This is a genomic window from Variovorax sp. RTB1 (assembly GCF_035018765.1).
Lineage (GTDB): Bacteria > Pseudomonadota > Gammaproteobacteria > Burkholderiales > Burkholderiaceae_C > Variovorax.
This window is the reverse complement of sequence record NZ_JASJXG010000023.1, coordinates 1-56,569: the sequence shown is the minus strand read 5'-3', so window position 1 is coordinate 56,569 and position 56,569 is coordinate 1. Positions and strand designations below refer to the sequence as shown.

General features: G+C 64.6%; 55 protein-coding genes (1 of these 55 cut by a window edge). 28 read left to right on the top strand and 27 right to left on the bottom strand.

Annotated features, from left to right (window positions below):
* The 5 genes in view from infB to QN397_RS15440 are tightly spaced (at most 38 nt apart) and all read left to right on the top strand, a layout consistent with a single transcriptional unit that may run on beyond the window.
* Window positions 1–531, top strand: partial view of a translation initiation factor IF-2 gene (gene infB / locus QN397_RS15460; RefSeq protein WP_323495201.1) — the final stretch only. It extends 2,367 nt beyond the left edge of the window; only the last 531 of its 2,898 coding nucleotides appear in the window; the start codon falls outside the window, past its left edge; the stop codon is at window positions 529–531.
* Between the two features lie 21 nt (window positions 532–552).
* Window positions 553–924 (top strand): 30S ribosome-binding factor RbfA, encoded by a 372-nt coding sequence (gene rbfA / locus QN397_RS15455; RefSeq protein WP_187052080.1) that lies wholly within the window; start codon window positions 553–555, stop codon window positions 922–924.
* 2 nt (window positions 925–926) lie between these two features.
* On the top strand, window positions 927–1,907 hold the full coding sequence (truB, locus tag QN397_RS15450) for a tRNA pseudouridine(55) synthase TruB (RefSeq protein WP_323495202.1): 981 nt from the start codon (window positions 927–929) through the stop codon (window positions 1,905–1,907).
* Window positions 1,904–3,730: a translational GTPase TypA gene (typA, locus tag QN397_RS15445; protein ID WP_187052078.1), complete on the top strand. Its 1,827-nt coding sequence runs from the start codon at window positions 1,904–1,906 to the stop codon at window positions 3,728–3,730. Before truB ends, typA begins: the two co-directional genes overlap by 4 nt.
* Window positions 3,731–3,768: 38 nt before the next feature.
* Window positions 3,769–4,689 carry a DMT family transporter gene (locus QN397_RS15440; RefSeq protein ID WP_323501344.1) on the top strand — a complete coding sequence of 307 codons (921 nt, stop codon included), beginning with the start codon at window positions 3,769–3,771 and terminating at the stop codon, window positions 4,687–4,689.
* Window positions 4,690–4,747: 58 nt separating this feature from the next.
* Here QN397_RS15440 and QN397_RS15435 read toward each other — a convergent pair whose 3' ends face one another.
* The 6 genes from QN397_RS15435 to smpB form a co-directional block, all read right to left on the bottom strand.
* Window positions 4,748–5,131: an ATP-binding protein gene (locus QN397_RS15435; protein WP_187052077.1), complete on the bottom strand. Its 384-nt coding sequence runs from the start codon at window positions 5,129–5,131 to the stop codon at window positions 4,748–4,750.
* 72 nt (window positions 5,132–5,203) lie between these two features.
* Window positions 5,204–6,049: an anti-sigma factor gene (locus QN397_RS15430; RefSeq protein WP_323495205.1), complete on the bottom strand. Its 846-nt coding sequence runs from the start codon at window positions 6,047–6,049 to the stop codon at window positions 5,204–5,206.
* A 7-nt stretch (window positions 6,050–6,056) separates the two neighbouring features.
* On the bottom strand, window positions 6,057–6,563 hold the full coding sequence (locus QN397_RS15425; protein ID WP_323501343.1) for a sigma-70 family RNA polymerase sigma factor: 507 nt from the start codon (window positions 6,561–6,563) through the stop codon (window positions 6,057–6,059).
* A gap of 155 nt (window positions 6,564–6,718) precedes the next feature.
* A complete protein-coding gene (locus QN397_RS15420) occupies window positions 6,719–7,822 on the bottom strand; it encodes a glycosyltransferase (protein WP_323495207.1) in 1,104 nt (367 codons plus the stop codon).
* Window positions 7,819–8,427, bottom strand: coding sequence for a putative colanic acid biosynthesis acetyltransferase (locus tag QN397_RS15415; RefSeq protein ID WP_323495208.1), 609 nt, complete (start codon window positions 8,425–8,427; stop codon window positions 7,819–7,821). Before QN397_RS15415 ends, QN397_RS15420 begins: the two co-directional genes overlap by 4 nt.
* A gap of 87 nt (window positions 8,428–8,514) precedes the next feature.
* Window positions 8,515–8,994 (bottom strand): SsrA-binding protein SmpB, encoded by a 480-nt coding sequence (smpB, locus tag QN397_RS15410; protein ID WP_187052072.1) that lies wholly within the window; start codon window positions 8,992–8,994, stop codon window positions 8,515–8,517.
* Between the two features lie 63 nt (window positions 8,995–9,057).
* On the opposite strand from smpB, the gene QN397_RS15405 reads away from it, so the two are divergent.
* Both QN397_RS15405 and QN397_RS15400 read left to right on the top strand, forming a co-directional pair.
* Window positions 9,058–9,504 (top strand): type II toxin-antitoxin system RatA family toxin, encoded by a 447-nt coding sequence (locus tag QN397_RS15405; protein ID WP_323495209.1) that lies wholly within the window; start codon window positions 9,058–9,060, stop codon window positions 9,502–9,504.
* 5 nt (window positions 9,505–9,509) lie between these two features.
* Window positions 9,510–9,839 carry an RnfH family protein gene (locus tag QN397_RS15400; protein ID WP_323495210.1) on the top strand — a complete coding sequence of 110 codons (330 nt, stop codon included), beginning with the start codon at window positions 9,510–9,512 and terminating at the stop codon, window positions 9,837–9,839.
* Between the two features lie 38 nt (window positions 9,840–9,877).
* On the opposite strand, the gene QN397_RS15395 is transcribed toward QN397_RS15400, so the two are convergent.
* Window positions 9,878–10,414, bottom strand: coding sequence for a DUF4124 domain-containing protein (locus QN397_RS15395; RefSeq protein WP_323495211.1), 537 nt, complete (start codon window positions 10,412–10,414; stop codon window positions 9,878–9,880).
* Between the two features lie 194 nt (window positions 10,415–10,608).
* Here QN397_RS15395 and guaB point away from each other — a divergent pair, with 194 nt between their 5' ends.
* From guaB to QN397_RS15365, 6 genes are all read left to right on the top strand, one after another.
* The gene (gene guaB, locus QN397_RS15390) at window positions 10,609–12,078 is read left to right on the top strand and encodes an IMP dehydrogenase (protein WP_323495212.1); all 1,470 of its coding nucleotides are present in this window, start codon (window positions 10,609–10,611) and stop codon (window positions 12,076–12,078) included.
* An 8-nt stretch (window positions 12,079–12,086) separates the two neighbouring features.
* On the top strand, window positions 12,087–13,712 hold the full coding sequence (gene guaA / locus QN397_RS15385; protein WP_323495213.1) for a glutamine-hydrolyzing GMP synthase: 1,626 nt from the start codon (window positions 12,087–12,089) through the stop codon (window positions 13,710–13,712).
* Between the two features lie 167 nt (window positions 13,713–13,879).
* A complete protein-coding gene (locus QN397_RS15380; protein ID WP_323495214.1) occupies window positions 13,880–14,512 on the top strand; it encodes an FMN-binding negative transcriptional regulator in 633 nt (210 codons plus the stop codon).
* A gap of 39 nt (window positions 14,513–14,551) precedes the next feature.
* Window positions 14,552–14,800, top strand: a complete 249-nt coding sequence (locus QN397_RS15375; protein ID WP_323495215.1) for a hypothetical protein — start codon at window positions 14,552–14,554, stop codon at window positions 14,798–14,800.
* Between the two features lie 55 nt (window positions 14,801–14,855).
* Window positions 14,856–15,926, top strand: coding sequence for a tRNA adenosine(34) deaminase TadA (gene tadA, locus QN397_RS15370; RefSeq protein ID WP_323495216.1), 1,071 nt, complete (start codon window positions 14,856–14,858; stop codon window positions 15,924–15,926).
* Window positions 15,923–16,870: an LD-carboxypeptidase gene (locus tag QN397_RS15365; protein WP_323495217.1), complete on the top strand. Its 948-nt coding sequence runs from the start codon at window positions 15,923–15,925 to the stop codon at window positions 16,868–16,870. The genes tadA and QN397_RS15365 overlap by 4 nt, the downstream gene beginning before the upstream one ends.
* A 47-nt stretch (window positions 16,871–16,917) precedes the next feature.
* On the opposite strand, the gene QN397_RS15360 is transcribed toward QN397_RS15365, so the two are convergent.
* Window positions 16,918–17,394 carry a hypothetical protein gene (locus tag QN397_RS15360; RefSeq protein ID WP_323501342.1) on the bottom strand — a complete coding sequence of 159 codons (477 nt, stop codon included), beginning with the start codon at window positions 17,392–17,394 and terminating at the stop codon, window positions 16,918–16,920.
* 218 nt (window positions 17,395–17,612) lie between these two features.
* On the opposite strand from QN397_RS15360, the gene QN397_RS15355 reads away from it, so the two are divergent.
* The 7 genes from QN397_RS15355 (at window position 17,613) to QN397_RS15325 (ending at window position 28,014) form a co-directional block, all read left to right on the top strand.
* The gene (locus QN397_RS15355; RefSeq protein ID WP_323495219.1) at window positions 17,613–18,557 is read left to right on the top strand and encodes an adenylate/guanylate cyclase domain-containing protein; all 945 of its coding nucleotides are present in this window, start codon (window positions 17,613–17,615) and stop codon (window positions 18,555–18,557) included.
* 216 nt (window positions 18,558–18,773) lie between these two features.
* Window positions 18,774–21,053, top strand: a complete 2,280-nt coding sequence (locus tag QN397_RS15350) for an AMP-binding protein (RefSeq protein WP_323495220.1) — start codon at window positions 18,774–18,776, stop codon at window positions 21,051–21,053.
* A 25-nt stretch (window positions 21,054–21,078) separates the two neighbouring features.
* Window positions 21,079–22,050: an ABC transporter permease gene (locus QN397_RS15345; protein ID WP_323495221.1), complete on the top strand. Its 972-nt coding sequence runs from the start codon at window positions 21,079–21,081 to the stop codon at window positions 22,048–22,050.
* Between the two features lie 91 nt (window positions 22,051–22,141).
* Window positions 22,142–23,155, top strand: coding sequence for a sugar ABC transporter substrate-binding protein (locus tag QN397_RS15340; RefSeq protein WP_323495222.1), 1,014 nt, complete (start codon window positions 22,142–22,144; stop codon window positions 23,153–23,155).
* A 22-nt stretch (window positions 23,156–23,177) separates the two neighbouring features.
* Complete coding sequence (locus QN397_RS15335) at window positions 23,178–25,292, top strand: ABC transporter permease (protein ID WP_323495223.1); 2,115 nt, start codon at window positions 23,178–23,180, stop codon at window positions 25,290–25,292.
* Window positions 25,292–26,458, top strand: a complete 1,167-nt coding sequence (locus QN397_RS15330) for a strictosidine synthase (protein WP_323501341.1) — start codon at window positions 25,292–25,294, stop codon at window positions 26,456–26,458. The genes QN397_RS15335 and QN397_RS15330 overlap by 1 nt, the downstream gene beginning before the upstream one ends.
* A complete protein-coding gene (locus tag QN397_RS15325) occupies window positions 26,455–28,014 on the top strand; it encodes a sugar ABC transporter ATP-binding protein (protein ID WP_323495225.1) in 1,560 nt (519 codons plus the stop codon). Before QN397_RS15330 ends, QN397_RS15325 begins: the two co-directional genes overlap by 4 nt.
* 69 nt (window positions 28,015–28,083) lie before the next feature.
* Here the strand turns inward: QN397_RS15325 and QN397_RS15320 are convergent, their stop codons facing one another.
* Complete coding sequence (locus tag QN397_RS15320; RefSeq protein WP_323495226.1) at window positions 28,084–28,548, bottom strand: SET domain-containing protein; 465 nt, start codon at window positions 28,546–28,548, stop codon at window positions 28,084–28,086.
* Between the two features lie 139 nt (window positions 28,549–28,687).
* Window positions 28,688–28,954: a hypothetical protein gene (locus tag QN397_RS15315; RefSeq protein WP_323501340.1), complete on the bottom strand. Its 267-nt coding sequence runs from the start codon at window positions 28,952–28,954 to the stop codon at window positions 28,688–28,690.
* Window positions 28,955–29,012: 58 nt separating this feature from the next.
* Between QN397_RS15315 and QN397_RS15310 the strand changes: the two genes are divergently transcribed.
* Both QN397_RS15310 and QN397_RS15305 read left to right on the top strand, forming a co-directional pair.
* Complete coding sequence (locus QN397_RS15310; protein ID WP_323495228.1) at window positions 29,013–29,663, top strand: response regulator transcription factor; 651 nt, start codon at window positions 29,013–29,015, stop codon at window positions 29,661–29,663.
* On the top strand, window positions 29,656–31,431 hold the full coding sequence (locus tag QN397_RS15305) for a hybrid sensor histidine kinase/response regulator (protein ID WP_323501339.1): 1,776 nt from the start codon (window positions 29,656–29,658) through the stop codon (window positions 31,429–31,431). The genes QN397_RS15310 and QN397_RS15305 overlap by 8 nt, the downstream gene beginning before the upstream one ends.
* Before the next feature lie 21 nt (window positions 31,432–31,452).
* On the opposite strand, the gene QN397_RS15300 is transcribed toward QN397_RS15305, so the two are convergent.
* The 13 genes from QN397_RS15300 to QN397_RS15240 all read right to left on the bottom strand — a co-directional run bounded on the left by QN397_RS15300 (window position 31,453) and on the right by QN397_RS15240 (window position 42,185).
* Window positions 31,453–32,337 (bottom strand): FoF1 ATP synthase subunit gamma, encoded by an 885-nt coding sequence (locus tag QN397_RS15300; protein ID WP_323495230.1) that lies wholly within the window; start codon window positions 32,335–32,337, stop codon window positions 31,453–31,455.
* Entirely contained in the window at window positions 32,334–33,866 is a 1,533-nt protein-coding gene (locus QN397_RS15295) for a F0F1 ATP synthase subunit alpha (protein WP_323495231.1), read from the bottom strand. Before QN397_RS15295 ends, QN397_RS15300 begins: the two co-directional genes overlap by 4 nt.
* Window positions 33,850–34,593: a hypothetical protein gene (locus QN397_RS15290; protein WP_323501338.1), complete on the bottom strand. Its 744-nt coding sequence runs from the start codon at window positions 34,591–34,593 to the stop codon at window positions 33,850–33,852. Before QN397_RS15290 ends, QN397_RS15295 begins: the two co-directional genes overlap by 17 nt.
* Window positions 34,594–34,608: 15 nt before the next feature.
* Window positions 34,609–34,854, bottom strand: coding sequence for a F0F1 ATP synthase subunit C (locus QN397_RS15285; protein ID WP_012494624.1), 246 nt, complete (start codon window positions 34,852–34,854; stop codon window positions 34,609–34,611).
* Entirely contained in the window at window positions 34,851–35,552 is a 702-nt protein-coding gene (locus tag QN397_RS15280; protein WP_323495233.1) for a F0F1 ATP synthase subunit A, read from the bottom strand. Before QN397_RS15280 ends, QN397_RS15285 begins: the two co-directional genes overlap by 4 nt.
* Complete coding sequence (locus QN397_RS15275) at window positions 35,549–35,848, bottom strand: ATP synthase subunit I (RefSeq protein WP_323495234.1); 300 nt, start codon at window positions 35,846–35,848, stop codon at window positions 35,549–35,551. The genes QN397_RS15280 and QN397_RS15275 overlap by 4 nt, the downstream gene beginning before the upstream one ends.
* Window positions 35,845–36,135 carry an AtpZ/AtpI family protein gene (locus QN397_RS15270; RefSeq protein ID WP_323495235.1) on the bottom strand — a complete coding sequence of 97 codons (291 nt, stop codon included), beginning with the start codon at window positions 36,133–36,135 and terminating at the stop codon, window positions 35,845–35,847. The genes QN397_RS15275 and QN397_RS15270 overlap by 4 nt, the downstream gene beginning before the upstream one ends.
* A complete protein-coding gene (locus QN397_RS15265) occupies window positions 36,132–36,605 on the bottom strand; it encodes a F0F1 ATP synthase subunit epsilon (RefSeq protein WP_323501337.1) in 474 nt (157 codons plus the stop codon). Before QN397_RS15265 ends, QN397_RS15270 begins: the two co-directional genes overlap by 4 nt.
* Window positions 36,602–38,038, bottom strand: coding sequence for a F0F1 ATP synthase subunit beta (gene atpD, locus QN397_RS15260; RefSeq protein WP_323501336.1), 1,437 nt, complete (start codon window positions 38,036–38,038; stop codon window positions 36,602–36,604). The genes QN397_RS15265 and atpD overlap by 4 nt, the downstream gene beginning before the upstream one ends.
* Entirely contained in the window at window positions 38,035–38,331 is a 297-nt protein-coding gene (locus QN397_RS15255) for a hypothetical protein (protein ID WP_323501335.1), read from the bottom strand. The genes atpD and QN397_RS15255 overlap by 4 nt, the downstream gene beginning before the upstream one ends.
* A 16-nt stretch (window positions 38,332–38,347) precedes the next feature.
* Window positions 38,348–40,732 (bottom strand): phosphoketolase family protein, encoded by a 2,385-nt coding sequence (locus tag QN397_RS15250; RefSeq protein ID WP_323501334.1) that lies wholly within the window; start codon window positions 40,730–40,732, stop codon window positions 38,348–38,350.
* A 16-nt stretch (window positions 40,733–40,748) separates the two neighbouring features.
* Window positions 40,749–41,276, bottom strand: coding sequence for a universal stress protein (locus QN397_RS15245; protein WP_323501333.1), 528 nt, complete (start codon window positions 41,274–41,276; stop codon window positions 40,749–40,751).
* A gap of 150 nt (window positions 41,277–41,426) precedes the next feature.
* Window positions 41,427–42,185, bottom strand: coding sequence for a hypothetical protein (locus QN397_RS15240; protein WP_323495241.1), 759 nt, complete (start codon window positions 42,183–42,185; stop codon window positions 41,427–41,429).
* Between the two features lie 195 nt (window positions 42,186–42,380).
* On the opposite strand from QN397_RS15240, the gene QN397_RS15235 reads away from it, so the two are divergent.
* Window positions 42,381–43,163, top strand: a complete 783-nt coding sequence (locus tag QN397_RS15235) for a Crp/Fnr family transcriptional regulator (RefSeq protein ID WP_323501332.1) — start codon at window positions 42,381–42,383, stop codon at window positions 43,161–43,163.
* On the opposite strand, the gene QN397_RS15230 is transcribed toward QN397_RS15235, so the two are convergent.
* A complete protein-coding gene (locus tag QN397_RS15230; RefSeq protein ID WP_323501331.1) occupies window positions 43,117–45,246 on the bottom strand; it encodes a PAS domain S-box protein in 2,130 nt (709 codons plus the stop codon). The two genes, QN397_RS15235 and QN397_RS15230, sit on opposite strands and share 47 nt — an antisense overlap.
* On the bottom strand, window positions 45,243–45,995 hold the full coding sequence (locus QN397_RS15225) for a response regulator transcription factor (protein WP_323495244.1): 753 nt from the start codon (window positions 45,993–45,995) through the stop codon (window positions 45,243–45,245). Before QN397_RS15225 ends, QN397_RS15230 begins: the two co-directional genes overlap by 4 nt.
* A gap of 151 nt (window positions 45,996–46,146) precedes the next feature.
* Between QN397_RS15225 and QN397_RS15220 the strand changes: the two genes are divergently transcribed.
* Together QN397_RS15220 and QN397_RS15215 are read left to right on the top strand one after the other, a co-directional pair.
* Window positions 46,147–47,778 (top strand): oleate hydratase, encoded by a 1,632-nt coding sequence (locus QN397_RS15220; RefSeq protein WP_323501330.1) that lies wholly within the window; start codon window positions 46,147–46,149, stop codon window positions 47,776–47,778.
* 115 nt (window positions 47,779–47,893) lie between these two features.
* On the top strand, window positions 47,894–49,030 hold the full coding sequence (locus QN397_RS15215; protein ID WP_323495246.1) for an ABC transporter substrate-binding protein: 1,137 nt from the start codon (window positions 47,894–47,896) through the stop codon (window positions 49,028–49,030).
* Here QN397_RS15215 and QN397_RS15210 read toward each other — a convergent pair.
* Both QN397_RS15210 and QN397_RS15205 read right to left on the bottom strand, forming a co-directional pair.
* Window positions 49,014–50,435 carry a sensor histidine kinase gene (locus tag QN397_RS15210; protein ID WP_323495247.1) on the bottom strand — a complete coding sequence of 474 codons (1,422 nt, stop codon included), beginning with the start codon at window positions 50,433–50,435 and terminating at the stop codon, window positions 49,014–49,016. The two genes, QN397_RS15215 and QN397_RS15210, sit on opposite strands and share 17 nt — an antisense overlap.
* Window positions 50,432–51,115 (bottom strand): response regulator transcription factor, encoded by a 684-nt coding sequence (locus QN397_RS15205; protein ID WP_323501329.1) that lies wholly within the window; start codon window positions 51,113–51,115, stop codon window positions 50,432–50,434. The genes QN397_RS15210 and QN397_RS15205 overlap by 4 nt, the downstream gene beginning before the upstream one ends.
* 182 nt (window positions 51,116–51,297) lie before the next feature.
* Between QN397_RS15205 and QN397_RS15200 the strand changes: the two genes are divergently transcribed.
* The 3 genes from QN397_RS15200 to QN397_RS15190 form a co-directional block, all read left to right on the top strand.
* Complete coding sequence (locus QN397_RS15200) at window positions 51,298–52,479, top strand: efflux RND transporter periplasmic adaptor subunit (RefSeq protein ID WP_323501328.1); 1,182 nt, start codon at window positions 51,298–51,300, stop codon at window positions 52,477–52,479.
* Complete coding sequence (locus QN397_RS15195) at window positions 52,472–55,597, top strand: CusA/CzcA family heavy metal efflux RND transporter (RefSeq protein ID WP_323501327.1); 3,126 nt, start codon at window positions 52,472–52,474, stop codon at window positions 55,595–55,597. The genes QN397_RS15200 and QN397_RS15195 overlap by 8 nt, the downstream gene beginning before the upstream one ends.
* Window positions 55,594–56,569 (top strand): efflux transporter outer membrane subunit (locus QN397_RS15190; protein WP_323501326.1); only part of this gene is annotated, 976 nt, incomplete at its 3' end. The genes QN397_RS15195 and QN397_RS15190, both read left to right, overlap by 4 nt.

Genomic DNA, 56,569 nt, shown 5'->3' with positions numbered 1-56,569 from the left:
GAAGAAGTCAAGGTGCAGATCGTGTACGCCGGTGTCGGCGGCATCAGTGAGAACGACATCAACCTGGCCATCGCGTCGAAGGCGGTCGTCATCGGCTTCAATGTGCGGGCCGACTCTGGTGCGCGCAAGCTGGCCGAGAACAACGGCGTGCAGCTGAACTACTACAGCATCATTTACGACGCTGTGGACGAGATCAAGGTTGCGATGTCCGGGATGCTGGCGCCCGAACGCCGCGAAGAGATCATCGGCTCGGCCGAGATCCGCACGGTGTTCGTCGCTTCCAAGATCGGTACGGTCGCAGGTTGTATGGTCACTTCGGGTTCGGTCAACCGCAGTGCACATTTCCGTTTGCTGCGCGAGAACGTGGTCGTCTATACCGGCGAGGTCGACTCGATCAAACGTATGAAAGACGACGTGCGCGAGGTCAAGGAAGGCTTCGAATGCGGTATCAAGCTCAAGAACTACAACGACATCAAAGAGGGCGATCAGCTCGAGTTCTTTGAGATCAAGGAAATTGCCCGGACGCTGTAAAGCGCCCAAGCGAACCTGGCCATGCCCAAGAGAAAAGCCGCAGCCCCCAACCGCTCGTTCAAGGTTGCTGATCAGATCCAGCGCGATCTGACGGAACTGATCGCGCGCGAGTTGAAGGACCCGCGCGTAGGCATGGTCACGATCCAGGGGGTCGAGGTCACGCCCGACTACGCGCACGCCAAGATTTTCTTCAGCGTGCTCACGGGCGACATTGTCGAGACCACCGAAGCGTTGAATCAGGCAGCCGGATTTCTCCGCAACGGCCTGTTCAAACGCCTCCATATCCATACCGTGCCGACGCTGCACTTCCTGTTCGACCGAACCACCGAGCGTGCGGCCGACATGAATGCGTTGATCGCTCAGGCAGTCGCCTCCCGCTCGAAGGACGAGTAGCCATGAACGCCCCTCGCACCAGGGTGCAGCGGCGCCCCGTGCATGGGGTGTTGTTGCTCGACAAACCTCTCGGCCTTTCGAGCAACCAGGCGTTGCAGCGGGCCAAGTGGCTGCTGCGCGCCGAAAAGGCGGGGCATACCGGCACGCTCGATCCGTTGGCGACTGGCGTATTGCCGTTGTGCTTCGGTGCAGCGACGAAGTTCAGTCAACTGCACCTCGAGGCCGACAAGACCTACGAGGCCACGGCCCGACTGGGCGTGAAAACATCGACCGGCGATGCTGAAGGCGAAGTGATCGCAGAACGTGCAGTTCATCTCGCTGCCGAAGACCTGAAACGTGTCGAGGCGCGGTTCACCGGGCCGATCCGCCAGATTCCGCCGATGTACAGCGCGTTGAAGAAAGACGGCAAAGCGCTGTACGAATACGCCCGCGAAGGCATCGAGGTCGAGCGTGCGCCGCGCGACGTCGTCGTGCACAGGCTTTCGGTCACTGAGACGCCCGACATGGCGCCGTACCGCGCCGTGAAGATCGCCGCGACAGTGACCAAAGGAACTTACATCCGCACGCTCGGCGAAGACATCGGCGAAGCATTGGGTTGCGGCGCTCACCTGACTGCATTGCGCCGCACCGCGACGGGTGACTTCGACGTCTCGCAATGCGTGACGCTCGAAGCGCTCGAAGCCATGGCCGAAGACGAACGGCTCGCGCTCTTGCTCCCTGCCGAGTCCCTCGTCGCCGGCCACGACCGCGTCACGTTGGGCACGGAAGATGCGGCGCGGTTCCTGTCCGGCCTGCGCCGGCGCGGCGATTGGGCCGATGCAGCCGAGGTGGCGGTATTCGGCATTGAGCCTGCTGCGTTTTTGGGCTCGGCCCATATCGTGGCCAACGAATTGATTCCGGGGCGCTTGCTGAACCCCATTGAAATCCAGCAAATCCTTTTGAACGCCCCCGTCCCCCATTTTTTCTGCGAAACGACATCATGAGCATCAAGCAAATCCGCAATATCGCCATCATTGCCCACGTCGACCATGGCAAAACCACGATGGTCGACCAGCTGCTGCGCCAGTCCGGCACCTTCGCCGAGCACGAGAAAGTGGTCGACACAGTGATGGACAACAACGCGATCGAAAAAGAACGTGGCATCACGATTCTTGCCAAAAATTGCGCCGTGACCTGGGAAGGCACGCACATCAACATTGTCGACACTCCCGGTCACGCCGACTTCGGCGGCGAAGTTGAACGCGCACTGTCTATGGTCGACGGCGTTGTGCTGCTGATCGACGCGCAAGAAGGCCCGATGCCGCAAACGCGCTTCGTGACCAAGAAGGCACTAGCCCTCGGCCTCAAGCCTATTCTGGTGGTGAACAAAGTCGACAAGCCCGGTGCGCGCCCTGACTTCGTTGTCAACGCGGCGTTCGACCTGTTCGACAAGCTCGGTGCGACCGACGAGCAGCTCGATTTCCCGGTGGTGTACGCCTCGGGCATCAATGGCTGGTCGTCGATGGAAGAAGGCGAGGCGGGTGAGCAGTGGGGCCCCGACATGTCGGCGCTCTTCAACACCGTGCTCAAGCACGTGCCGGCTCAAAAGGGTGACCCGGATGCACCGCTGCAATTGCAGATTTCCGCACTCGATTTCTCCACCTTCGTCGGCCGCATCGGCGTTGGCCGCATCAGCCAGGGCACCGTCCGGCCGATGATGGACGTGGTTGTGATGGAAGGTACGGACGGCAAGGCCGTCAAGGGTCGCGTCAACCAAGTGCTGACGTTCCAGGGATTGGAGCGCGTGCAAGCGACGGAAGCCGGTCCGGGCGAAATCGTGCTGATCAATGGCCTGACCGACATCGGTATCGGCGTCACCGTGACCGATCCGATCAATCCGGCACCGTTGCCCATGCTCAAGGTCGACGAGCCGACGCTGACGATGAATTTTTGCGTCAACACGAGCCCGCTCGCCGGTCGTGAAGGCAAGTACATCACCAGCCGCCAGATCTGGGACCGCCTGCAGAAAGAGCTGCAGCACAACGTAGCCTTGCGCGTCGCCGAAACCGGGGAAGAAGGCATCTTCGAGGTCATGGGCCGCGGCGAACTGCACCTCACCATCCTGCTGGAGAACATGCGCCGCGAAGGTTACGAGCTCGCTGTGTCCAAGCCGCGCGTGGTGTTCAAGGATATCGACGGGGTGCGCCACGAGCCGATCGAAATGGTGACCATCGACGTCGAGGAGCAGCACCAGGGCGGCGTGATGCAAGCCATGGGCGAGCGCAAGGGCGATCTGGCCAACATGGAATCGGACGGACGCGGCCGTGTTCGTCTGGAGTACCGCATTCCGGCGCGCGGCCTGATCGGCTTCACCAACGAGTTCCTGAATCTGACGCGTGGCTCGGGTCTGATCGCGAATATCTTCGACAGCTACGAACCGCACAAGGGCGACATCGGCGGCCGCAAGCAAGGCGTACTGATCTCGATGGACGACGGTGAAATTTTCACCTACGCCCTGGGCAAGCTGGACGACCGCGGCCGTATGTTCGTGCGCGCGAACGATCCGGTTTATGAGGGCATGATCGTCGGCATCCACAGCCGCGACAACGATTTGGTGGTCAACGCCACCCGTACCAAGCAGCTGACCAACTTCCGCGTGTCTGGCAAGGAAGACGCGATCAAGATCACACCGCCGATCGAACTCACGCTCGAATACGGCGTGGAGTTCATTGAAGACGACGAGTTGGTCGAAATCACGCCAAAGAGCGTTCGTCTGCGCAAGCGGTTCCTGAAGGAACACGAGCGCAAGCGCGCCGGCCGCGACTAAAAAACTGCGGGCTTTCGAAGACCGTGAGTTCGAGTCGGATGGCGGCTGACGAACATGCGGTGACTTCGGGGCGCATGGCCCACGGACGTGCCGTGTGGCTCATGGTTCTCGTCACGCTGATGTGGGCTACAGCCGGCGTCGTGACGCGCCACCTGGAGCATGCACGGAGCTTCGAGGTCACTTTTTGGCGAGCGTCATTCACCGTGTTGTCGCTGCTTGTGATACTGCCGATCTGGCGCGGCCGGGCGGTGTTCGCGACGATCCGGCAGGGCAACCGTTCCCTCTGGGTATCTGGCGTCTGCTGGAGCGTGATGTTCACGGCCTATATGGTCGCGCTCACGCTGACCAGCGTCGCGAACGTGCTGGTGACGATGGCGCTAGCGCCTTTATTCACCGCGCTCGCGGCTCGTCTGTTCATCGGGCACCGGCTGGCAACGCGCACCTGGATCGCGATTCTCGTCGCGGGCATCGGCATCGGTTGGATGTACGGCTCCGAATTTTCGAGCGCCGGTGGTCAGCTTCTCGGCACCCTGGTTGCGTTGTGCGTACCGTTGGCCGCTGCGGGCAATTGGACAGTCACGCAACACGCGCATGCAGCCGGACACGATGTGGACATGGTGCCTGCGGTGTTGATCGGTGCGGCTTTGTGTGCCTTGGCTACTTTGCCGCTCGCATGGCCCTTTCAAGTCAACGCTCACGACCTCGGTTTGCTGGCATTTCTGGGATTGGTCCAGCTGGCCATTCCCTGCGTGTTTTCAGTGATGTGCGCCCGTGTGCTCAAGGCACCGGAGTTGTCGCTGCTGGCGCTGCTCGAGGTGATCTTCGGCATCGCTTTGGCTTGGCTTGGCGCGGGCGAAGAACCCGCTTTCAGCGTACTCGCCGGGGGTACTGTGGTCATCGCTGCGTTGGTCGGCAACGAGTGGTTCGGACTTTCGAGGCGCAGCGGTAGATCGGTCTGAGCCAAGAAAATAAAAAAGCCGGCACTTGGCCGGCTTGGCTGAGCCAACGCGCAGGCGCTCAGGGGCGCGCAAGCTTCCACGCATTGTTGAAGTTGTCGCCCGTGCGATCGCCCGCCTTGGCGTCGTTCGCGTAGTAGTAGAGCGGGGAGCCCTTGTAGGCCCACTGCTGGGAGGCATCGTCGCGCACGATGATGGTGTAGCCGCCCATCGGCTTGGCCGTTGCGGCGACCGGCAGCGCCGGCCAGAGCTTTGCGCACGCCGCATTGCAGACCGACTTGCCGCTGTTGGCGGTGTCGCGGTTGAACGTGTAGAGCGACTTGCCGTCAGGCCCGACGAGCACGCCATCAGATGTCTTTGTTGGGGTGTCGGCCATCATGGACGACATGCTTGCGCAGCCTGCGAGCAGGGTGACGGCGAGGATCGATGCACTGAGCAGTTTCATATCAAGTTTCTCCTTCGGTTTCAAAAAAACGCCGGCACATTGGAGCTGTGCCAGCGACCAGTCTAAATTGCCCTAAGACAGCTGACGGTAGGTGACCGTCGCCAATTTCATCAACGCGTCGCGCGGCAATTTGCCGGCGACGGCATAGCCGAACCCATGATCGACCCAGTAGAAGCTGGGTACCGGCCCCTCCGATGTGAAACGGAATGCCGTTTCCCGAGATGGCGTGAAGGCACTCGCCGCGGCGTCCAGGGCACCGATGTAAAGGGTCACCCGTTCGCCAGTGGCGCTTTCGAACATGAACTGGGCGCGCGCGCCTTCGTCGCCCGGCAACAGCCGACCTCCGACCAGCGAATAGCCTTCGCTCGAGAGATCCGGCACTTTGAGTGGCCGGTCGAGCCGCTTCGAGAGCCATTGCACCAGATGCTGTTGCTCGGCGGCAGCGACCTCCACGGGATGGCGCTTTTCGGGCGCATACACCGCATGCGCCACCGACGCCGCATGCACGAATTCGTGCGACGCAAGCGCCCCTGTGGGCGCCGGTCCGGGCCCAGGCGCCTTCGCCAAGGTCGTGCCGTGCGACAGCGTCCACTGTGCGTTGACCAGCCAGCCGGCGCCAAAGGCGATCGCGAAGCCCGCGGCCATTCCACCCCAGCGCGTCCACACCGACTGCGCTGCATGGCGAGCCGATCGGGCGCCCAGCGCGTTCAGTAGTGGTGCGGGGATCGGTTCGTCGAGCAAGCTGAGGTGCAACTGGCGGAGCGCATCGCGCTGCACTCGCCACGAGGCGACGCGGGCCGCAAGAGCCGGCTCCCGCTTCAGCAAATCGTCGATCGCGGCACCGCGTTCGAGCGCCAATTGGCCGTCGACGAAAGCATGCAGTTCATCGTCGGAAACGGAGGAAATGTGGGCGTTCATGTTCAGCTCACTTGAGGCGGCGCAGGCCAGGTCGGTTAGGCGTTGCGCTGGTACCTTCCATCAGCTCGTGCAAACGTGCGCGAGCACGCGACAGCCGGGACATGACCGTGCCGGCCGGGATGCCGAGTACTTTTGCGACTTCGGCATAAGAGAGGTCTTCCAGTGTGACCAACAAGAGCACCGCGCGCTGTTCCTCGGGCAGTTGATGCAGGCAACGTTGCAGATCGATACCGTGGTCGCGCCCTGACTCGACGGCGCGAAGTTCATTCGATACGTCTTCGAGCGACACGGTTGCGCGAGGCGACGTCCGGCGCATTTGGCTGGCAAAGAGGTTGTGCATGATGGTGAAAAGCCATGCGCGCAGATCGCTGCCGACGGTCCAAAGCCGCCATTTGCTGCAAGCCCGCTCCAGCGTGTCCTGAACCAGATCGTCGGCCGCCCAGGCGTCGCCGGTCAGCACGCGCGCATAGCGTCGCAAGCTGGGAATGTGTTCGATCAGGGGCTGCGAATCCATGCGTTGGCTCAGTGCGTCGCCGTTTCGCCGCGACAGAGCGAAGCGGTAACGCAAACGATGACATTGGCGAGGAGTCGTGTGGAAGACAAGGCGGTGCTCCTTTCCACACACGAACGCCGAAAGTCGTCGGTTTATTCCACCGACCCGCAAAAAGACTAAGTGGTGCTCAGGACCTCGCTATAAGCCGAGACAAATCGCTTTGCGATTCGCGGCCAGTCATACGCGTCTGCGAACGCCACGCTCGCGCTGCGCATCGACTGCTGGTGCGGCTGATCCATCGACAGGAACTCGACCAGTTTCGCAAAGTCGGCGTCGCTGCCGTCGAATGCGAGGCAGAGGCCGTTCTGGCCGTTCTGCACGAACTTGTTCATTGGCTCGACGTCACGGCACACCACGAGCAGCCCAGCCGCCATCGCCTCGAGCAAGGTCAGACCGAAGCCTTCGTATTCGCTGGCGGTCGCGAAGACGGTTCGATCGCGCAAGGCTGCTTTCAAATCGATATCGTTCATCGGCGGCGCCAGCCGCACGCTGTCTTGCAAACCCGCGCTGTCGATGCGCGCCTGGAATTTGCAAGCCAATCCGCTGACGTCCGTTCCGGTGATGAGCAGGTCGAGCGGATAGCCCATGGCCTTCAGTCGCACGGCGTAGTCGAGCAGGCGATCGACGCGCTTGTTTTCGGAGAGGCGACCCCAGTAGACCCAGCGCCGCAAATCGTTGCTCGGGGGCCGGTCGGCAATTTGGTGGCGCTGCACGTCGATGCCGTTGCCGGTCACCCTGATCCGCTTGGTGAACCGGCCGAAGTAAGCAGCGTCGTTTTCGCTGGTCGCCAACACCAATCTGTAGGAGTCGAGCATGCGGCGCAGCGCGAACTCTTCATGCAGTCGCTTGGCGCCTGCCAACCGGCGCGTGTGATGAAAGCCGCCATGGGTGCTCAGCACCCGCGGAAGTTGGCTGCCGGACAGCATGACGCCTACCGACAAGGCCATCAATTGAGGATCGTGGATATGTAGCAGGTCGAAGCCCTGAATCGCCTGCCTCAACTGCGGTGCGTATCCGACCAGTTTGCTGCCGATCAGTGGCACGTCGGTGACTTTGATACCTTCGACCGTGCGCGTCTGCAGCCGCTTGTGATCGGGGGAAACATAGAGCACCTCTACATCGACGCCCAGTCGCTGGCAGTGCACCGAGAGATTCAACACCACTGTCTCGATCCCGCCGATCTCCGGATGGAACGTCGGCGTGATGTTCAGGACTTTCACCGGCCTGCATCTCCGGGTGCGCTCGTGTCGCCGGCCGTACCGAGGATGACGCGGCGTTTGACGAACTGCGCCGGGTTGCCTGCATAGACGCCCCAGGGTTCGAGCGATTTAAATGCAACCGCGCGTGCGCCGAGCACCGATCCCTCGCCGATCTCGACGCCGGGACCCACAAACGCTTCAGCAGCCACCCATACGTCCGCGCCGATGTGGATCGGCTTGGCGATCAGCTGAAAGTCGCGAGTACGGATGTCATGGCTGCCGGCGCAAAGGTGTGCGCCCTGTGAAACCAGCGCGCGTTCGCCGAGCGAAATCGGCGCCATGTTGTAACAGTTGACGCGATCCGCTAGCAGGCTGCGGTCGGCCATCTGCAGGTGAGGTGGATACCAGACTTTGGCGGTGCCCCTGACATCACAGGCAACGCCCATGCGGGCGCCGAACAGCGTGAGCAAGAAGCGGCGCCATGCGCCGAATGGCGGTGGCGTCCAAGATGCGAGCAAGGCCCACGTCAAGTTCCACAAGGCGCGAAAAAGGCGGTTCGAGAGACTGAAACTCGGTCCGCCCTCGCGTGAATTGACCTGACTTGCGTCGAGAGGTTGAAGCGCCATGTGTTTGAAAAATAGTGGGCGGCGTGGTCCGAGCGCAGAAATTCGCTCGTGACACTGTTACGTTCTGTGACTATAACGCCAAAGTTCTCATTTGCTGAACTTCTTCATCGCGCGCTCGACTTCACGCTTGCCTTCGCGGTCCTTGATCGTGTCGCGCTTGTCATGCTCGGCTTTGCCCTTGGCCAGTGCGACCTCGCATTTCACCTTGCCTGCCTTCCAATGGAGGTTGAGCGGCACCAGGGTGTAGCCCTTTTGTTCGATCTTGCCGATCAGGCGGCGAATCTCTTCCTTGTGCAGCAAGAGCTTCTTGGTGCGGACCGAATCCGGCGTGATGTGGCTCGACGCGCTGTTAAGCGGGTTGATCTGCAGGCCGATGACGAAGAGTTCTCCATTACGGATCACCACATAGCCATCGGTCAGTTGCACCTTGCCTTCGCGCAGCGATTTCACCTCCCAGCCTTCGAGCACGATGCCCGCCTCGAAGCGCTCTTCGAAGAAGTAGTTGTAAGCGGCCTTTTTGTTGTCGGCGATGCGGGAGGAGGGGTCTTGTTTCTTTTTGGTTGCCATGGCTCGGAAAGGTGGGGTCGGCATGGCTTCAATACAATCCGTCGCGCACGCCGTGCCGATTCTATGAAAACCGTTCAAAAGTCCGTCCTCATCTGGTACAGCGCCGAGGAGATGTACGCCCTGGTCACCGATGTTGCCAAGTACCCCGAGTTTTTGCCCTGGTGCAATCGGGCTAGCGTGATTGACCAGGACGAAAGCGGAATGACTGCTGAAGTCGGCCTTTCGTTCGGCGGAATCCGGCAGAGCTTTACGACGCGCAACACACAGATTGCCGGTCGCGAAGTGCAACTCAAACTGGTCAGCGGACCCTTCTCGAACCTCGATGGTGTCTGGAAGTTCACGCCGGTGGGCGAAACTGGCGAGCGGGCTTGCCGAGTCGAACTGAACCTGAACTACGGCTTCAGCAATTTCGCGCTGCAGGCCTTGATCGGCCCCGTATTCGACAAGATTGCATCGAGTCTGGTCGAGGGGTTCGTCAAGCGCGCCGAGCAGGTTTACGGCAAGAGCTGAATCGCATGCAGATCACGTTGGTCTATTCGCCAGGGCCCCGCCAGATCTTTGAAGAGACCGTGACGCTGTCCAATGGTGCGACGGCGCAGGATGCTCTGATCGCCAGCCGCCTTCCCGCCTCGTTCCCTGCGCTCGATTGGGCTGCCTTGCCCGTGGGCGTCTGGGGCCGGGTATGCGAATGGGACCGTGTGCTGGCAGAGTATGACCGGATCGAGCTGTGCCGGCCACTGAAGGTGGATCCCAAGGTGGCGCGACGCGAGAGATTTCAACGCCAGGGTGCGCGCGGGACCGGGTTGTTTTCCAGCCGTCGCCCGGGTGGAAAGGACGGTTACTGACTTGAGCTGCAAGCCTGCTCGGACGCCTGCATGCAAACTTACTTGCAGTCGCTGGCAATGACCGTCTGCAAGCGCTGCTGCTCTTCGGCACGCGCCTTGTCGTCGATGATTTCGCGTTCGCCCTGGGCGTTCAAGCGCGCCACACGGATGCCGCTGTCGAAGGTGGCCTTGCTCTGTCTTGCGCGATTGCAGTTTTCGGCTTTTGCCTGCGCGACCTTCTGAAGCTCTGCTGCGCGCTTGGCCTTTTCGGCTTCTTCCGCCTTCTTCGCTTTTTCTTCGAGTTCCTTGTCGACGCCGGATGGCCGAGCGCCACTCGCAGCCATGGCGGGCGCAGGCGCCGTGCCCGGTTCCGCTGCATCGGGAGCGGCCGAAGGGGTCCCTTGCGAGAAGGTCACCCGCGGACTGCCTCCGCCCGGGCGGCGCACGATGTTCTTTTCCGGAATATCAGGCGGCGGCGACTGGTCGCTGAAAACCTTCTTGCCCGCGCTGTCGATCCATTGCCATTGCGCGCTTGCGACCGTCGGCACGGCGCAGACCAATGCAAGGACGAGCGAATTCAAGTGGACGAACTTCATGGCGGGCAGTTTAGCGCTCCCTTACCTTTTGCAACGTTTTGACGTGGCTGATTTGAGGGGATCGCGGGGAAACAGCCACAGTTCGCCTCGAATGTGGCGCGGCGCCACATCTCCCTCCTTCCGGCCCTTGGTCCGGCTTTTGGTCCGGGTAAGTACGGGGCCATCGCTACAATCCGTCTTTTGGAGCCTTCCCCATGCGCCTTCTCGGCAAAGCGCTGACCTTCGACGATGTGTTGTTGGTGCCAGCGTTCTCCCAGGTCCTGCCCAAGGACACCTCCCTCGCCACCCGACTTTCCCGCAACATCACGTTGAATCTGCCGCTCGTTTCAGCGGCGATGGACACCGTGACCGAAGCACGCCTCGCCATCGCGATCGCCCAGGAAGGCGGCATCGGCATCGTCCACAAGAACCTGACGGCGCAGCAGCAGGCCGCCGAGGTGGCCCGCGTGAAGCGCTACGAATCCGGCGTGCTGCGCGACCCGGTGGTGATCACGCCGACGCATTCGGTGCGGCAGGTGATGGCACTGTCTGACCAGCTCGGCATCTCCGGCTTCCCGGTGGTCGACGGCGGCAGGGTCGTCGGCATCGTGACCGGCCGCGACTTGCGCTTCGAGACACGCTACGACGCGCCTGTCAGCGAGATCATGACGCAGCGCGACAAGCTCATCACCGTCCCCGACGGCACGACACTTGCGGACGCCAAGGCGCTGCTCAACAAGTACAAGCTCGAGCGATTGCTGGTCATCAACAGCGATTGGGAACTCAAAGGCCTGATCACAGTCAAGGACATCACCAAGCAGACCAGCTTCCCCAATGCAGCGCGTGACGCCTCCGGGCGTTTGCGCGTGGGTGCAGCCGTTGGCGTTGGCGACGGCACCGAGGAGCGCGTGGAAGCGCTGGTGGCCGCGGGTGTCGACGTCATCGTGGTGGACACCGCGCACGGCCACAGCGCTGGCGTGATCTCGCGCGTGCGCTGGGTCAAGAAGAACTATCCACAGATCGACGTGATCGGCGGAAACATCGCGACCGGCGACGCGGCACGCGCGCTGGCCGACGTGGGCGCCGATGCGGTCAAGGTCGGTATCGGCCCGGGCTCAATCTGCACCACGCGCATCGTGGCCGGCGTTGGGGTGCCGCAGATCATGGCGGTCGACAGCGTCGCCACCGCCTTGCAAGGCACCGGCGTTCCGCTGATTTCCGACGGCGGCGTGCGCTATTCGGGCGACATCGCCAAGGCCATCGCAGCCGGCGCCAGCACCGTGATGATGGGCAGCATGTTCGCCGGCACTGAAGAGGCGCCGGGCGAGATCGTGCTCTACCAGGGTCGCAGCTACAAAAGCTACCGCGGCATGGGAAGCATCGGCGCGATGCAGCAGGGCAGTGCCGATCGCTACTTCCAGGAATCGACGACCGGCAACCCCAACACCGACAAGCTCGTGCCCGAAGGCGTCGAAGGCCGCGTGCCGTACAAGGGCTCGATCGTCTCGATCGTCTACCAGATGGCTGGTGGCGTGCGGGCCAGCATGGGCTACTGCGGCTGCGCGACGATCGAAGACATGCAGAACAGGGCTGAGTTCGTCGAGATCACGACCGCCGGCATCCGCGAGAGTCATGTGCACGACGTGCAGATCACCAAAGAAGCGCCCAACTACCGGGCCGAGTGACCGACCCCATGCAACACGACAAAATCCTGATTCTCGATTTCGGCTCGCAGGTAACCCAGCTGATTGCCCGCCGCGTGCGCGAAGCCCATGTGCTGAGCGAAGTGCACCCGTGCGACGTCAGTAACGAGTGGATTCGCAATTACGCGAAGGATGGGTCGCTCAAGGGCGTGATCCTCTCTGGCAGCCATGCCAGCGTGTACGAAGACACGACCGACAAGGCACCGCAGGCGGTGTTCGAACTCGGCGTTCCGGTGCTCGGCATCTGCTACGGCATGCAAACCATGGCGCACCAGCTTGGCGGCAAGGTCGAGGGCGGCCATAAGCGCGAGTTTGGCGCAGCGGCCGTTCGTGCACGCGGTCATACCGACCTGTTGAACGAGATTGCCGACTTCAAGACCGACGAAGGTTTCGGCATGCTCAACGTGTGGATGAGCCATGGCGACAAGGTTACCGAGCTGCCACCCGGCTTCAAGCTGATGGCGTCTACCGAGAGTTGCCCGATTGCCGGCATGGCCGACGAAGAGCGGCATTTCTATGGCGTGCAGTTTCATCCCGAAGTCACGCACACGCAGCAGGGCACGGCGATCCTGCAGCGCTTCGTGCTCGACATCTGCGGCTCCAAGCCCGATTGGGTCATGCGAGATCACGTGGCCGAGGCGGTTGCGAAGATCCGTGAGCAAGTCGGCGACGAAGAAGTCATCCTCGGTCTGTCGGGCGGCGTGGATTCATCCGTTGCTGCCGCGTTGATCCATCGGGCCATCGGCGACCAGCTGACATGCGTCTTCGTCGACCACGGCTTGCTGCGCTTGAACGAGGGCGATCTCGTCATGGAGATGTTCGTCGGCAAGCTGCATGCGAAAGTGATTCGCGTCGATGCCAGCGAGCTGTTCCTCGGCAAACTTGGGGGGGTAAGCGACCCGGAAGCCAAGCGCAAGATCATCGGCGGCGAGTTCGTGACCGTGTTCAAGCAGGAAGCTGCCAAGCTGACCAGCGCGGGCGCCAAGGGTGCCAAGTGGCTGGCACAAGGCACCATCTATCCGGACGTCATCGAGTCCGGCGGCGCCAAGTCGTCGACCGGCAAGAAGAAGGCCGTGACGATCAAGAGCCACCACAACGTCGGCGGCCTGCCGGAGCAACTGGGCCTGAAGCTGCTCGAGCCGTTACGCGATCTTTTCAAGGACGAAGTGCGCGAACTCGGCGTGGCGCTCGGCCTGCCACCTGCAATGGTGTACCGCCACCCGTTCCCCGGCCCCGGCTTGGGCGTGCGCATCCTCGGCGAAGTCAAAAAGGAATACGCCGACTTGCTGCGGAGTGCGGACGCGATCTTCATCGAGGAGCTGCGCAACTTCATCGACCCGGCCAGCGGCAAGAGCTGGTACGACCTCACGAGCCAGGCTTTCGTCGTCTTCCTGCCGGTAAAGAGTGTCGGCGTGATGGGCGATGGCCGTACCTATGACTACGTCGTCGCGCTGCGCGCGGTGCAGACGAGCGACTTCATGACTGCGGATTGGGCTGAGCTGCCGTACGCGCTGTTGAAGACGGTGTCGGGGCGAATCATCAACGAGGTGCGCGGGATCAATCGCGTGACTTACGACGTGAGTTCGAAGCCGCCTGCGACGATCGAGTGGGAGTGAGCGTGTTCTTCCGGGCAGCTCAATGCGCCCATAGGGCGGTTCTCGCCATCAGCGTTCTTGCTCTTGTTGAAATGGCACCTCAACGTCGGTAACGTGGTGCATCAGTGAGCCGCCGCCTCGCGGACAATTCGCACCATCGCTCGCCCCGAGACGCCCCGAGACGCTCCATGTACCTGCCGCCCCAATTCAATTTCAAGGACCTCGCGATTGCGATCGAGCTGATGCGTGCCAACGCGTTCGCCAGCCTGATCTCGAACGACGACGATGGGCTGCCTTTCGTCTCGCATCTGCCGCTGGTCGCGGAGCAACACGAAGACGGCACGATCGTCTTGCTCGGGCACTGCGCAAAGCCGAATCCGCACTGGCGCTACCTCGAAGCCCGACCCAAAGCCGTCGTGACATTTCTCGGGCCGCATGCCTACATGTCGCCTGCGGTCTATCCGGACCTGGCCCGCGTGCCGACCTGGAATTACCTCGCGGTGCACTGCAAGGTCGAGTCGGCACTGGTGACCGAGCCAGCCGCCAAGGACGAGCTGCTGAAAAAGCTCATCGCCGAGCATGAGCCGGCCTACGCACAACAGTGGCGCGATCTTGGCGAAGACTTTCAGCAGAAGATGCTGACCGGCATCGTCGGCTTCACGCTGCGGGTGACCGACCTGCAGTGCAAGCTGAAGCTCAATCAGCACCGACGCGAAGCGCATGCCGAGATGTATTCGCGCTTTTCTGCAGGGTCGCCGGACGAGCAGGCACTGGCTGAGTGGATGGTGCGGCTGGGCATGAACACGACCGCAGCTGCGTGAGATGAGCGACAGACATAAGCGACAGACAAGGAATCTGACATGCGCATTTTCGGATTGGTCGGTTTGCTGGTGGCCCTCGTGATCGTCGGCCTGCTGGCGAAGAAGCAGCTCGCGCCGATCGCCGCGCCGACCTTGCCAGCTACAACCTCCGTACCCGGTGCGCCAGCGCCCGCCGCCGGTACAGCGCCGGCCAACGCACGCGAGCAGAGTCAGCAAATGCAGCAGCAGTACAAGCAGGCGATCGATGCGGCGATGCAGCCGCAGCGCAAGATGCCCGAGGACAATTGAAAGCCCTACGAAGGGCCGCTCGCGTCTGCGACATCCGCTCAGGCACCGGCGACCGATGACAGACAAGGATTGGATGGCGCTCGCATTGAGCGAAGCGCAAGCCGCCGCCGACGCGGGCGAAGTGCCCGTGGGTGCCGTGCTCGTGAAAGACGGCTTGCTGGTCGCCAAAGGCCGCAATACGCCCGTGGCGCAGCACGATCCGAGCGCGCACGCAGAGATCAACGCACTTCGGGCCGGCGCAACGGCACTCGGCAACTATCGGCTCGATGGCTGCGAGCTTTTCGTCACGCTCGAGCCTTGCGCGATGTGCGCGGGCGCGATGCTTCATGCGCGGCTGGCGCGTGTCGTGTTCGGCGCGGCCGACATCAAGACGGGCGCTGCCGGATCGGTCGTCGATCTCTTTGCCGAGCCACGCTTGAACCACCGAACGCGCGTCGTGCGCGGCGTGCTCGAAGCGCAGTGCAGCGAGTTGCTTCAGCGCTTTTTTCGCCAGCGCCGTGATGCCGCGCGCGAAAGCGTCCAACCGCTGAGCGACGATGCGCTGCGCACGCCGCCAGAGCGCTTTACCGGCCTGACTGACTACCCCTTCACGTCTCGCTGGATCGACGACCTCCCGAGCTTGCGTGACTGGCGCATGCATTACGTCGACACGGCACCTGCGGTCCCGAAGCCCACGTTGCTGTGCCTGCACGGCCCCGGAGAGTGGAGCTACTTGTTCAGGTACCTCCTTGCCATGTCCGGCCCACGCATGCTGGCGCCCGACCTCATCGGCTTCGGCATGAGCGACAAGCCCAAGCGCGATGTCGTGCATCGGCTCGACTGGCATCGCGACGTGCTGATTGAATGGCTGGATCGTTTGCAGACGGGTCCGATGGTGCTCGTGCACAGCGCGGCAGCGACCGACCTTGCGACGCTGTTGTCGGCGGCAGCGCCACGCCAGTTCGTGGGTGTGCTCACTGCGCCTGAAGGTGGCGAGGCCGTAGCGCACGCGTGGCGTGCGCCGTTTCCAGACCGTGGCCACGAAGCGGCATTGCGGGCGCTCCCGCCAGCCGCGGCAACCTCCGGCCCGAGCCCTTCGCAGGCGCTCCAATTGATAGAGGACGCGATGGGATACTTCCGCGAGTGACAAAACACATCTACATCTATTCCCCCGCCAGTGCGGTGCGCGACCGCGCCGCTTTCAAGCGCGGCGTCGCACGGCTCAAGGCACTGGGCTACGAGATCGAAATCGACGAAGCGGCGCTTAGCGTGCACCAGCGTTTCGCCGGCGACGACGCCGTGCGGCTCGCCGCCATCTCGCGTGCTGCCGCAAGCCACGCCGACGTGGCGCTCATCGCACGCGGTGGCTACGGCCTGACGCGCATCCTCGACGCGATTCCGTACAAGGCCATTGCCAAAGCGATCGAGCACGGCACCGAGTTCGTCGGCCTGAGTGACTTCACCGCGCTGCAGAGCGCGCTGTTCGCAAAGACCGGCGCTGTGACCTGGGCCGGCCCGGCGGTGGGCGAAGACTTCGGAGCTGAAGAAGGCGCGGACGACATCATGGAAGACTGCTTCGGCGACTTCACGAGCGGGCAGGGCGAGGGAACGGGCTGGCGCGTTCCGGTCCGCGACGCGGCCGCCATGGCGTCGCCGTTGAAAAGCATTCACGGTGCCACGTTGTGGGGCGGCAACCTGTGCGTGCTGACCAGCCTGCTCGGCACGCCGTATTTTCCGGCGGTCGACAAGGGCGTGCTGTTCGTCGAAGACGTGAACGAGCATCCTTATCGCATCGAACGCATGCTCGACCAGTTGCGTCATGCGGGCGTGCTGGCGCGTCAAAAGGCGATCGTGCTGGGTCAGTTCACAAGCATGCGCAAGATCCCCGGTTACGACCGCGGCTTCGACCTGCAGGCCGTAGTGACGCGACTGCGCGGCTTGCTGAAGATTCCGGTGTTGACGGGGCTACCGTTCGGCCATGTGCCGACCAAAGTGATGTTGCCGGTGGGCGCCAAAGTCGAAATGGCGGCCGACGAGAGGGATGTATTTTTGGTGTGGGGTCATCGGCACCACCGTGACCACGCGCATTGACCTGAAGAAGTCAGTCTCGATCTGACTTGTTCAGACCGAAAACTTGTTCAAACCGGGAAACGCTGGTGAATGCGCGGGCCCATGGTGTTGGGCAATCCGCCTTTGAACATGCCGTTGATCTGCTTGACCTGACGGCGCGCTTCCAGCTCGCCATCGACTTCGCTGATTGCGGCCAACAAGTCTTGCCGGAGATACCAGAGGGCTTCCACGTCTTCGGCAAAGCGCACGCGTTGCATCAGGCGCTGGACGTTCTGGCCGGTGTGCACCTGCAACAGTGACAACATCACCGTGCGAATTTGCCCTGTCTTACGGTCGGCAGAGCGGCTCCAGCCAATGCCGGGGAAGGACAGAAGTCGAAAGAAGCTGCTTGGGGAAACCATGACGCGGGAGCTATTTGCCTGGAGACTTGATGAACGTACGTTAATGGGCGTCAAGCGGTGGCACAAGCCCGGACACACTTTTTCATCATTAAAAACAACATACTTCACGAAACTGTTCAAGCGCTTTCCCAAGAGTTGATACATTAGTTTTAGTTTTGGGTGATCAGGGATGCGATGAGGGCTGAGAAAAGACCCTGTTGAATCCAGCCGCGGGCCTGCGTTCGTACTTCGGACGCACATTGACATTGGAGAGCGCAAAACGATCGGCGGCTGCATCGAGCCTGCACGTCGCTAATCGCTAACGCCTAGAAACGAATGCTTTGCCATAATCAAACAGCTGTCGCTACCAAAGAATTCACAAAATGGGCATTCAAACCACCGTCGTCTTTGCGGACCTGACCGGAAGCACGCGGGTCTTCGAGGCCATGGGAAACGCGCGAGCGACGGAAACCGTCACGCGATTGATTCAGTGGATCGGCGGCGTTTGCGAATCCCACGGCGGGCGCGTCGTCAAATCGTTAGGCGATGGCGTCTTCGCGACATTTCAGAGCGGGCCGGCTGCCACTGCAGCCGTGCTGGAGATGCAGCGCAATCACCAGAAGCGGCTGTCTGTCTGGCCGGCGCCGTTGCGCATGGACCTGCAGATCGGCGTGGCGAGCGGAGAAATCGTCGAGGTCGACGGTGATTGCTACGGCGATGCCGTCAACCTGGCTTCGCGCCTGAGCGACCTGGCCGGCCCGGGTCAGATTTGGGCGACCGATTCGGTGATCGAGCAGCTGCACGACGGCAGCGTTCGGCATCGCAATCTGGGCCCGATCAACATTCGCGGCCGCAACGAGATGGCGATCGTCCATCGCGTCGACTGGCAGGAAGAGGTTTCGGAGTTCCTGACGATGCCGGCATCGCTGGCGCCGCAAAAGGCGCCCGACTCGACCTTCGGCCAGATCGAGCTGGCCTGGCTCGATGTGCGCTCGATGTTCCGTGCAGCGGAGTTGCCGATTCATTTGGGACGTGTCGACGATGCGCAGTTCGTCGTCAACGACCCGCGCGTGTCGCGGCTGCACGCGCGCATCGAGGCGCGGCAAGGCAGTTGCGTGCTGGTCGATGTCAGCACCTACGGCACCTGGGTGCGTTTTCACGGTACCGCCGGTGCCAGCGGCGAGATCGCATTGCGCCGGCAGGAGTGCGTGCTGCACGGCAGCGGCGAGATCGGCTTGGGCGCGCCCTTGAGCGACTTCAGCGCACCGACGATTTCGTTCAACACGACCGGCGGCAACGTGCTGCTGGCGCGACGCGACGCGCGCTAATTGCGTTGCGTCGACCATCGGTCGACGTTCGGGTAACACCCGCCCCGCTTCGCCCGATGCTGCGCTGCAGCTAAGGGCAAATCAGCATACGCACCTGCCATACAACGGCAGAAACTCGCGCTCAGTCAGGATGCTTACCGTCCGGTAACCTCGTATCTTCGAGGGCGCCTCGGGTTGGTCGACCGCATCCATGGCTTCAGATAGACGAGGAGTCGCATGGGTACTGAGCTCGGGGATTCGCCTTGGCGGACCGACCGTGAAAGGCAGCAGCCACGCAGCGCCAAGCGCGACGCCGTGCTCACCGCGGCAGCACGCCTGTTCACGCACCGCGGCTTTCAGGGAACCTCGCTCGACGACATCGCGCAAAGCCTCGGTGTCACCAAGCCGACCCTCTATCACTACGTCGCGAACAAGGAAGAGATCCTCTTCGAGTGCGTGCGCCGTGGTCTGGGTGCGCTGCGGGCCTGCATCGACGAAGCGACCGAGCGCGGCCTCGCGGGTCGCGAGCGGCTCCGCGCCGCGATGGAAAACTACGCCGGCATCGTGACCAGCGACTTCGGCCTTTGTGTGATCCGCATCGGCGAAGACCCGCTGTCGGAGCCGCGCCGGCGCGAGCTGCGTGCGCTCAAGGGCGAGATCGATGTCGAGTTCCGCACTCTGATCGAGGCCGGCATGGCCGAAGGCTGGATCGCCGCCGGCGATGCGGCTATGGCGGCCTACACGGTGGTTGGCGCATTGAGCGGCGTGGGCCGTTGGTACCGGCCAGAGAACCGCGCTGCCCACAACCTCGAAGACGCGGTGCGCCATTGCATCGAAATGCTCATGCGGGGCGTGCTGAGCGCGCCGTCGCAACACAGTGCCGCGGTGCCGCTTCGTGCACGCCCCGGCCCTTGGGGAGAAACCATGTCGGAGATGCGTCGCGAAGTTCATTTTGGGGACCGCGTGGTGCGCTGCTTTACGCCGCGACGCGTGCATGTGGCGCAGTTGCTGGCCGACGTGCTCGCGGCACGCCCGGATGCCGAGGCCTTGGTCATCGGGCCGTTACGACTCACCTGGCGCGGCTTGCACCATGCCGTGTGCAAGTGCGCAGCCGGCTTGAAGCAGCGCGGCACTGGTCCTGGCGATCGGGTCGCACTGTTCATGGACAACAGCGCCGAGTTCGTGATCGCCATCTATGCCTGCGCGTGGCTTGGCGCGGTCGCCGTGCCGATCAGCTCGCGAGCCCGTGCGGCGGAGATTGCGTATTCGCTCAACGATGCGGAGGCGCTCGCACTGGTGTGCAGCCGCGAGCTCGCCGAGTTCGTTCCTGCGTCGACGTCGGTGCCATCGTTGCGGCATCGCCTGGTGGTCGGCGGAGCGAAACAAGGCTTCGAGCCTTTCAGCGACCTCATGCAGGCGCAGCCGCTCACGCAACCGCACGACAGCGCCGAAGAAGACCTCGCCGTGCTGCTCTACACCTCGGGCACGACCGGCAAGCCGAAGGGCGCGATGCTGAGTCACCTCAACATCGTGCATTCGGTGATGCACTTCGTGCAGGCCATGGGCCTCGGCCCGGACGATCGCAGCGTGGTGGCAGTGCCGCTCAGCCATGTCACCGGGCTCGTGGCCGAGCTCTACACGATGCTGCATGCTCAAGGCTGCGTCGTGCTGATGCCGCCCTTCAAGGCTGGCGAATTCGTGCGGCTCGCGGCTGAAGAGCGCATGACCCACACGATCATGGTGCCCGCCATGTACAACCTGTGCCTTTTGCTGCCAAACCTGCAGGAGCACGACCTGCATCACTGGCGCATCGGCGCCTTCGGCGGCGCGCCGATGCCTTCCGCCAGCATCGAAGCGATGGCCGAGCGCCTGCCCAACCTCACGCTGATGAACGCCTACGGGTCGACCGAGACCTGTTCACCGGCGACCATCATGCCGCCCGGCCAGACACCGCAGCATCGAGACAGTGTCGGCCTGGCTGTGTCGTGTGGCGAGATCAGCATCGTCGACGACGACGGCAATGAAGTGCCACGCGGCGAGGCCGGCGAGATATGGATCGCCGGGCCGATGGTGTCGCAGGGCTACTGGCGCAACGAGGCCGCCACCGCCACCGAATTCAAGGGCGGCTACTGGCGTTCCGGCGACATCGGCAGCATGGATGCCGATGGCTATGTGCGCATCCTCGACCGCAAGAAAGACGTCATCAATCGCGGCGGCTACAAGATCTTTTGCGCCGCGGCAGAGAGCACGATCACCGAGCACCCGGAGGTGATCGAGGTCGCTCTGGTCGGCGTGCCGTGCGCCGTGCTCGGCGAGCGCGTGCATGCCTTCGTTTGCGTGCGGCAACTGGATGCGTCGACACAGGCCGCGGCACTGCAGGCTTTCAGCAGCGAGCGCCTTTCCGACTACGCCGTGCCGGAGACCTGGACCATCGGCACCGAGCCGCTGCCGCGCAACCTGAACGGCAAGGTCATGAAGCGTGCGCTGCGCGATTCGTTGCATGTCGCCATGACCTGAGCCGGAATTCGTCACAAAGCCATCGATGAAAAAAATCCACATCTCGCAGCAGAGCATCGTCTTCGTACTGTTCGTGCTGATGTTCCTCGGCTTCGCGCTCCTGTTGCCCGGCTTCGCGCAGGTCGACAACCTGCTCACGCTGCTGCAGAACGTCGCCATCCTCGGCATCCTCGGGCTCGGCATGTCGGTGGTCGTCATCGGACGTGGCATCGACATCTCGATGATCGCGGCGCTCGCGGTGCCGTCCGGGCTGCTGCTGCAGCTGATGCAAAACGGCATGAGCTTGCCTGCCGCCTGCGCACTGGCTGTCGGGTTGTCGCTGGCGTTCGGGTTGGTCAACGGCTGGCTCATCGCGTATGCCGAAGTGCCGTCGCTCTTCACCACGCTGGCTTCGGGTTTGTTTCTCGCGGGGTTGGGCCAGGCGTTCTTCTTTCAACTCGAAGTGGTGCAATGGCCGAGCAATATGGACTCGATCGCCTGGATGGGGCGTGGCACGTTCGCCGGCCTGCCGATGCCGGTTGTCATGTTCGGAATCGCTGCGGCGGGGCTCGCACTGTTTTTGAAACGGCTGCGCGCCGGCGCCTTCATCTACGCCATCGGCGACAACCCTTTCGGCGCGCGCGCCACGGGCTTGCCGACCCGGCCGATCGTCGTGCTGCAGTACGTCATGGCCGCGTTGATCGGCGTCTTCGCCGGCATCGTGATGGCGGCTTCGGTCAACAGCATGCCGACGCGCATCTTCAACTCCACCATGATCTACGACGTGGTGCTGGTGGTGGTGCTGGGCGGCATCGGACTTTCCGGCGGCCGCGGTGGTGTGCTCAACGTGATCATCGGCACGCTGCTCATCGGAACCATGCTGAACGGCATGACGATCCTCGACATCTCCTATTCGGTACAGAACATCGTCAAGGGCGTGGTACTGCTGGTCGCCATCCTGGTCGACTCGGCCTTCAATCCGCGCAACGAGGAGACCGCCCAGCAGGGCGACATCTGACCTCGACCAATTGCTTTTCTCAAGTTCCGTTAGTGCCCCGCGCCAGGCATCCATTGGCGCTGTTCTTAAATACAAATGAAGGAGACACAGCATGCATCTCGGACAAAAAATCGCGACTGTCGCTTGCCTGACCCTCGGCCTCGCCGCCGCGCAAACCGCGCTGGCGCAGGGCAAGGGGCTGGACGAGCCGTTCCGTGACGGCTACAAGAAATCACTGGATGGCAAGACCGTCGGCTTCATCCCGGTGGCGATGGGCTTCGACCTGGCGCAGGGCTGGTACAACGGACTGAAGAAGGAGCTCGAGCCTTCGGGCATGAAGGTCGTCGCGCGCGACCCCAACTGGAACACCAACTCCGGCGCGCAGGCTTTCACCGCGCTCATCGCCGAGAAGCCGGCTGTCATCGTCATCCATAACCCCGACGTCGCGACCTACGCCAAACTGATCGCCAAGGCCGAGAGCGAAGGCATTTATGTGGTGCAGATCAACATGCGATCGGTACAGCCGTCGACTGTGTTCGTCGGCGCCGATTGGGTCGATGTCGGCGAGCGCAATGCCGAGTCCGTCGTGGCGGCTTGCAAGGGCAAGTCGAACAAGATCGCCATCGTGCAGGGCGCGCCGACGGCAGCGACCAGCGCCTACACGTTGAAGGGCGTGGAGAACGTGCTTGCCAAAAATCCGCAGATCAAGGTCGTCTCGAACCAGGCGGCCGACTGGGACGCCGCCAAGGCCAAGGCGCTCACGCAGACCGTGCTGAAGCAAAACCCCGACCTGTGCGGCATCATCGGATTTTGGGACGGCATGGACATCGGCACTGCTGCCGCGGTCAAGGAAGCGGGTCTCACCGGCAAGGTGTTCCTCGCGACGTCGGGCGGTGGCGAGCAGAAGGGCGCCTGCGACCAAGTGAAGTCGGGCGCTTTCGATTCCGACATCAGCTACGACGTGCCGACCCAGGCCAGCAACATGGCCGCGATGATCAAGTGGCTGGTGCAGAACGGCATCAAGCCCGGCTCCGCCAAACAGAACATCTACACCACGCTGGTGCCCATCACCAAGGAGAACGCGAGTGCCGACGGCACCTGCTGGAAACTGACCGCCAGCAAGTAACGCGACCGGCTGCGTTCTTGCCATGAATGAAACACTGACGCGGCTGCGTTACCGCTACTGGCCCGACCACTGGGTCGGCGAGATCCTGTCCAAGCGATGGACCGAGACCGCCATCCCGGTGCTGCTGCTCATCGTCGTCGTCATCGCCTCCGGGCGATTGATCGGCAATTTCTACACGCCGGGCGTGCTGGCCGACACGCTCCGGCAGGCCGGCGAGATCGGCCTCATCGTGCTCGGCATGGCGCTGGTGATGATCGTCGGCGGCATCGATCTGTCGGTCGGGTCGATGTTCGCGCTGACCAATTTCTGCGCGCTCATGCTGATGCACGTGCTCAAGTGGCCGGTGGCTTTCGCGGTCCTCGGTACGCTGGTGTGCGGCGCCTGTCTGGGCGCCATCAACGGCTTGCTGATCGGCTACCTGCGGCTGCGCGCGTTTCTCACTACGCTCATCACGCTGATCATCTTCAGGTCGGTGTATGAGATTCTGAGCATGCAGTATTCGACCGAAATCGCCGGCAATCTGCCCGATTCGGAAGTCTGGAATTTTCTGGGCGACGGCACTTTTCTCGGGCTGCCGACGGTGGCTTGGGTCTATGCCGTCGCGGCCATCGGCGGGCACTTGCTGCTGACCCGGCTGCGCCTCGGATGGCACATCATGGCCATCGGTGGCTCACGCCGGTCGGCCTACAACGGTGGCATCGCGGTGCGGCGCACGGTGGCGCTGTGCTATGTGGGCTGCGGCATTCTTACCGGCGCGGGCGGCTGCTTTTTCGCATCGAGACTCGCCACGGCGGGCGCCGACATCGGCGTCGGCATGGAAGTTCTGGTGCTGACGGCGGCGGTGCTCGGCGGCATCAGCCTGGGCGGCGGTCGCGGCTCGGTCACCAAGGCGATGGTCGGCACGCTACTGGTGCTGTTGATTACCAACGGGCTGACCTCGATGTCGGCGCCTGGCGGCGTCATCCGCATGGTGCTGGCGGCCATCCTGGTGCTGGCCGCGGTGATCGATGTGCGCTGGCTGAAGAACCGACAGCGCATCATCAGCAAGGTCTACATCAGCCCGACTTATCACAAGCTCGGCGACGCGCCGGACTGTAGCGAGGAGGCCGCAGGCCGCTATGCGCTGAACAACAAGCTGCGTGACGTGACGCTGATTGGACTCGGACGAATCGAGGCGCCCGAAGACGTCATCCTCGACCGCGAAGACAACCTCTACGCGGGCTCCCGGCACGGCGACATCATCCGTTTCTTTGCGCCTGACTACGAGCGCATGGAAATCTTCGCGCACATCGGCGGCCAACCGCTCGGCATGGCCTTCGACCGCGAGGACAACCTCTATGTGTGCGTCGGCGGCATGGGCCTGTATCGCGTCACGCCACAGCAAAAGGTCGAGCGCGTCACCGATGAAACGAACCGCAGTTGGAGCTCGATCAACGACGACAGCCGGTTGCGGCTGGCCGACGATCTCGACATCGCCGATGATGGCCGCGTGTTCTTCAGCGAAGCCACGGTGCGCTACGAAATGGACGAGTGGCCGGTCGATGGGCTGGAGGCGCGTGGCAACGGTCGCATCGTGTGCTACGACCCACGCGACAACTCGACTCGCACGGTGTTGCGCGACCTCAAGTTCCCCAACGGCATCGCCATCGCGAGCGACGGGCAATCGATCCTGTTCGCAGAAACCTGGGGCTGCTGCGTCAAGCGCTACTGGTTCGACGGACCGAAGAGCGGGCAAGTCGAGATGGTCATTGCCGACCTGCCAGGCTACCCCGACAACATCAACCTGGCATCCGACGGAAACTACTGGCTGGCGCTGGTCGGCATGCGTTCGCCGGCGTACGACCTGGCCATGCGCATGCCGGGCTTTCGCAAGCGCATGGCGTCGCGGTTGCCGGTCGACGAATGGCTTTTTCCCAACATCAACACCGGCTGCGTGCTGAAGTTCAGCGAGGCCGGCGAGGTGCTCGAAACGCTGTGGGATCTCGGCGGCGAGAACCATCCCATGATCACTTCGATGCGCGAGCACAAGGGCCACCTGTACCTCGGCGGCATTTCCAACAATCGCATCGGCCGCTACACGCTGCCCGGAGCCGACCCCGGCTTCAACCAGTACGAGCGCCGCTGGAGGGCTGCCTGATGTTCGACACCATCCGTCAATTCAGCGATCGCGTGCTGGGCCGCGGCGACGCTGCCATCACCGTGCCGGTCATGGACGGCGCGCTTAAGCCCAATCGGGCGCTCGACGATGCCGAGGTGGTCGCGACGCTGCCCGACATCGATGACCTGGCGACCGACGGCCATGCGCTTTTTGCGAGTGCCGGCCCAGTGCTTTACCGACTCGAAGACAAGGGGCTGGTCGAGGTTCATCGATTCGATGCGGTCATTACAGCGCTGGCCGTGCAGTCGACGAATCTTCTGGCTCTGGCGCTGGAGGGCAAGCGGGTCGTTCTGCTCTCGCACGGAGTGAACGGCATGACCGGCCTCGCCACGCTCGAACAGGTCGCCGGCGCGCCGCTCAGCAGCGTGAATGCACTTTCCTTCGACGCCGATGGCGGCTTGTTGTTCAGCGACGGATCAGCTCGGCACGGCCCCGACCAATGGTGCCGCGACCTGATGGAAAAAGGCCAGACCGGCCGCGTCGGCCGCTGGCATGCGGGCGCGAATGGCGGATCAGGCGATGCCGAACTCCTGGCAAGCCGGCTGCAGTATGCGTACGGCGTATTGCCGAAAAGCGGCGAAGCGTCGCAAGGTCGGCAGGGAGACGCGGCGGGGGTGCTCTATAGCGAGAGCTGGCGCCATCGGGTCGTCCAGGGCGCCCCGGATTCGGCCAGCGCATCGTCGGCCGTTAGGCGACCAATGCTCGCCGATCTGCCGGGCTATCCGTCGCGCATGGCGCCTGCTGCACGCGGCGGCTTCTGGCTGACCTGCTTCGTCTGCCGCACGCAGCTCGTGGAGTTCGTGCTGCGCGAAGATGCCTACCGCACGCGCATGCTCGAAAGCGTCGACCCGCGCTACTGGGTCGCGCCGTCGCTGCGATCCGGCACCAGTTACCTGGAGCCGTTGCAGGGCGCCGGCGTCAAGCAGATGGGTGTGCTCAAGCCGTGGGCACCACCTCGCTCTTACGGGCTGGTGCTGCACGTCGATGCGCAAGGGCACACGACAGAGTCGCTGCACAGCCAGGTCGACGGCCAGCACCACGGCATCACCGCAGTCGTCGAGTTCGGCGGTGCGCTGTACGCTGCATCGAGAGGCAGCGGGCGATTGCTGCGCGTGCCGTTGACCGGCCCAGGAGCCATGCAATGACCGACTTGATCAACGCTGCAGAGGCTGCCGCTGTGGCCGCCGCATCCGCACCTTCCGCCGCCGAAGACATCGTTCTCGAACTGCGCGCCGCTACCAAGAAATATGCCGGTGTGCCGGCCATCGAAGACGTGTCGTTCACGCTGCGGCGGGGCGAGATCCATGCGCTGCTCGGCGAGAACGGCGCCGGCAAGTCGACGCTGACCAAGGTGATGGCCGGCGTGGTGCCGCTGTCGGGCGGGCAGATGCTGGTGGAGGGGCAGCCGGTCGAGCTGCGTACGCCGCTCGAGGCGCGGCACCGCGGCATCGCGATGGTGTTCCAGGAGACGAGCCTGGTGCCGACGATGACGGTGGCACAGAACCTCTATCTGGGGCAAGAGGCTTTCTACAACCGCCTGCGCGGCGTCTACATCTCGGCGCAGCAGTTCCTGCAGTCGCTGAACTTCGACGTCGATCCGACCGCGACCGTTGGCATGCTCGGCGCGGCCAAGAAGCAGATGGTGGAGATCGCCCGCGCGGTGCTGCACCAGGCCCGCATCATCATCTTCGACGAGCCGACCGCCAGCCTGACGCCGGAAGAAAAGAAGTACTTCTTCGACCTGATCTTCAACTTGAAAGCGCGCGGCGTTTCGATCATCTTCATTTCGCACGCACTCGAGGAGGCGCTGCTGTTGGCCGACCGCATCACCGTGTTGCGCGACGGCCATCACGTGGTCACCGACGACAAAAAGAATTTCGACCGCACGCGCATCGTGCAGGCGATGGTCGGGCGCGACCTCTCGCAAACGCTCTACGGCCAGAAGAAGACGACGGTGCGGCCGCGTGGCGAATGCCTGCTGTCGGTGCGCAATCTGCGCATGGCGTCGATGGTCAAGAACAACTCGCTATCGGTCTTCGCGGGCCAGATTACCGGCGTGTTCGGGCTCGTCGGTGCCGGCCGTACCGAAACCTTCAAAGTGGTGGCCGGGCTTATCAAGCGCGATTTCTTCCACGGCGGCGAGGTGCTGCTGCGCGGTAAGCCGGTGCGTTACAAGGTCGCGCGATCCGCGGTACGCGACGGCATTGCCTACATCACCGAAGACCGAAAGATCGAAGGCTTCTTCGAGACCATGTCGATCTCGCAGAACATCTACATGGGCTGGCTGGGAAAGCTCGGCAGCGCTTTCGGCGTGGTGTCGGGTGCCAAGGCCAAGGCGGTGGGGGAGCACTGGATCAAGCTGTTGAACGTGCGCGCCATCAGCAAGGACGTAAAGGTGATCGAGCTGTCGGGCGGCAACCAGCAGAAGGTGGTGATCGCCAAGTCGCTGGTGCAGGACCCCGACATCATCATCTTCGACGAGCCGACCCGCGGCGTCGACGTGGGCGCCATCGCCGAGATCCATGCGGAGATCAATCGGCTGGCCGACGCCGGCAAGGCTGTGGTGGTGATCTCGTCCTACTTGCCCGAGGTGCTGGCGTTGTCGGACCGCGTCCTGGTCGCCAAGCAGGGCAAGGTGGTGACGGAGTTTTCGGCGACCGAGGCGACGCAGGAAAAGATCATGTACGCGGCGATCCACTGACGCCGACCCACCGACGCCGACCCACTGACGCCGACCCACTGACGCCGTTAGGCGCCAGTGCTCACCAGGTCAGACCGGCCCGAGCAGCGTGCCGCGGCACCCCGCCGATTTGCAGTAGCACGGGTAGCCCGTGCGGGGCTCCGACTCATCGACGGTGAGCGCGTAGTCGATGAAGAGTTCGTCGCCCGCGCGCACCGGCTTGATGGTGCGCACTTCGAGCACGATACGGCGCCCCTTTCGCTGGACCTCGACCGCCTCGCAGTTGGGCTCGCATGCATGGTTGAGGTGCCGCGTCGCGTTGCCGCCGTCGGCGCCGTCGATCAGCGTGCCGTCCGAGAGGCCGAAGAGATAGGTGAGGCTGGAGTCCCAGTCCACCGCCTCGGCCTGTTCGGCGCTGTAGCGGCGACCCGCGTACTGGCCCAGCTTGGTGCCGACTGGCAAGTCTTGCGACGCGAAGGCGCCGAGTCCGTGAACGCCGCTGTCATGGACTTCCACGCCGGGAAGTGAAAGGGCGGTGAGATCGATCTGAATCATGAAGATGAGTAAAGCAAAAAACGGCCCATTCCGACAAGCGGTCGGCGGGCAAAGAAGTGGAGGACGAGAGGCAAAGGCAAAGGCAAGAGCCAAGGTGGGGGGCAGAAAGCAGAAGTTGTTCGTTGTGCCGGACTGCGCCTCAGCTCCGATCCAGCACCAGCCCGGCGCATAACGCCACGCCGACCACGTAGAGCATCCAGGTGCGCGATATCGCATATGGATAGAGCATCAGCGCGACGCCGAGCCACAAGGTACGCGGCTTCTTCTGCTTGCGCCCGTAGCGGAATGCGACCCACCCGACCAGCCCGAAAATGATGGCACCCACGATGTACGCCGGGCTCGGCAACTCGAGTCCGAGCGATTGAAGTGCAGCCAGGTCATCCATCGCGCCGATCGTAATCGGCAAACCGGGGCGTTCCCGCGCTTCACAAAATCTCACCGATACTCGCGCCCGGAGGTAGAGGATGAACGTACTGATGGTCGACGACCACATGATGTTTTTGCAGGGCATGAAGAACCTGCTGAATGTGCTGGTGCCCGAACTGCGCGTCGAGACCACCGGCGACATGATGCAGGCCACTGCGCTGGTGCAGCGCACGCCTTTCGATCTGGTGCTGCTCGACTGGCATTTAAACGATGGCGACGGCACCCAATCGATTCGCCGTCTCCGCGACGCTGGCTGCATGGCGCGCGTCGTGGTTTTGTCGGGCGAAACCAATGCGGCACTGATCCGCCAGTCCGTCGAACTCGGCGCGGCTGGCTTTATTCCCAAGAAGTACAGCTCCGAGATGATGGTTGCAGCGCTGCGCAACGTGCTGGCGGGCCGGATCTTCTTGCCGTCCGAAGCGCTCGACGGCAGCGCAGACCGTGGCGACCAGCCTGCCACTGTCACTGCTACCGTCGCCGACCCGCGTCTCTCGAACCTCACCGTGCGGCAGATGGACGTTTACCGCGCAGCGACCCGTGGTTTGCCCAACAAGCTGATCGCGCGCCAGCTCGACATCGCCGAATCGACCGTCAAGGCGCACCTCACGGCTGTGTTCAGCGCGCTGGGCGTTCGCAACCGCACCGAAGCCGCCTACCAGGCGTCGCGCGAGGGCGTGCGGGTTGACTGAGGCATCGCGCGAGGCGAGCGTCGAGCGTCGCATCGCCGAGCGGCGCGTGGCGTTGATGACCCAGTATTCGCGCCGTCTGCCGGCGGTCTACATCGGCTACATCGTTATCGCCGTGGTCGCGGTTCGGCAAGGCCTGCACCTCTGGCCCTGGGTCTGGCTCGCCTGCACAGGCGCGGTGATGGTCTACCGCTTCAGCCTCGGTCGCACCGTCGAGAGAATGAAGTCGGTCGAAGAGCGTATCGCCGCACTCCCGAAACTGGTGCGCGGCTTCACGATGAACGGGCTGGCGACCGCGCCCATCGTGCCGCTGGCCTTCACCGCGCCCGACAACGTCGCGCCGCTGCTGGTCGGCATCATGCTGGTGGCGGGTTGCGCGGTGGGTGCGGCGTCGGTCGCCGGTTCGCAGCGCGCCTTCATCGGGTTTTGCAGCCTGACCTTCTTGCTGATGGCCGTCGGCTGGGCCTGGCGCGGCGAGACGCTGGGCATTGCGCTGTGTATCGGCATCGTCACCATGTACCTCGTCTTGCTTGCCAGCGTGCGCGACCATGGGCGCAATCTGAAGGAGCTGATGGGGCTGGTCGAAGACAACGCCCGGCTTTCTGACGCGGTCGAGGCGGAGCGCGACCGTGCCGAGGCGGCGAGCGAAGGCAAAACGCGTTTTTTTGCCGCGGCCAGCCACGACCTGCGACAGCCGCTGCATGCGCTGTCGATCAACGCGACCACGCTCGACATCCTGGCCGAGCGCGGCACCGACACCTTGCTGAAAGAGGTGAGTCGCGGCATCGGCAGTGCACTGCGCCAGAGCAGCGGGCTGCTCGACGGCCTGCTCGATATTTCTCGCCTCGACGCGCACTCGATTCACGCCGATCTCGCGGCACACGACATCGGCGCACTGCTGCGGGCGGTGCGCGACGAGTATCTGGCGCTGGCCACCCAGCAGGGCCTCGGGCTCGAGCTCCGATTGCCGGACGAGCCGTTGTGGGGCCGCACCGACGGCGACCAGCTGATGCGCATTCTCGGCAACCTGATGAGCAACGCGATCAAGTTCACCCGGCGCGGCGGCATCACGCTGTCGGCGCAGCGCGAGCCCGATGGCCGCTTGCAGATCGAGGTGGCGGACACCGGCACCGGCATCCCGGCGGATCAGCGCGAGCGCGTGTTCGAGGAGTTCTATCAGCTCGGCAATCGGTCTCGCGACCGCTCGCAGGGTTTGGGTTTGGGGCTGGCGATCGTGCGACGCACGGCGGCCCTGCTGAAGCTGGATGTGGCGCTCGACAGCGAGCCGGGCCGCGGCACCACCTTCACGCTGCGCATGGATGCCGCCGAGCCGGAGCAGCACGACATGGCGCACGATGCCGGCACTACGCCGCGTGCGTCCGACGGCCGAAAGCTGGTCGTGCTGCTGGTCGACGACGAAGCCGAAGTGCGCTCCGCGCTGTGCACCTACCTGGCGCAGATCGGCTGGTCGGTCGAGGGCGTCGAAAGCGGTGCTGCGGCGGAGCAGGTGCTGCGAAGCGGCTTCATGCCCGATGTGCTGGTGGTCGACTTTCGCCTGTTGAAGGAAACGGCTCTCGACGTGATCGATCGACTGCGCCGGCTGCTCCCCGCATTGCCGGCCGTGATCGTGACCGGGGAAACGGCGCCCGCGCGCTTCATCGAGCTGTCGGCGGCTGCGACCCGTGTGTTGCACAAGCCACTTGCCGGCGAGCTGCTCGCGCGCACTTTGCAGGACGTGGTGGCGGCCGCGCCGTGCCCCACCCCGGCCTGACCTGCCGATCTGCCTGTGCTGTCAGCAGCGCGCGGCGGCCGTGGCGCCGGCCGCCAGCTCGATGATTTCGGCGGTGATCTCGTCCTGACGCACACGCCGCTGCGTCGCTTGCAACGCCGCCAGTCGTTGGTCGACCTGGTGGCGTGCGGCTGCCATCGCTTCCATGCGCGCTTCGTTTTCGGCGGCGAACGCATGGAGCGCGGCCCGACAGATTTCGGCGTAGAGGTAGTCCTCTGCGAGCGCCACGACCAGGCCGGATGGCGCGAGGTTGAGCAATGGCCGCTCGGCATTTTCGGGGCGCGGAAATAGGCTGAAATCGACAGGGAACAGGCGCTGGCGTCTCACATGCACGCCGTGGCCGGGCTGCCATTGGCTGGAGATCACATCGAGCGTGTCGATGGCGCCGATCGCTATGCGCGCATACAGCGCCTGGACAACGCGCTCGGCCAGCTTGGGGATGGCAGAAGAATGCGAGGGCATCGCCGCTTGCCAGGCCACCGAGACGCCACGTGACGCAGCGACTGCGCTTCCACGCGTGCCGATCAAGAAGACTTCTGGCTGTGCTGCGTCGGCGCCTTCTGCAGGGCCCGAGTAAGAGCCAGAGCGTGTATTCAGGGTGTCGAACACACGCTCGCTGAACGCACCGGCAAAGCCTTGTTCCGCCGTGAAGACCAGCAAGGCAGGCCGCGTAGGGCGCGGCGCAACGGATGACGGGTCGGCTGCTTCGAAATCGAGCGCGCGGCCCATCGCTGCAGCAATCGTTTGTGCATACGCATCGACCGCCGCCAGCTGGTTGCGCGCCTGCTGCGCACGTGCCGCAGCGACGCCGCGCATCGCGTTGACCACGGCGCCGAGTTGCCGCACGCCGTCGATGCGCGCATCGATGTCGGCGAGGCGTTCGGTCATGGCAGGACAGCGGTGACGTAGTGCTTGAGCGCATCGAGCAGCGACTCGCGCTGTGCGTCGTCCAGCTTGCCGTTGTCTTGCACCGCTTGCACAGCGTTGGGCGCGTCGCGGTCCATCGCGTCGGCGAGGCCCGCCCTGAACTCCGCGATGGTCGCCAGCGGCACCGCATCGAGCAGCCCTGCCTGCACCGCCAGCACCAGCGCGACTTGGTCGGCGAGCCGCAGTGGTGCATGCTGCGGCTGGTTCAGGATGGCGCGAATGCGGGTACCGCGCGCCAGCTGGTTGCGCACGCGGGTCTCCACCATAGCGCCGAAGCGGGTGAACATTTCGAGCTCCAGGAACTGCGAGTAGTCGAGCCGCAGCGTGTCGGCTGCCTTGCGCAGCGCCGGCGCCTGCGTCTTGCCTCCGACCCGGCTCACGCTGGTGCCGACGTCGACCGCGGGCTTGTGCCCTTCATGGAACAGGTTGGCGTCGAGGACGACCTGGCCATCGGTGATCGAGATCAGGTTGGTCGGAATGAAGGCGCTCAAATTGCCGGCATCGGTCTCGGCGATCGGCAGCGCAGTGAGCGAGCCGCCGCCTTTTTCCGGAGACAGCTTGGCGGCGCGCTCGAGCAGCCGCGCATGCACGTAGAACACGTCGCCCGGGTACGCTTCACGGCCCGGCGACTGGCGCGTGAGCAGGGCGATCTCGCGGTGGCTCGCAGCGTGCTTGCTGAGGTCGTCGATGACGATGAGCGCATGCTGGCCGCGGTCCCGAAAGTACTCCGCCATCGTGAAGCCGGCGAAGGGCGCGATCCACTGCAACCCGGCCGAGCTGGACGCACCCGCCACCACCACGATGCAGCGCTCCGGTGCACCCAGCGTCTGGATCGCCTCGATCGCGCGCCGCACCGCCGAACTCTTCTGCCCGACCGCGACGTACACGCAAACGATGTCGCTGTTCTTCTGGTTGATGATGGTGTCGATGGCGATGGTGGTCTTGCCGCTGGCCCGATCGCCGACGATCAGTTCCCGCTGGCCACGCCCGAGCGCGAACAAGGCATCGATCACCAGCAGGCCGGTCTGCACCGGCTGCGTCACCAGGTCGCGGTCGATGATGTCGGGCGCCGGCCGCTCGATCGGCTCCCTCGTGTGGCGGGCAAGCGGTCCCTTGCCGTCGAGCGGCCGGCCGAGCGAATCGACCACGCGGCCGAGTAGCGCCGGACCGACCGGCACGCGCACCACGTCGCCGCTGCCACGCACCGCATCGCCGGCCTCGATGGCATCGACGGCGTCGAGCAGAACGCAGCCGATGCGGTCGCGCTCGAGCACCTGCGCGAAGCCGAACTGGCCCTTGTCGAAGCGCAGCAATTCGTCGAGCCGGATGTCGGGCAGACCCGAGACGAACGCGATGCCGTCGGCCACTTCTTCGACACGGCCGATCTGCTCGGCGCGCGGCGCGAGCACCGTGGCGGCGAGTTTGCCGCGCGACTGTTCTAGCCACGCGTCAGCGCGGACATCGTCCTTCAGGTCAGGCGACGATGTCATGGGCCAGCTCCGAGCGGATGTGTTGCAGGTCGGCGCGCCAGCTGTTGCTGACGAGCAGACGCGGGCCACGCAGTTCGAGCCCCGCGACCAGCGCCGGCTCGACGGCGAAGACGAACTGCGGCGCGGCGCCGAGTGCTTCGGCGATCTGCTGGCGCGCACGGTCTGCATCTTCGGCCGCGAGCGGTGCGGCACTCACGACGTCGAGCGCTACGCCTGCAGCCGCGATGCCGTGGCGCTCCGCCTCGGACAGTGCGCGAAGCTTGTCGAGCAAGCGAACCAGAAACGCGGCTTGCAGAGCAGGACCGGCCAGCGGCGCACAAAGGCGCGAGGCGATGTCGATAGCCAATGCGCTGGCACTGCCGCGCCACGCGCTTTCGGCGGCGGCCTTCTCCTTCGCAGCGGCTTCGTGTGCTCTGGCTTCGAAGTCCGTGGCTTGCTGCATCGCTGCTTCGATGCGCGCGGTGTGCGCCAGCTCGGCAGCGGCGTGGGCGTCGGCCAGGAGGGTGTTGCGCTCCTCGACAAATCCGGCGCGTGTGCGGGCGATGTCGGCGAGTGCCGCAGCCGCCAAGGCGCGTTGTGCCTCCGCATCGGCCAGCGTCTGGCCCGCTGCGACTCGACGCTGTTCGATCATGGCCGACACCGGCTTCCAGAAGAAGTGCCCGAGCAGCCAGACCAGCACCAGAACGTTGACGGCCTGAAAGCCGAGCGTCCACCAATCGACGGTCATCGCGTCACTTTCGCGTCACTTCAAGAGCGGGTTGGCGAAGAGCAGCAGCAGGGCGATTACCAGGCAGTAGATCGCCATGGTCTCGATCATTGCCAGCCCGACGAAGAGCGTGCGCGAGATCGTGTTGGCCGCCTCGGGTTGCCGCGCGATGGCGTCCATGGCGGCGGCGACTGCGCGACCCTCCGCGAGCGCCGGGCCGATGGCCCCGAAAGAGACCGCGAGCGCAGCCGAGACGATGCTGATGAAAGCCAGCCAGTTCATGGTGAAGTCCTTGGGTCTGAAATTGATGGGGATGGGGTGTTGGCTTCTTCGACCGCGCTGGCGATGAACACCATCGCCAGCACCGCGAAGATGTACGCCTGCACGGCGCCGGTGAGCAGGTCGAGCGCCATCAACGGAATCGGCACCAGCAAGCCGGCCAGCGACGCGACGATGCCCACGACGAACACGCCGCTCATCACGTTGCCGAAGAGGCGCACCAGCAACGAGAAGGCCCGAGTGATGCTCTCGATGAAGTTGAGCGGAATCATGATCGGATTGGGCGCCGCGAAGGTCGCCAGGTAACCGCGAACGCCGACGGTGCGGACGCCGTACCAGATGACCGAAAGAAAGACGAGGAGGGCGAGCGCGGCATCGGTCTCGAGCCGCGCGGTCGGTGGTTCGATCCCCGGCACCAGCGACGACCAGTTCGAGACGAAGATGAAGATGAACAGCGTGCCGATGAAGGCGCGGTACGGCGCCGGCGCGACGCGCATGGTGTCGCGGATCTGGCTGTCGACGACTTCCACGATCATCTCGAAGGTGGCTTGCGTGGCCGACGGCACCAGCTTCAGTCGACGGCGAATCGCGATGGCGCCGAGCACCAGCACGGCCATGATCGCCCAAGTGATGAGCACGGCGGCGGCGATCGGCACCGACCCGACGCGGAACAGCGGCGCGCTGGTGAGCGGCGAAATCAAGCGGCTTTCTCCTTCCGCGGCGATACGTCTTCGACGCGGCGCATGCGCCGGACCGAGACGAGGCGGGCGATGAAAATTCCCAGGGCCGTCGCAAGCAGCGGCAGTGCGCCTTCGAGCGCCACCGGCACGAGCACCGCACCCAGCAAAACGAAGCGGCCGATCGACAGCGCGATCACTTTGCTGATGGGTGCGCCGCGCGCGAACATGCGCGCGTTGCGCCACAGGCCGTAAAAGTACAGCCACCCCAGACCGAAGCCGACCGCCAGATGGGCCGCGAGCAGAAGCGCGGTGCTCATGTGGACTTCATCCATTTCCACGCCGACCAGCATCCGAGGCCGAGGCCTGCCAGCAGCAGCGGCGCGGTACAGAAAACGCCCGAGCTGAACTTGCCGTCGAGCCAGCGGCCGAGGAACACACCGAGCAGCGTGGGCGTGACGATCATCCAGCCGAGCACGCCGATCTGTGCAAGACGGCGCCCGACGGACGGCTCGCCTTCAGCCTGCGACTTGCGGTGGCGCTCGCTGCGCAGGCGGCTCTCCTGCACCAACGGGTCGTCATGTTCGGGGGGCGGCGATGCACTCATGCCGAACGTCCCGAACGTCTGGCTTGCGCCGATGGCCCGTACCCCATCGGCGCGCGTGAACGCAAGTGGCGCATGAGCTGCCGAATCGCGTTGAGCTGCAACTGCGCGCTCGCCACGTGCTCGACGCGCTCGGCGTCGAGGTCGGTGCGAAAACGCGTCAGTACCTCTTCGTCGAGCGTCGCGAGGTCGGTCCCCACGACTGCTTCGCGCGTGGCGATGGCGATGGTCTGGCCGTTGGAGACAGAGAAGACGCCGCGCCGGACGGCGCAGTAGTTTCGGTCGGCGGATTCGCTCCGCTCGCTTCCGGGTACTCCGTTCGTCCAGCTCACCACCGATATCGCGAGGCTGGTCAAAAAATCCGCATGGCCGGCGAAGATGCCGAAGCTGCCGCTGGCGTCTTCGGCGCGCAGCGAGTTCACCTGATCGTCTTCGACCACGATGGTGAGGGGCGTGGTGATGCGCAGCTTCATGCGGGTTGTGTCGCCGCGGTGGCTGCCGCGGCCGCCTGCTCCTTCTGCCGCGCCTCGTCGAGCGTGCCCACCATGTAGAGCGAGCTTTCGGACCAGCTGTCGCACTCGCCGTCGAGGATGGCGCGGCAGCCAGCCAGCGTATCGGCGAGGACGACGCTGCGGCCGGGCGTGCCGGTAAAGGCTTCGGTCACCGTAAAGGGCTGCGTCAGAAAACGCTGCAACCGGCGCGCGCGCGTCACGGTCAGCCGGTCTTGCGCACCCAGCTCTTCGACGCCGAGCAGCGAGATGATGTCCTGCAGTTCCTTGAAGCGCGCGAGTGCCTCACGCACGTTTTCTGCCAAACGGTAGTGCGCCTCTCCGACGACCAGTGGATCGAGCAACGCCGATGACGACGCCAGCGGGTCGATGGCCGGATAGAAGCCCTGCGCCGCGGCGTCGCGCGAGAGCATCACGATGCTGTCCATGTGGCTGGAGATCGTCGTCACCGCAGGGTCGGTGAAGTCGTCGGCCGGCACATAGACCGCCTGGATCGCCGTGACCGAGGCACCCGCCACCGAGGCGATCCGTTCCTGCAGCGAAGCGACTTCGGTCGCGAGCGTCGGCTGATAACCGACGCGCGACGGCAGCCGGCCGAGCAGGCTCGACACTTCGCTCCCGGCCTGCACGAACCTGAAAACGTTGTCCATCAACAGCAGCACGTTCTGGTGCTTCTGGTCCCGAAAATACTCGGCGATCGTCAGTGCCGTGAGCGGCACGCGCCAGCGCGCACCGGGTGGTTCGTTCATCTGGCCGTACACCAGCACGGTGCGCGGCAGCACCCCCGAGCCGCGCATGTCGTTGAGCAGTTCGTGCCCTTCGCGCGACCGTTCACCGACGCCGGCAAACACCGAGATGCCCTGGTACTTCTCGACCATCGAGTGGATCAGCTCCATCACCAGCACCGTCTTGCCGACACCGGCACCACCGAACATCGCAGCCTTGCCGCCCTGCGCCAGCGGCGTCAGCAGGTCGATGATCTTGATGCCGGTTTCGAAGACGGTATTGCCCGACGTGCCTTGCGCCAGCGTCGGCGGCAATGCGTGGATGGCGCGCCGCGGTGTGTCGGCCGGCAGGGCAGGGCCGCGGTCGCGCACGGCACCGACAACATCGAGCAGGCGCCCCAACACTGCATCGCCGACCGGTACCGAAATGGATTGGCCGGTGGTGCGCACTGCGGTGTTGCGCGCGAGGCCGGCCGTCGGTTGCAACGCGATGGCGCGCACCGTCGCAAGGTCGAGATGGCCGTGCACTTCGAGCACGAGCGGCTCGCCTCGGTCCCAGTCGATTTCGAGCGCGGTGTGAATGGCAGGCAGTGCGCCTTGGTCGAAGCGCACATCGATCACGGCACCACGCACCGCCACGACGCGGCCTTGCGGTGCGCTCACGGAGGTCATGGGCCGGCAACGATTGGCGACGGGCCCACTGCGGGAGGGATGGTGGTCGGAGCCGCTGTCGAGGCCACCGCGACCTCATCGCGCATCAGGGCGGCCAGGCCCAGCGCCGTGATTTGCATGACGGTCGCGTGCCCGGAGTAGATCGTGTGGCCCGCCCCATGCCGCAGCGGGGGCAGATCGGCGTCGATCAGGTGCGACATGCGCAGCACGATGCACTTCTCGATGTCGCTTTGGGCGTGCAGGTCGATCGGAAGCAGCGAGCAGCGGAGCCGGCGCAACAGGTTCATCGGCATGATCTTCTCCTTGCTTTCAGGGTGCGACCGGATGTGCCGGCCACGTCCACCCGAGGACGTCCGGCATGTCGATGCCGTGCTCTGTGATGAAAGCGCGGTGCTCCAGCAAGCGGTCGCGCAGATGCTGCTGCACATGGCCGGCGCTGTTGCGCACGCGATCGACCCGGTCGATGGCATCGGCCGCCAGATGGAAGCGGTCGAGTTCGTTCAGCACGGTCATGTCGAACGGCGTGGTGGTGGTGCCTTCTTCCTGGTAGCCGTGCACATGGAAATTGCGGTGGTTGGTGCGCTTGTAGGTCAGGCGATGGATCAGCGACGGATAGCCGTGGAAGGCAAAGATGACAGGCGCATCGGTCGTGAAGATCGAGTCGAACGCCGCGTCCGACAACCCATGCGGGTGGCTGGTCGGCGACTCCAGCGCCATCAGGTCGACCACGTTGACGACACGCACTTTAAGGTCGGGCAACTGGCGACGCAGCAGATCGACCGCGGCCAGCGTCTCGAGCGTCGGCACATCGCCGGCGCAGGCCATGACCACGTCGGGCGCAACGCCGTCGTCGTTGCTGGCCCAGTCCCAGATGCCCATGCCGATCTTGCAGTGGCGGGCGGCGGCATCGATGTCGAGCCACTGCGCTTCGGGCGGCTTGCCGGCGACGATCACGTTCACGTAGTTGCGGCTGCGCAGGCAATGGTCGACCACCGACAGCAGGGTGTTGGCGTCGGGCGGCAGGTACACGCGCACGACCTCGGCCTTCTTGTTGACGACGTGGTCGATGAAGCCCGGGTCCTGGTGACTGAAGCCGTTATGGTCTTGCTGCCAGACGTGGCTGGTCAGCAGGTAGTTGAGCGACGCAATGGGGCGGCGCCAGGGAATGTGGCGCGTCACCTTCAACCACTTCGCGTGCTGGTTGAACATCGAATCGATGATGTGAATGAAGGCTTCGTAGCAGGAGAAGAGGCCGTGGCGACCGGTCAGCAGATAGCCCTCGAGCCAGCCCTGGCACAGGTGCTCGCTCAGCACTTCCATCACACGGCCATCGGCGCCGACGTGGTCGTCCCCAGGCTTGACTTCGGCGGTCGAGGTGCGGTCCGTCACCTCGAAGAGCGCGCCGAGCCGGTTCGATGCGGTTTCGTCCGGGCCCATCACGCGGAAGTTGCTGTTGACGTCGTTCATGCGCATCACGTCGCGCAAGAAGGCGCCGGTGATGCGTGTGGCTTCGGCGGTGCTGGCACCCGGCCGCGGCACGGCCACGGCGTAGTCGCGAAAGTCCGGCAACGCCAGGTCTTTCAGCAGGAGGCCGCCGTTGGTGTGCGGATTGGCGCTCATGCGGCGCAAGGCCTTGGGTGCGAACGACGCGATCTCGGGGCGCAGCGTGCCGGCCTCGTCGAACAGCTCTTCGGGCTTGTAGCTGCGCATCCAGTTTTCGAGGATTTGCACATGCGACGGGTTCTCGACGAAGCCGGTGAGCGGCACCTGGTGCGCGCGAAAGGTGCCTTCGATCGGCACGCCATCGACCACCTTCGGGCCGGTCCAGCCCTTGGGCGAGCGCAGCACGATCATTGGCCAGCGATGGCGTTTCTTGAAGCCATCGGAGCGGGCTTCGGTCTGGATGGCGCAGATCGCATCGAGCGATGCATCGAGCGCGGCGGCCATTGCCGCATGCATGGCCAGCGGCTCGTGGCCGGACACGAAGTGCGGCTCGTAGCCGTAGCCCCGCATGAGCTGGGTCAGCTGCTCGTCGCCGATGCGTGCCAGCACGGTCGGGCCGGCGATCTTGTAGCCGTTCAGGTGCAGGATGGGCAGCACCGCGCCGTCGCGTGTGGGGTTCAGGAACTTGTTGGAGTGCCAGCTGGCTGCCAGTGCACCGGTCTCGGCCTCGCCATCGCCGACCACACAGCAGGCGATGAGGTCGGGGTTGTCGAACACGGCGCCGAACGCGTGAAGCAGCGAATAGCCGAGCTCGCCGCCTTCATGGATCGAGCCCGGCGTTTCAGGCGCGACGTGGCTCGGGATGCCACCCGGAAACGAGAACTGCTTGAAGAGCCGCTGGATGCCTTCAGCGTTTTGCGTGACGTACGAGTACACCTCGCTGTAGGTGCCTTCGAGGTAGGTGTTGGCCACCACGCCGGGACCGCCGTGGCCCGGACCCGCGATGAAGATCGCATCGAGGTCGCGGGCGACGATGGCGCGGTTCATGTGCGCGTAGACAAAATTGAGGCCCGGCGTGGTGCCCCAATGCCCGAGCAGCCGCGGCTTGATGTGCGCCAGCGTCAGTGGCTCGCGCAGCAAGGCGTTGCCCATCAGGTAGACCTGGCCGACCGACAGGTAGTTGGCGGCGCGCCACCAGGCGTCCAGCTGCGAGAAGTTGGTGGGGTTCGCGGTCGGTATCGGCAGTGACATCAGCATGGGCTCCGGGTTATTCGATCGACAACGCAGCAGAAGGCAATTTCACGTGGACCGTCTGGCTCGATGCAGCGGTCTTCGTGGGCGCGTCCGGAACTTCGGGTGCACGCACGAGCAGCACCGGCACCGGTGAATGGCGCAGCACCTGCTCGGCGCTGCTGCCGAGAAACGCACGCCCGACGCCACGGCGTCCGTGCGTACCGAGCACGATCAAATCCGCTCCCCACGACGTCGCCTGCGTTGTCACGAGCAGTTCCACCGTGGCGGCGAGGCCGTCGAGCAACACGGAGTCGACCGGTACGCCCGCCGCCTTGACGGTCGCAGTCGCGACTTCGAGCAGCTTGGCGCCGTTTTCGCGCACGACCGTCAGCCACTCACCCGAGCCCGCATAGCACTCCATCGCGAAGCCTGCGGACAGTTCATCGGTCACGTGAATCAGCCGGAGCCGGCCACCGGTCAGTTTGGCCAGTTGAATCGCTTCTTCGAGGCCGCGTGCGGAGGTCGCACTGCCGTCGATGGGAACCAGGATCTTTTGGTACATGGCGCGCTCTTTTCTGAAATAGGGGGGCCGTGAGTGAGATGAAGTCGTTGGCGTCAGTATGGAAGCCGTCTTTTGGCCGAGCTTGATAAAGATCAAGGGAAATCGGCATTGCCATCGGGTCGAACGGAGCGCGAAATTTCAGCGCTCGGTTCAGCGCGCCAGGAGGGTGATCAACAGCACCGCTTGCAGCACGAAGCGATGGTTCGCTGTTCGTTGCGCATCCTCGACGCTTGCCGCCGGGCCGACCAGCACCCAATGTTCGGTATCGGTCGCATCGACGACGAAGGGCGCATCGATTGCCGACGCATCCTGAAGCGCGTCGACAGGGGTGTCCATCGAGTGCACGTCGAAGCCGAGTTGCCGTGCGCCCTGCAGGAAGCTTCGACCGCGGCCGGTCGTCACGTCGCCGACAAAGAGCAGCGCTGCCTCGGCTGTATTGGCCGCGGCGGCTACATTGAGCGGGCGCTGCTCGCACAGTGCCATGAGGTCGGCCAGCACCGCAGCGGGATGCCCTTCGAGCCCGCGGTAGACGGGAATGCCTGCCTGGCTTTCGATCTGCGCAGCCGAGATGGCCGACACGCTCCCGCAATCGACGGCGTCATAAAGGCGGCCGAGCATCTTCGGCAAGTTTTGGAACTCGCTCCCCGGTGGCCCGATCGAGTCGCCCAGCCAGACATCCGCGACCCGGGCGCCGAGGGCCGCTGCTGCGTCCTGGAACACCGAGTCGTCCTGCGGCGCCGACGTGGCGCGCAACAGCGCCAGGTTCTTGCCCGCGAGCGGCAGCCCCTCGCCGACCAGGGCGTTGGCCTTGAGGCTGCGCGCGAGGTCGAACGTGCGTCGAACATCCGCTCCGCCCAAGCCCTGGCTTGGCCAGAAAGTTCTATCGACAGGTGCGGCGGGCAAGTTCATAGGCGTGTCCGACCTTAGGTGCGCCTTCAAATCGGCGATTGATTTGCGTCAAGCCATTGCGCAAAAAAGGTGGCAGCGCACTCAAGACACAAAGCGTTGACGGTCTGTTACGCAACGCGCCCTTGCGGTGGTGAAGCTGTTGCACTCGGCGAATAGGCTTACCTCACTCCATCAGGAACCTACAAGGAACCCACCATGTCATACGCCGCACTGCAGCAACCGATGCCACTTTCGAACCGTGCCACGCTCTCCATCCCGAGCGCCGGACCGAGCGCGGCACAAGCCCCGCTGCAGCGCATCGGCGACATGCTGCGGCTCATCGAGCAGAGCGTGCCGATCACCAAGCGCGTCGTGCGTGCCGGCGATTCGGTCTATCAGGCGGGACAGGATTTCGAATGTCTCTACGTCGTCAACGCCGGCTTCTTCAAGATGGTGAACCTGTCGAGCGAAGGCCGCGAGCAGGTCGTCGGCCTGCATCTCAAGGGCGACTGGCTCGGTCTCGACGGCATCGCGAACGCGCACTACGGCTGCGACGCGGTCGCAATGGACACCGGCGAGCTATGGGCCATTCGCTACGACGACCTGCTGCGCGCCAGCCTGCGTACGCCCGCATTGCTCACCGCATTGCACCAGACCATGAGCCGCGAACTGGTGCGAGAGCAGGACTCGATGCTGTCGATGTGCACGCTGTCGGCCGACGCGCGAGTGGCAGGCTTTCTGCGCTATTGGGCTGAAGCGTTGGCCCAGCGCGGTCTCCGCACCGATCAATTTACCCTGCGCATGACGCGCGCCGAGATCGGCAACTACCTCGGCATGACGCTCGAATCGGTGAGCCGAGCACTGTCGCGGCTGGCACGGGGGGACGTGATCCGCTTCTCGGAGAAGGGACGTCGCGACATCCATATTCCCCATGTCGAAGCGCTGACCGCTTTCATGCAGCGCGGGTCGGTAGCGTCGGCGGCAGTGGCGCTGCACTGAGCGCCCGCAGCATCGCGCGCTCCAGCTCCAGGCGCGTACACGGTTTGGGCAGCAACTCCCAATCGGGCGGTGCATCGGCCAGCTCGCTCGAAAAGCCCGACATCAGCAGCACTGCCAACGCGGGCCGCAACGCATGCGCCTTGGCCGCCAGTTCCGTGCCCTGCATGCCGACGCCGAGCGCGATGTCGGTCAGCAGCAAGTCGATCGCGCTGCCGGCCATCAACGAGGCCAGCGCCTGCTCGGCCTGGCCGCAGGCGACGGCCTCGCATCCCATCGACGCCAGAAACTTCTGCAGCACGCTCCGTACTTCGGCATCGTCTTCGACCAGCATCACGCGAAGGCCATGCGGCACAGCGCCATGCGTGACGTCGGCGATGCTGTCGTCGTCCGCAGCGTCCTCGCCGTCGCTGTCGTAATCGAAGTAGTCGTCGTCCTCGGCGCGCGGCAAGAAAAGCGTGACGGTCGTACCCGCACCGGGCGCGCTGACCAGCTTGACGGCGCCGTGCGACTGCTTGGCAAAGCCGTACACGGTCGACAGCCCGAGCCCAGTGCCGCGACCGGCTTCCTTGGTCGTAAAGAACGGTTCGAAGGCCCGCTCCTGCACGCTTTCGGGCATGCCATCGCCGGTGTCCGACACGGCGATGGCGACGTAGCCTGTGGGCACGGGGGGCTGGGCTTGCGTGTCGTGGTCCGAGCGCAGGTCGGCCGGCAGCGCGGACACCACCCGGCAAGAAAAAGTCAGCGTTCCGCCTTGCGGCATCGCATCGCGAGAGTTGATCGCGATGTTGAGCAGGGCCGACTCCAGCTGCCCGGCATCGGCCATGCAGAGCGCTGCGTCGGCGACCAGCGTGATGGCGATGCGCTGGTCGAGCGTGCGCCGCAGCATGTCGGTGAGCGACAGCAGCAGGGCGCGCGTGTCGACGATGGTCGGCTGCAGCACCTGCCGCCGGGAAAATGCAAGCAGCTTGCCGGTGAGTTCTGCGCCGCGTCGCGTGGCGCGCATGGCAGCGCCGATGAGTTGCTGCGACACCGCGTCGTCGCCGATGGCGGGCGAGTCTTCTAGCACCTGCAGGTTGCCCGAGATCACCGTCAGCAGGTTGTTGAAGTCGTGGGCGATGCCGCCGGTGAGCTGCCCCACGCTTTCGAGCCGCTGCGCGTGGCCGAGCGCTTCCTCGATCTGCGTACGTTGCAACACGGTGGCCAGCAAGCTCGACAGCGATTCGAGAAAGCGCACCTCTTCGTCGCCGAAGCGCCTTGCAGTGCGCGAGCGCACGGACAGCACACCGATGGTGCGACCTCGGTCTGCCAGCGGCACCGTGATCTCGCAGACGAAGCCGGCAGCCAGGTAGTGCGATGGAATAGTGAAGCGCGACTCTGCTGCGTAGTCGCCCATGAGCACCGACTGGCCGCTCGACATCACATGGCCGGAGGGTGATTGGGCTTCGTTGGCGATGCGATCGCCGATCGCTTCTTCAGGCAGCAGCCCGACGCCAGCGGCAATGCGGAATTCGGCTCCATTGGGTTCGAGCAGCAGCACCTTCGCCGTTTCGACCTGAAGCGCCTCTGCAGCTATGACGGGCACCTGGTCCAGCAGAAGATGCAGATCCGCCACGTCGACAGCGTGCCTGCTGAACTGCGCCAGATGCTCGGCATAGCGCGCACGCTGCAGCGCATGCTGGACGCGCGGATAAGAAGCGACGCTGCGGATGGCGGCCACGACCAGCGGCAGCCCGTGATCGTTGAGCGGGCTGAGCGCAATTTCGACCATCACCTCGCTGCCGTCGCGCCGTTTGGCGACCAGGTCCATCTGCGTTCCCATCGGGCGCTTGCGTGGGTGCGTGGCATAGCCCTCGCGGTAAGCGGCATGGCGCGGGCGAGTCGCGTCGGGCACCAGCGTGTCGACCGACATGCCCACCAGTTCATCTGCGGTGTAGCCGAGCAGTTCGAGGGCGGTCGGGTTGGCCAGCACGATCACGCCGCGCTGGTCGACCACCAGCAGCGCATCGGGATAGGCGGCGAACAACGTGCGGAACACGGTGCCGTCGTCGAAGCCGGGAACGACCGGCTTGCGCGGTGTATTCATGCCGACACGACGGCGGGCACGAAAAGATAGCCGGCGCCGCGCACCGACTTGACGATGCGTGGCTGGTTCGGGTCGTCGCCGAGTTTGCGGCGCAGCCGGCCGATCTGCACGTCGATGGTTCGATCGAACGGGCCACCATCGCGGCCTCGTGTTCGCTCCAGCAGGAAGTCGCGCGACAGCACGCGGCCGGTGTTTTCGGCCATGACGCGCAGCAGATCGAACTCGCCAGTGGTGAGCGGCACTTCATCGCCCTGCGCCGCGCGGAGGCGGCGCGCTGCGATGTCGAGCGTCCAGCCGGAGAAGCGAAGCGTCGTGGGTGGCGCATCGGGCGCGGACGCCGCGTCGACGACCGCTACTACAGGCGCCGCCGCGGGCGCTGCAATCCGGCGCAACACAGCCCGGATGCGCGCCAGCAGTTCGCGCAGATCGAAGGGCTTGGTCACGTAATCGTCGGCGCCGATCTCCAGGCCGACCACCTTGTCGACAGCATCGCCGCGGCCAGTCACGATCACCAGTCCGCACTGCCATCGCTCTCGCACCTGCCGCGCGATGGTGATGCCGTCTTCACCCGGCAAGCCGAGGTCGAGCAGCACGACCGCCGCCGGGTCTTGCCGCATCAGGTCGAGCAGGGCTCGGCCCGAATGGCGCTGGCTGACACGAAAGCCGTGGACCTGCAGATAGTTGGCCAGCAGCAGGGTGATCTCGGTTTCGTCGTCGAGAACAGCGATGTGGATGGAGGTTGAGGGCACGCACCATGTTAGATGCAAGAGAAGTCATGGAGTGCGGCGTTGGACACATTGATCGCGGATTGACCTGCATCAAGCCTTCCCGCGCTGCAGGCGCTTTCAATCGGTGCTGCGCAATGTTGCGCATCCTATGACCCTCGTCTTTTCAAACTTCATGAACACGTCCATCTCAACGTCGGCCCCGAACCGCAGGCGCAGGGCCTTTCTCGTTGGCGGCGGCATCGCGTCGTTGTCGGCCGCCGTGCTGTTGATTCGCGATGGCGGATTTCAGGGCACCGACATCTTCATCTTCGAAGAGATGCAGGTAGCAGGCGGCGCACTGGACGGTTCAGGCGATGCCGAAGCAGGTTACGTAACCCGCGGCGGCCGCATGTGGACCGAGGAGGCTTATGTCTGCTTGTGGAATGTGCTGGATTCGGTGCCGGACCGTCACGGCGCAGGGTCGCTGAAAGACGCGGTCTGGGACTTCAACGAAGCTTTGCAATCGCACGCCAACGCGCGGCTCATCGACCGGCAGCACCGCATCCTGGATGCGGCCGATCTGGGCTTCGATGCGCGCGACCGCCTCGATGTGCTGCGCCTGCTCGCCACGCCGGAGCGCATGCTCGGCGCCGAGCGTATCGAAGACTGCTTCACCGAGCACTTTTTCAACTCCAACTTCTGGGCGATGTGGCGCACAACCTTCGCCTTCCAGAACTGGCACAGCGCCGTCGAAATGCGACGCTATTTGCTCCGCTTCCTGCAGGAGCTGCCGCGCATTCACACGCTGGCCGGCGTTCGTCGCACAGCCTTGAATCAGTACGACTCGATCGTCCGACCGATGCAGGACTGGCTCGCGGGGCAAGGCGTGACGTTCCAGTTCGGAAACAAGGTCGTGGACATGGATTTCGAAGACTTCGCAGAGATGACCGAGGTCGCGCGCAACACCGACGGCTTGCGCGTCACTGCCATCCATTGCAACCGCGGCGACGAGTTCTTCTTGCATCAGGTCGGGCCCGACGATCTGGTCTTTGCCACGCTCGGTTCGATGACCGCCGACACCCGCATCGGCGACAACGATCACGCGCCGGCACTGTGGCGAGACAAGCGCGACGGCGGCTGGACGCTTTGGGAAAACCTCGCGCGCAAGGTGCCGACCCTGGGCCGACCGGAGACGTTCAACGGCAACGTCGACGAGAGCAAGTGGGAGTCTTTCACCGTCACGCTGCGAAGCCCCTTGCTGGTGAAGCGCATCGAAGCGTACTCAGGCAACGGGCCGGGCACGGGCGGCCTCATGACGTTCAAGGACTCGCCGTGGTTGATGTCGATCGTCGTGCCGCACGCACCGCACTTCGCGGGTCAACCCGAGGGCGTCTACACGATATGGGGCTATGGGCTCTTCATCGACAAGAAGGGCGACTACGTCGACAAGTCGATGGCCGAGAGCAGCGGTGAAGAAATCCTGACCGAGTTGATGCACCAGTTGGGTTTCGAAGACATCCTCGAAGAAGTGCGTCGCACCAGCACCGTGATCCCGGTGATGCTGCCTTACATCACGAGTCAGTTCGAGCGTCGCGAGCCGACGGATCGGCCCGCTGTCGTTCCCGGTGGCACCCGCAATTTCGCGGTGCTCGGCCAGTATGTGGAGATTCCGGAAGATGTGGTGTTCACTGTCGAGTATTCGGTGCGCAGCGCGATGCATGCCGTGTACGGACTGCTGCACCTGAAGAACGAGATTCCTGCGATCTATCACGGGGCGGTGCATCCCAAGGTGGCGCTGGAGAGCTTCAAGGCGCTCATGCTTTGAGGGTAAGCCCTCATGGCCGCGCTTCGTTCAAAGATTAGATTTGGTTATCCCGCATAACCATTGGTTATGCGCCATCACCATGTTCTTTGACGACCTCTTCAGGAGAAGCGCCGCCATGACTTTCAAACTCGCCACCCTTGCCGCCGTGCTGGCCACCACGATGCTGGGCACCGCCCATGCCGATCTCACCATTGGCGTGGTGCAACCACTCACCGGACCGGCTTCCGGCCTCGGCATTCCTGTCAACAAAGCTATCGCGCTGTGGCCCAAGACCATCGCGGGCCAAACGCTCAAGGTGATCGTGTTGGACGATGCCAGCGATCCCACGACGGGCGTCAAGGACGCGCAGCGCCTGGTCACCGACGACAAGGTCGACGTCATTGTCGGCTCGTCCGCCACACCGGTGGCCGCACCGATGGCCGAGGTCACGGCCGAGTCGGGCACGCCGCAGCTGTCGACGTCGCCGGCCGGGCTGCCACCCGGCAAAGACAAGTGGTTCTTCAGGCTGCCGCAGTCCAACGGTGTCATGGCCTACGCGGTCATCGAGCACATGAAGAAGCAGAACATCAAGACGGTGGGCTTTCTCGGCTACACCGATGCTTACGGCGAGCTGTGGCTCAAGGCGTTTACCGAACAGGGCGCCAAGGCCGGCATCAAGGTCGTCGGTGTGGAGCGCTTTGCACGCGCCGACACCAGCGTGACAGCGCAAGCGCTCAAGCTGACTTCTGCCAACCCCGACGCGATCCTGATCGTGGCCTCGGGCAGCGGCGCCGGCATGCCGCAAAAAGCCATTGTCGAGCGCGGCTACAAGGGCAAGATCTACCAGACGCACGCAGCCGCATCACCCGACCTGATGCGCACGGCGGGCAAGGATGCCGAAGGCACATTCGTCGTCTCCGGCCCGGCGATGATCGGCGCCCAGTTGCCCGACAGCCATCCGTCGAAGAAGGCCGCGGTGGCGTTCGTGCAGCAGTACGAGCAAGCCTACGGCCCGGGCTCGCGCAACCAGTTTGCAGGACACGGCACCGACGCATTGACCGTACTCGAAATCGCCGTGCCAGTCGCGCTGAAAAAGGCCAAGCCCGGCACACCTGAGTTTCGTGCTGCACTGCGCGATGCCATGGAGAACATGGGTCGCACCGTGCTGGCGCACGGCGTCCTCAACTGGACCGCCGACGACCATTGGGGCTACACCAACGAGACCGGCGTGATGCTCAAGGTCGTGAACGGGGAGTTCAAGGTCGAGCAGTAACCGCAGCGTCGGCGAAGGGCAGCGACACTGTGAAAAGTGCGCCGCCGGCTACGGGGCTCGACGCCTCGATGCGACCGCCATGCGCCTTCACGATGGCGTGCGACAGCGCCAGTCCCAGGCCGATTCCCGGCACCGCGCCGGCACGTGCTGCGGCACCGCGATAGAAGCGCTCGAACACGTAGGGCAGATCCTGCTTCTGGATGCCAGGGCCTTCGTCGCCCACGCTCACCCGGGCTTCGGCGCCCTCGGTCGCCAGCTGCACCGTCACCCGGCCGCCGTGCGGTGAAAACTTGACCGCGTTGTCCAGCAGGTTGGCCAGCACCAGACTCGCCGGCCCGCGCGCCACCATCAGCTCGTGCCGCATCGCCGATGGCGCAAGCGCCATGCACACGCCACGCTCCTGAGCTGCGCTCTCCTGGCGCGCCATCGCTTCCTCGACCAGCGCCTTCAACGACGCGGTTTCGGTCGGCCCGCGCTCTTGGCCGGCATCGAGTCGCGCCAGTGTGAGCAGTTCTTCGACCAGCAAGGTGAGACGTTCGACTTCTTCGACGCATGAGCGCATCGCATCCACATAGGCGGCCGGTTCCCGGGGTCTGCGCAGTGCGAGTTCGAGTTCGGTGCGCAGGCGCGACAAGGGCGAGCGCAGTTCGTGCGACGCGTCGGCGGTGAAGCGTTTCTGTGCATCGAAGCCGTGCTCCAGGCGGTCGAGCATCTCGTTGAGCGTCTGCACCAGCCGGCCGATCTCGTCGTCGGTGCCCGGGTGCGGCAAGCGACGACCCAGGCTGGCATCGCCGATGCGGTGTGCCTGTTCGACCACATCGCCGATCGCGTTGAAGGCGCCGCGCGTCAGCAGGAAGCCGGCCGCGCCGACGGCCAGCAGCAGCGTCGCGCCCATCACGCCGAACAGCACGCTGGCGGTCTCGACCACACGGTCGACGTCGTCCAGCGAGCCCGCCACCTGCACGGCGCGCACATTGCCGTGGCCCTGCACCGGCAGTGACACCAGGCGCGTCGGCTCACTGCCGAAGCTGTGCAGCGTCTCGAACACCACTTCACCCGCTGCAAGTCGCCTGGAAAGATCGGGCGACAACGGCAGGCGGGCCGCGCCGAGGTTGCGGCTGCGCGCCAGCACCTCGCCGTCGGCGCCGACGATCTGCAGCAGACGGTCGAGCCGTTCGAACGATGGCGGCGCGCCAGCGGCCACCGCCTCGTGCACGGTGACGGCCTGACCGCCTTGCTCGGGCAGCGCAGCGGCTTCGGTTTCAGCCAGCGCCAACAGGGCCGCGTCGAGCTGCGCATGCACCTCGCGCGACAGCGTCCAGTAGGCAGCCAGCGCCGTCACGGTCAGCACCACGACGATGACGGCCTGGTGCACCAGCGTGAGCCGGCGGCGAAAACTGATCATGCTTCGCCTTCCGCGGCACCGAGCCTGAAGCCGCGCCCGCGCACCGTCTGGATCAGCGTTGTCAGCCCCGGCGCATCGATCTTGCGGCGCAGGTTGCCGACATGCACGTCGATCAGGTTGTCGATGGCGACCAGGTCGGCTTTCCACACTTGCTCGGCGAGGCGCGACCGGCTCACCACGTCGCCGGCCTGGCGCATCAGCACCTCGAGGATCGCGTATTCCTTGCGCGTCAGGGTGAGTACCGTCCCGGCGCGCTGCACACGCTGGGCCATCGGGTCGAGGCTCAGGTCGCCGACCGTGAGCACGGACGGTCGCGTCAGCTCCGAGCGGCGCAGCAACGCTCGGGCGCGGGCCAGAAGTTCGTCGAAAGAAAAGGGCTTGGTGAGGTAGTCGTCGGCGCCGGTATTGAGGCCGGTCACGCGGTCGCCCAGCGCGTCACGCGCGGTCAGCATCAGGATCGGCGTGTGGATCTTGTGGCGCCGCAACGCCACGCACAACGCCAGGCCGTCCTTGCCGGGCAGCATCCAGTCGAGGATCAGCAGGTCGTAGTCGGAGACGAAAACGCGCTGTTCGCCATCTTCGGCGGAGCCTGCGATGTCGACCAGAAAACCCTCTTCCTCGAGCCCGCGCGCGAGCAGGCGGGCCGCTTTTCCATCGTCTTCGACAAGAAGAATTTTCATAACGGCCGCGAGTCTCGCACCAATGCCCGGCGGCCAGCCCGGCGAACGCCGATCCTGAAGAAGACTTCAGGATTTCTTGCGGCGTTCTTCAGGCGCGGCTGTCTAAGCTGCGTCGCGCTCCCGGTGGACGGACTCGTTCTGCAGCCGACTGAGTCGATCAACAGAAAAAACAGGGAAAAAACATGCATGACGACAAAGGAAAGTCGCGCCGCGCGCTGCTCGTGATTTGCGCCGTGGCGCTGATCGCCATTGGCGTCGCATGGTGGTTCATGGCAAGTCGGGCACATGCCGCCGAGGCGGCAAAGGCCGTGCCGGTGCGTGTGCTGGAGCACGTCGGTGCCCAGGTGGTGGTCCCCGAGGGCTCGCCCTTGCGACAGTCACTGGTCGTGGCCGGGGCCGACGCACAGGCGATTGAGGTGCCGCTGTCGCTGCCGGCGGTGGTCGAGGCCGATCCGGCCAAACTGGTCAAGGTGTCGCCGCCCGTGACGGGGCGCGTGGCGAGCCTGGACAAAGGGCTGGGCGATGCGGTGCGTGTGGGCGATGTGCTGTTTCGCATCGACTCTGCCGATCTGGCGCAGGCACGCAGCGACGCAAAAAAGGCCCGGTCGACCCTGGCGCTCGCGACGCAGGCGCTGGAGCGGCAACGCGCGCTCGGCGCGTCCGGTATTGCGGCCAATCGCGAGATCGAACAGGCGCGCAACGATTTCGACCAGGCGCAAAGCGAAGTGGCGCGCACCGGGGCGCGGCTGATGCAACTCGGCGCAGGGCAGGCCGACAAGCCGGATGCAGGGCCGGGCACGGCCGGCACGGGCCGCCTGCTGGCCGTGCGCTCGCCGGTGGCGGGCCGCGTGATCGACCTGAGCGCTGCGCAGGGCGCGTACTGGAACGATGCAACCGCCTCGCTGATGACGGTGGCCGATCTGTCCAGAGTGTTCGTGACCGCCAGTGCGGGCGAGGCCGATCTGAAGGCGCTGTTCGTCGACCAGCCGGTGCGCGTGGTCCTCGACGCTTTTCCCGGCGAAGCCCTGAGCGGAACGGTGCGCTACATCGGCGAAGTGCTCGACCCCGACACCCGGCGCGTCAAGGTGCGCATGGTGTTCGACAACCGCGACGGCCGTCTGAAGCCGGGCATGTTCGCCAACGCCACCTTTCTGTCGAAGCCGCACAACGGACTGCTGGTGCCGATGGACGCGGTGGTGCAAAGCGGATTGCACAGCCGCGTGTTCGTGGAAGCATCGCCCTGGCATTTCGAGCCGCGCGTGGTGCGTGTCGGTCCACGGGTCGGCGACCGGATCGAGGTGCTTGCCGGCCTGAAGAGCGGCGAGCGCGTGGTGGTGCAGGACGGGGTGCTGCTGGATGATTGACGCATTCGTCACCACCTGCCTGAAGCGGCGCGGCATCGTCTGGCTGGTGTTCGCCATGGCGGCCGGCTATGGCGCCTGGTGCTGGACCCAGCTGCCGCTCGAGGCCTATCCCGACATCGCCGACACCACCTCGCAGGTGGTCACGCAGGTGCCGGGGCTGGCCGCCGAAGAGGTCGAAAAGCAGATCACGATTCCGCTCGAACGCGAGATCATGGGCACGCCCGGCATGTACGTGATGCGCTCCAAGAGCACCTTCGGTCTGTCGCTGATCACCGTCGTGTTCCGCGATGGCGCCGAAGACTACTGGTCGCGCCAGCGGCTGCAGGAGCGCATCGGTGGCGTCGCCCTGCCGTACAGCGCTCAGCCTGGCCTCGACGCGCTGACATCGCCCATCGGCGAGATCTACCGCTACACCCTCGAATCGAAAACACGCGACCTGCGTGAGTTGTCGGAGTTGCAGCGCTGGAAGGTGATCCCGCGCCTGAAGCAGGTGGCGGGCGTCGCCGACGTGTCGAACTTCGGCGGGCTCACCACGCAATTCATGGTGGAGTTCGATCCGGCCAAGCTCAGCAAATACAACATCACGCTGGCCCAGGTCACGCAGGCGATCAACGCCAACAATTCGAGCGCCGGCGGCAGCGTGCTGACGCGCGGCCAACAAGGTTTCGTGGTGCGCGGCGTGGGGCTCATCAGCGGTCTGGCCGACCTGGCGCAGATCGTGGTGAGCCAGAAGAACGGCGTACCCGTGCTCGTGAAAGACCTCGGCGAAGTCAAGCTCGGCAACAAGGAGCGGCAAGGCATCCTCGGCAAGGACAGCAACCCCGACACCATCGAAGGCGTGACGCTGCTGCTCAAGGGAGAGAACCCTTCGACGGTGCTCGACGGTGTGCACGAAGCGGTGCGCGACCTCAACGACAACGTGCTGCCGCAAGACGTCAAGGTCGTGCCCTACCTGGACCGCACCATGCTGGTCCAGGCGACGGTGCACACGGTCGGCAAGACATTGCTCGAAGGCATGACGCTGGTCACGTTGGTACTGCTGCTGTTCCTGGGCAGCCCGCGCGCCGCGCTGATCGTGGCGCTGACCATTCCGATGTCGTTGCTGACGGCTTTCGCCTTCATGCACCAACTGAAGATCCCGGCCAACCTGCTGTCCCTGGGCGCGATCGATTTCGGCATCGTGGTGGACGCGGCCATCGTCGTGATGGAGAACATCCTGCGCCAGCGCGAGGCGCATGCAGACCGACCCCTGAAGCCGCGCGACGTACTCAAGGCCACCTTGCAGGTGACGCGCCCGATCTTCTTCGGCATGGTCGTCATCATCACGGCCTACACGCCGCTGTTCGCCTTTCAGCGCATCGAATACAAGCTCTTTGCCCCGATGGCTTTTGCGATCGGCTTTGCACTCGTCGGCGCGCTGGCGGTCGGGTTGCTGCTGATTCCGGGGCTGGCCTACCTGGCCTACCGCAAGCCACGCCGCGTGTTCCACAACCGGGCGCTCGAAGCGCTCGGCCACTGGTACGAGCAACTGCTCCGGCGCATCGTCGGGCAACGTGCGCTGACGCTGGCCGCTTTTGCGCTGGCCTTCGTCTGCGTGATCGGTGCCGCGGCGACCATTGGGCGAGACTTTCTGCCATACCTCGACGAAGGTTCGCTCTGGTTGCAGGTCACGCTGCCGCCCGGCATTTCGCTCGACAAGGCGACGCAGATGTCGAACCGGTTGCGCGACGCCGCGCGTGAGTTCGACGAGGTCTCGTACGTCGTCACGCAACTCGGCCGCAACGACGACGGCACCGATCCATGGACCGCGTCGCACATCGAGGTGAGCGTCGGACTGCATCCCCAGGCCGAATGGAAATCGGGCCTCAGCAAGCAGGAGTTGATCAGCGGCCTGGCGGCGCGCTTTGCGCAGTTGCCCGGCACGCAGGTCGGCTTCACGCAACCGATGATCGACGGCGTGCTCGACAAGCTCGCTGGCGCACACAGCGATCTGGTGGTCAAGATCTACGGCAACGACTTCAAGGAAACGCGGCGTATCGCCAGCGAAATCGACCGGGTGCTTTCCGCAGTGCCCGGTGCAGCCGACGTCATCATCGACCAGGAGCCACCGCTGCCGCAGCTGCGCATCGAGGTCGACCGGGCGGCGGCTGCGCGCTATGGCATCAACGTGGCCGACATCGCGGACCTCATCGGCACCGGCATCGGCGGTGCACCGGTGGCGCAGTTGTTCGTCGACGAGCGGCGCTACGACATCGCGGTGCGCTTCACGCCACAGAGCCGTAGCGACCCCGACGCGATCGGCCGGCTGGTGCTGAGCGCACCCGGTGGCGCCAAGGTGGCGCTGTCTCAGGTCGCGACGCTGCGGCTGGACGACGGCGAAAGCACCATCACGCGCGAGATGGGCAAGCGGCATCTGACGGTGCGGCTGAATCTGCGCGGGCGCGATCTGTCGTCCTTTCTGGAAGATGCGCACGCCCAGATCGAGGCCAAGGTGAAGTACGACCACGCGCACATCCAGCTCGCGTGGGGCGGCCAGTTCGAGAACCAGCAGCGTGCGCAGGCTCGGTTGATGCTCATCATGCCGATGGTCATCGTCCTGATGTTCGCGCTGCTTTTTGCGCAGTTCAAGAACCTGTGGCAACCGTCGTTGATCCTGCTGGCTGTGCCGCTCGGCGCGCTCGGCGGGTTCGTCGCCTTGCATCTGCGCGACATGACGCTCAACGTGTCGAGCGCGGTCGGGTTCATTGCGTTGTTCGGCGTGACGGTGATGAACGGCATCATCATGGTGTCGAACCTGAACCGGTTGCGCGTGGAAGAAAAGCTGCCGCTGCGCGAGGCCGTGATCCAGGGCGCTCGGGAACGCTTTCGTCCGGTGCTGATGACGGCAACGGTGGCAGCCCTCGGCTTGCTGCCGGCCGCGCTGGCGCATGGGCTCGGCAGCGATGTGCAGCGTCCGCTGGCCACGGTGGTGGTCGGTGGCCTGGTCACCGCGACCGGTCTGACGCTGGTCTGGTTGCCAGCGCTCTACTACCTGGTCGCAAGCCGGCTCGAGGCCATGAACGCACGTCACGCCCAAGCGCATGCCGACCTGACCGACCCCGCTGGAGCAGCCACATGAAGCGCATTGCATGGACCGTCGCCGGCGTCTTTCTGATCGGTGGCTGCGCGGTAGGTCCGGACTTCAAGCCGCCCGTGGCGCCGGTCACCGACCGCTACACGGCCGAGCCTTTGGCGCAGGCACAGACGCAGACTCAGGACACCGCTGGTGTTGCAGTGCAACGCTTTGTCGATGGCCGGACGATTCCGGAGAAATGGTGGTCGGTGTTTCAGTCGGCACCGCTCGATGCGATGGTCCGGCAGGCGCTGGCAGCGAACGCCGACGTCGAGGCAGCGCGGGCATCGCTTCGCATCGCGCAGGAGAACGTGCTGGCGCAGCAGGGCACCTTCTTTCCTACGGTCGGGGCGCAGTTCACGCCGACACGGCAGTCGGTGGCAACGTCGCTGGCGAGCCCGGTTGCCTCAGGTGGCAACCTCTACAGCCTGCACACGGCGCAGCTCAACATCGCCTACGCGCCGGACGTGTTCGGCGGCAATCGACGGCAGCTCGAATCGTTGCAGTCGCTGTCGGACGTGCAGCGCTTTCAGCTCGAGGCCGCGCAGCTCACGCTGACGGCCAACCTGGTCGCGACAGTGATCCAGCGCGCTGCAGTGCGCGCGCAGATCGATGCCACGCGAGAGATCGTCGCGTTAGCGGATTCGCAGCTGACGATGGTGCGCCGGCAGCAGGCGCTCGGCCAGGTCGGTACGGCCGATGTGGCGGCGCAACAGGCGCTGCTGGCCCAACTCGAAGCCACCTTGCCGCCGCTGCAAAAGCAGCAGGCGCAACAACGCAACCTGCTCGCGGTGTTGCTGGGCCGGCTGCCGAGCGACGCGGACATTCCGGAGATCGGTCTCGACGCATTGCAGCTGCCGGGTGAGCTGCCGCTAAGCCTGCCTTCGCAACTGGTCGTGCAGCGGCCCGATGTTCGCGCCGCCGAAGCCCAGTGGCACGCCGCCAATGCGCAGATCGGCGTGGCGCTGGCCGCCAGGC

Coding starts and splice junctions, on each gene's coding strand:
- QN397_RS15335 (WP_323495223.1), top strand. CDS start 23,178: ATGAATGAAACACTGACGCGGCTGCGTTACCGCTACTGGCCCGACCAC.
- QN397_RS15235 (WP_323501332.1), top strand. CDS start 42,381: ATGTCATACGCCGCACTGCAGCAACCGATGCCACTTTCGAACCGTGCC.
- typA (WP_187052078.1), top strand. CDS start 1,904: ATGAGCATCAAGCAAATCCGCAATATCGCCATCATTGCCCACGTCGAC.
- QN397_RS15375 (WP_323495215.1), top strand. CDS start 14,552: ATGCGCATTTTCGGATTGGTCGGTTTGCTGGTGGCCCTCGTGATCGTC.
- QN397_RS15215 (WP_323495246.1), top strand. CDS start 47,894: ATGACTTTCAAACTCGCCACCCTTGCCGCCGTGCTGGCCACCACGATG.
- QN397_RS15230 (WP_323501331.1), bottom strand. CDS start 45,246: ATGAATACACCGCGCAAGCCGGTCGTTCCCGGCTTCGACGACGGCACC.
- QN397_RS15350 (WP_323495220.1), top strand. CDS start 18,774: ATGGGTACTGAGCTCGGGGATTCGCCTTGGCGGACCGACCGTGAAAGG.
- QN397_RS15320 (WP_323495226.1), bottom strand. CDS start 28,548: ATGATTCAGATCGATCTCACCGCCCTTTCACTTCCCGGCGTGGAAGTC.
- atpD (WP_323501336.1), bottom strand. CDS start 38,038: ATGACCTCCGTGAGCGCACCGCAAGGCCGCGTCGTGGCGGTGCGTGGT.
- QN397_RS15430 (WP_323495205.1), bottom strand. CDS start 6,049: ATGAACGCCCACATTTCCTCCGTTTCCGACGATGAACTGCATGCTTTC.
- QN397_RS15300 (WP_323495230.1), bottom strand. CDS start 32,337: ATGACCGAACGCCTCGCCGACATCGATGCGCGCATCGACGGCGTGCGG.
- QN397_RS15340 (WP_323495222.1), top strand. CDS start 22,142: ATGCATCTCGGACAAAAAATCGCGACTGTCGCTTGCCTGACCCTCGGC.
- QN397_RS15415 (WP_323495208.1), bottom strand. CDS start 8,427: ATGGCGCTTCAACCTCTCGACGCAAGTCAGGTCAATTCACGCGAGGGC.
- QN397_RS15220 (WP_323501330.1), top strand. CDS start 46,147: ATGAACACGTCCATCTCAACGTCGGCCCCGAACCGCAGGCGCAGGGCC.
- QN397_RS15245 (WP_323501333.1), bottom strand. CDS start 41,276: ATGTACCAAAAGATCCTGGTTCCCATCGACGGCAGTGCGACCTCCGCA.
- QN397_RS15400 (WP_323495210.1), top strand. CDS start 9,510: ATGCAGATCACGTTGGTCTATTCGCCAGGGCCCCGCCAGATCTTTGAA.
- QN397_RS15425 (WP_323501343.1), bottom strand. CDS start 6,563: ATGGATTCGCAGCCCCTGATCGAACACATTCCCAGCTTGCGACGCTAT.
- QN397_RS15250 (WP_323501334.1), bottom strand. CDS start 40,732: ATGTCACTGCCGATACCGACCGCGAACCCCACCAACTTCTCGCAGCTG.
- QN397_RS15285 (WP_012494624.1), bottom strand. CDS start 34,854: ATGAACTGGCTGGCTTTCATCAGCATCGTCTCGGCTGCGCTCGCGGTC.
- truB (WP_323495202.1), top strand. CDS start 927: ATGAACGCCCCTCGCACCAGGGTGCAGCGGCGCCCCGTGCATGGGGTG.
- QN397_RS15325 (WP_323495225.1), top strand. CDS start 26,455: ATGACCGACTTGATCAACGCTGCAGAGGCTGCCGCTGTGGCCGCCGCA.
- QN397_RS15255 (WP_323501335.1), bottom strand. CDS start 38,331: ATGCCGATGAACCTGTTGCGCCGGCTCCGCTGCTCGCTGCTTCCGATC.
- tadA (WP_323495216.1), top strand. CDS start 14,856: ATGACAGACAAGGATTGGATGGCGCTCGCATTGAGCGAAGCGCAAGCC.
- QN397_RS15440 (WP_323501344.1), top strand. CDS start 3,769: ATGGCGGCTGACGAACATGCGGTGACTTCGGGGCGCATGGCCCACGGA.
- rbfA (WP_187052080.1), top strand. CDS start 553: ATGCCCAAGAGAAAAGCCGCAGCCCCCAACCGCTCGTTCAAGGTTGCT.
- QN397_RS15265 (WP_323501337.1), bottom strand. CDS start 36,605: ATGAAGCTGCGCATCACCACGCCCCTCACCATCGTGGTCGAAGACGAT.
- QN397_RS15355 (WP_323495219.1), top strand. CDS start 17,613: ATGGGCATTCAAACCACCGTCGTCTTTGCGGACCTGACCGGAAGCACG.
- smpB (WP_187052072.1), bottom strand. CDS start 8,994: ATGGCAACCAAAAAGAAACAAGACCCCTCCTCCCGCATCGCCGACAAC.
- QN397_RS15195 (WP_323501327.1), top strand. CDS start 52,472: ATGATTGACGCATTCGTCACCACCTGCCTGAAGCGGCGCGGCATCGTC.
- QN397_RS15405 (WP_323495209.1), top strand. CDS start 9,058: ATGAAAACCGTTCAAAAGTCCGTCCTCATCTGGTACAGCGCCGAGGAG.
- QN397_RS15290 (WP_323501338.1), bottom strand. CDS start 34,593: ATGACCGTCGATTGGTGGACGCTCGGCTTTCAGGCCGTCAACGTTCTG.
- QN397_RS15360 (WP_323501342.1), bottom strand. CDS start 17,394: ATGTATCAACTCTTGGGAAAGCGCTTGAACAGTTTCGTGAAGTATGTT.
- QN397_RS15275 (WP_323495234.1), bottom strand. CDS start 35,848: ATGAGCACCGCGCTTCTGCTCGCGGCCCATCTGGCGGTCGGCTTCGGT.
- QN397_RS15380 (WP_323495214.1), top strand. CDS start 13,880: ATGTACCTGCCGCCCCAATTCAATTTCAAGGACCTCGCGATTGCGATC.
- QN397_RS15435 (WP_187052077.1), bottom strand. CDS start 5,131: ATGAAACTGCTCAGTGCATCGATCCTCGCCGTCACCCTGCTCGCAGGC.
- QN397_RS15310 (WP_323495228.1), top strand. CDS start 29,013: ATGAACGTACTGATGGTCGACGACCACATGATGTTTTTGCAGGGCATG.
- QN397_RS15200 (WP_323501328.1), top strand. CDS start 51,298: ATGCATGACGACAAAGGAAAGTCGCGCCGCGCGCTGCTCGTGATTTGC.
- QN397_RS15270 (WP_323495235.1), bottom strand. CDS start 36,135: ATGAGTGCATCGCCGCCCCCCGAACATGACGACCCGTTGGTGCAGGAG.
- guaA (WP_323495213.1), top strand. CDS start 12,087: ATGCAACACGACAAAATCCTGATTCTCGATTTCGGCTCGCAGGTAACC.
- QN397_RS15295 (WP_323495231.1), bottom strand. CDS start 33,866: ATGACATCGTCGCCTGACCTGAAGGACGATGTCCGCGCTGACGCGTGG.
- QN397_RS15240 (WP_323495241.1), bottom strand. CDS start 42,185: ATGAACTTGCCCGCCGCACCTGTCGATAGAACTTTCTGGCCAAGCCAG.
- QN397_RS15345 (WP_323495221.1), top strand. CDS start 21,079: ATGAAAAAAATCCACATCTCGCAGCAGAGCATCGTCTTCGTACTGTTC.
- QN397_RS15395 (WP_323495211.1), bottom strand. CDS start 10,414: ATGAAGTTCGTCCACTTGAATTCGCTCGTCCTTGCATTGGTCTGCGCC.
- QN397_RS15210 (WP_323495247.1), bottom strand. CDS start 50,435: ATGATCAGTTTTCGCCGCCGGCTCACGCTGGTGCACCAGGCCGTCATC.
- QN397_RS15330 (WP_323501341.1), top strand. CDS start 25,292: ATGTTCGACACCATCCGTCAATTCAGCGATCGCGTGCTGGGCCGCGGC.
- QN397_RS15205 (WP_323501329.1), bottom strand. CDS start 51,115: ATGAAAATTCTTCTTGTCGAAGACGATGGAAAAGCGGCCCGCCTGCTC.
- guaB (WP_323495212.1), top strand. CDS start 10,609: ATGCGCCTTCTCGGCAAAGCGCTGACCTTCGACGATGTGTTGTTGGTG.